The organism is Variovorax sp. FW301-JW7 (genome assembly GCF_058788795.1).
On the sequence record NZ_JBYTBC010000004.1, the window covers coordinates 447,587 to 503,921 of the forward strand.

General features: G+C 68.5%; 48 protein-coding genes (2 of these 48 cut by a window edge). 22 read left to right on the plus strand and 26 right to left on the minus strand.

Annotation, left to right across the window (positions count from 1 at the left end; all coding sequences use genetic code 11):
- The 19 genes from AC3WQM_RS13930 to gspG all read right to left on the minus strand — a co-directional run.
- Positions 1-1,436, minus strand: partial view of an 8-oxoguanine deaminase gene (locus tag AC3WQM_RS13930; RefSeq protein ID WP_492679459.1) — the 5' portion only. Its footprint begins 1 nt before the window's first position; the window shows 1,436 of its 1,437 coding nt (coding positions 1-1,436); it begins with the start codon at positions 1,434-1,436; the stop codon is cut by the window's left edge — 2 of its three bases fall inside, at positions 1-2.
- Positions 1,433-2,848 carry a nucleobase:cation symporter-2 family protein gene (locus AC3WQM_RS13935; RefSeq protein ID WP_492679461.1) on the minus strand — a complete coding sequence of 472 codons (1,416 nt, stop codon included), beginning with the start codon at positions 2,846-2,848 and terminating at the stop codon, positions 1,433-1,435. Before AC3WQM_RS13935 ends, AC3WQM_RS13930 begins: the two co-directional genes overlap by 4 nt.
- 119 nt (positions 2,849-2,967) lie before the next feature.
- A complete protein-coding gene (locus tag AC3WQM_RS13940; RefSeq protein WP_492679463.1) occupies positions 2,968-3,870 on the minus strand; it encodes a LysR substrate-binding domain-containing protein in 903 nt (300 codons plus the stop codon).
- Between the two features lie 48 nt (positions 3,871-3,918).
- Complete coding sequence (locus tag AC3WQM_RS13945) at positions 3,919-6,162, minus strand: phosphocholine-specific phospholipase C (protein WP_492679465.1); 2,244 nt, start codon at positions 6,160-6,162, stop codon at positions 3,919-3,921.
- A 15-nt stretch (positions 6,163-6,177) separates the two neighbouring features.
- A complete protein-coding gene (locus AC3WQM_RS13950) occupies positions 6,178-8,397 on the minus strand; it encodes a phosphocholine-specific phospholipase C (protein WP_492679467.1) in 2,220 nt (739 codons plus the stop codon).
- A gap of 32 nt (positions 8,398-8,429) precedes the next feature.
- Positions 8,430-8,606 (minus strand): hypothetical protein, encoded by a 177-nt coding sequence (locus AC3WQM_RS13955; RefSeq protein ID WP_492679469.1) that lies wholly within the window; start codon positions 8,604-8,606, stop codon positions 8,430-8,432.
- 50 nt (positions 8,607-8,656) lie between these two features.
- Positions 8,657-10,714, minus strand: a complete 2,058-nt coding sequence (locus AC3WQM_RS13960) for a LamG-like jellyroll fold domain-containing protein (RefSeq protein ID WP_492679471.1) — start codon at positions 10,712-10,714, stop codon at positions 8,657-8,659.
- A gap of 459 nt (positions 10,715-11,173) precedes the next feature.
- Entirely contained in the window at positions 11,174-12,073 is a 900-nt protein-coding gene (locus AC3WQM_RS13965; protein ID WP_099795206.1) for a 5'-nucleotidase, read from the minus strand.
- A gap of 22 nt (positions 12,074-12,095) precedes the next feature.
- Positions 12,096-13,340, minus strand: coding sequence for a type II secretion system inner membrane protein GspF (gene gspF / locus AC3WQM_RS13970; protein ID WP_492679473.1), 1,245 nt, complete (start codon positions 13,338-13,340; stop codon positions 12,096-12,098).
- Positions 13,341-13,349: 9 nt separating this feature from the next.
- Complete coding sequence (locus tag AC3WQM_RS13975; RefSeq protein WP_492679475.1) at positions 13,350-14,741, minus strand: GspE/PulE family protein; 1,392 nt, start codon at positions 14,739-14,741, stop codon at positions 13,350-13,352.
- Positions 14,742-14,768: 27 nt separating this feature from the next.
- A complete protein-coding gene (gspD, locus tag AC3WQM_RS13980; RefSeq protein WP_492679477.1) occupies positions 14,769-17,102 on the minus strand; it encodes a type II secretion system secretin GspD in 2,334 nt (777 codons plus the stop codon).
- A 7-nt stretch (positions 17,103-17,109) separates the two neighbouring features.
- Entirely contained in the window at positions 17,110-17,913 is an 804-nt protein-coding gene (gspN, locus tag AC3WQM_RS13985) for a type II secretion system protein N (protein ID WP_492679479.1), read from the minus strand.
- A gap of 23 nt (positions 17,914-17,936) precedes the next feature.
- Complete coding sequence (locus AC3WQM_RS13990; RefSeq protein ID WP_095948277.1) at positions 17,937-18,488, minus strand: type II secretion system protein M; 552 nt, start codon at positions 18,486-18,488, stop codon at positions 17,937-17,939.
- Positions 18,485-19,696 carry a type II secretion system protein GspL gene (gspL, locus tag AC3WQM_RS13995; protein WP_492679481.1) on the minus strand — a complete coding sequence of 404 codons (1,212 nt, stop codon included), beginning with the start codon at positions 19,694-19,696 and terminating at the stop codon, positions 18,485-18,487. Before gspL ends, AC3WQM_RS13990 begins: the two co-directional genes overlap by 4 nt.
- 132 nt (positions 19,697-19,828) lie before the next feature.
- Positions 19,829-20,854 carry a type II secretion system minor pseudopilin GspK gene (gene gspK / locus AC3WQM_RS14000; RefSeq protein WP_492679483.1) on the minus strand — a complete coding sequence of 342 codons (1,026 nt, stop codon included), beginning with the start codon at positions 20,852-20,854 and terminating at the stop codon, positions 19,829-19,831.
- Positions 20,851-21,531, minus strand: a complete 681-nt coding sequence (locus AC3WQM_RS14005; protein ID WP_492679485.1) for a PulJ/GspJ family protein — start codon at positions 21,529-21,531, stop codon at positions 20,851-20,853. The genes gspK and AC3WQM_RS14005 overlap by 4 nt, the downstream gene beginning before the upstream one ends.
- Positions 21,531-21,911, minus strand: coding sequence for a type II secretion system minor pseudopilin GspI (gene gspI, locus AC3WQM_RS14010; protein WP_489059089.1), 381 nt, complete (start codon positions 21,909-21,911; stop codon positions 21,531-21,533). The genes AC3WQM_RS14005 and gspI overlap by 1 nt, the downstream gene beginning before the upstream one ends.
- Positions 21,908-22,414, minus strand: coding sequence for a prepilin-type N-terminal cleavage/methylation domain-containing protein (locus tag AC3WQM_RS14015; protein WP_489059087.1), 507 nt, complete (start codon positions 22,412-22,414; stop codon positions 21,908-21,910). Before AC3WQM_RS14015 ends, gspI begins: the two co-directional genes overlap by 4 nt.
- Complete coding sequence (gene gspG / locus AC3WQM_RS14020) at positions 22,389-22,829, minus strand: type II secretion system major pseudopilin GspG (protein ID WP_307695495.1); 441 nt, start codon at positions 22,827-22,829, stop codon at positions 22,389-22,391. Before gspG ends, AC3WQM_RS14015 begins: the two co-directional genes overlap by 26 nt.
- Before the next feature lie 50 nt (positions 22,830-22,879).
- Between gspG and AC3WQM_RS14025 the strand changes: the two genes are divergently transcribed.
- Complete coding sequence (locus tag AC3WQM_RS14025) at positions 22,880-23,503, plus strand: type II secretion system protein N (protein ID WP_492679487.1); 624 nt, start codon at positions 22,880-22,882, stop codon at positions 23,501-23,503.
- A gap of 37 nt (positions 23,504-23,540) precedes the next feature.
- Here the strand turns inward: AC3WQM_RS14025 and ilvA are convergent, their stop codons facing one another.
- On the minus strand, positions 23,541-25,106 hold the full coding sequence (ilvA, locus tag AC3WQM_RS14030; protein ID WP_492679489.1) for a threonine ammonia-lyase, biosynthetic: 1,566 nt from the start codon (positions 25,104-25,106) through the stop codon (positions 23,541-23,543).
- Between the two features lie 231 nt (positions 25,107-25,337).
- Between ilvA and AC3WQM_RS14035 the strand changes: the two genes are divergently transcribed.
- Complete coding sequence (locus tag AC3WQM_RS14035) at positions 25,338-26,309, plus strand: site-specific integrase (RefSeq protein ID WP_492679491.1); 972 nt, start codon at positions 25,338-25,340, stop codon at positions 26,307-26,309.
- Between the two features lie 95 nt (positions 26,310-26,404).
- On the opposite strand, the gene AC3WQM_RS14040 is transcribed toward AC3WQM_RS14035, so the two are convergent.
- Complete coding sequence (locus AC3WQM_RS14040) at positions 26,405-27,682, minus strand: porin (RefSeq protein WP_492679794.1); 1,278 nt, start codon at positions 27,680-27,682, stop codon at positions 26,405-26,407.
- A 271-nt stretch (positions 27,683-27,953) separates the two neighbouring features.
- Between AC3WQM_RS14040 and AC3WQM_RS14045 the strand changes: the two genes are divergently transcribed.
- The gene (locus tag AC3WQM_RS14045) at positions 27,954-28,403 is read left to right on the plus strand and encodes an OsmC family protein (protein ID WP_062472691.1); all 450 of its coding nucleotides are present in this window, start codon (positions 27,954-27,956) and stop codon (positions 28,401-28,403) included.
- 26 nt (positions 28,404-28,429) lie between these two features.
- On the opposite strand, the gene coq7 is transcribed toward AC3WQM_RS14045, so the two are convergent.
- Complete coding sequence (coq7, locus tag AC3WQM_RS14050) at positions 28,430-29,059, minus strand: 2-polyprenyl-3-methyl-6-methoxy-1,4-benzoquinone monooxygenase (RefSeq protein WP_489059080.1); 630 nt, start codon at positions 29,057-29,059, stop codon at positions 28,430-28,432.
- A 281-nt stretch (positions 29,060-29,340) separates the two neighbouring features.
- Between coq7 and AC3WQM_RS14055 the strand changes: the two genes are divergently transcribed.
- The 9 genes from AC3WQM_RS14055 to ygiD all read left to right on the plus strand — a co-directional run bounded on the left by AC3WQM_RS14055 (position 29,341) and on the right by ygiD (position 40,749).
- Entirely contained in the window at positions 29,341-30,585 is a 1,245-nt protein-coding gene (locus tag AC3WQM_RS14055; RefSeq protein WP_492679493.1) for a porin, read from the plus strand.
- A gap of 185 nt (positions 30,586-30,770) precedes the next feature.
- The gene (locus tag AC3WQM_RS14060) at positions 30,771-31,751 is read left to right on the plus strand and encodes an ABC transporter permease (protein WP_056573001.1); all 981 of its coding nucleotides are present in this window, start codon (positions 30,771-30,773) and stop codon (positions 31,749-31,751) included.
- Position 31,752: 1 nt separating this feature from the next.
- On the plus strand, positions 31,753-33,027 hold the full coding sequence (locus tag AC3WQM_RS14065) for a M20 aminoacylase family protein (protein ID WP_492679495.1): 1,275 nt from the start codon (positions 31,753-31,755) through the stop codon (positions 33,025-33,027).
- A gap of 31 nt (positions 33,028-33,058) precedes the next feature.
- Positions 33,059-34,639, plus strand: coding sequence for an ABC transporter substrate-binding protein (locus AC3WQM_RS14070; protein WP_492679497.1), 1,581 nt, complete (start codon positions 33,059-33,061; stop codon positions 34,637-34,639).
- Between the two features lie 104 nt (positions 34,640-34,743).
- Positions 34,744-35,655 (plus strand): ABC transporter permease, encoded by a 912-nt coding sequence (locus AC3WQM_RS14075; protein WP_492679499.1) that lies wholly within the window; start codon positions 34,744-34,746, stop codon positions 35,653-35,655.
- Between the two features lie 21 nt (positions 35,656-35,676).
- Positions 35,677-36,747, plus strand: a complete 1,071-nt coding sequence (locus AC3WQM_RS14080; protein ID WP_492679501.1) for an ABC transporter ATP-binding protein — start codon at positions 35,677-35,679, stop codon at positions 36,745-36,747.
- Positions 36,744-37,784: an ABC transporter ATP-binding protein gene (locus AC3WQM_RS14085; RefSeq protein ID WP_159278461.1), complete on the plus strand. Its 1,041-nt coding sequence runs from the start codon at positions 36,744-36,746 to the stop codon at positions 37,782-37,784. The genes AC3WQM_RS14080 and AC3WQM_RS14085 overlap by 4 nt, the downstream gene beginning before the upstream one ends.
- The gene (locus AC3WQM_RS14090) at positions 37,781-39,742 is read left to right on the plus strand and encodes a glycosyltransferase family 2 protein (RefSeq protein ID WP_492679503.1); all 1,962 of its coding nucleotides are present in this window, start codon (positions 37,781-37,783) and stop codon (positions 39,740-39,742) included. Before AC3WQM_RS14085 ends, AC3WQM_RS14090 begins: the two co-directional genes overlap by 4 nt.
- Positions 39,743-39,843: 101 nt before the next feature.
- Positions 39,844-40,749: a 4,5-DOPA-extradiol-dioxygenase gene (ygiD, locus tag AC3WQM_RS14095; protein ID WP_492679505.1), complete on the plus strand. Its 906-nt coding sequence runs from the start codon at positions 39,844-39,846 to the stop codon at positions 40,747-40,749.
- 21 nt (positions 40,750-40,770) lie between these two features.
- On the opposite strand, the gene zwf is transcribed toward ygiD, so the two are convergent.
- A complete protein-coding gene (gene zwf / locus AC3WQM_RS14100; RefSeq protein WP_070059994.1) occupies positions 40,771-42,243 on the minus strand; it encodes a glucose-6-phosphate dehydrogenase in 1,473 nt (490 codons plus the stop codon).
- A gap of 144 nt (positions 42,244-42,387) precedes the next feature.
- Between zwf and AC3WQM_RS14105 the strand changes: the two genes are divergently transcribed.
- Genes AC3WQM_RS14105 through AC3WQM_RS14120 form a run of 4 tightly spaced genes read left to right on the plus strand, consistent with a single transcriptional unit; the run spans position 42,388 to position 47,384 of the window.
- Positions 42,388-43,398: an ABC transporter substrate-binding protein gene (locus AC3WQM_RS14105; protein WP_492679507.1), complete on the plus strand. Its 1,011-nt coding sequence runs from the start codon at positions 42,388-42,390 to the stop codon at positions 43,396-43,398.
- Positions 43,399-45,672, plus strand: a complete 2,274-nt coding sequence (locus AC3WQM_RS14110) for an ABC transporter permease (RefSeq protein WP_492679509.1) — start codon at positions 43,399-43,401, stop codon at positions 45,670-45,672.
- On the plus strand, positions 45,669-46,709 hold the full coding sequence (locus AC3WQM_RS14115; protein WP_492679511.1) for an ABC transporter ATP-binding protein: 1,041 nt from the start codon (positions 45,669-45,671) through the stop codon (positions 46,707-46,709). Before AC3WQM_RS14110 ends, AC3WQM_RS14115 begins: the two co-directional genes overlap by 4 nt.
- A 12-nt stretch (positions 46,710-46,721) precedes the next feature.
- The gene (locus AC3WQM_RS14120; RefSeq protein ID WP_095948292.1) at positions 46,722-47,384 is read left to right on the plus strand and encodes an HAD family hydrolase; all 663 of its coding nucleotides are present in this window, start codon (positions 46,722-46,724) and stop codon (positions 47,382-47,384) included.
- Here the strand turns inward: AC3WQM_RS14120 and AC3WQM_RS14125 are convergent.
- Positions 47,330-47,992, minus strand: a complete 663-nt coding sequence (locus AC3WQM_RS14125; RefSeq protein WP_489059057.1) for a lipocalin family protein — start codon at positions 47,990-47,992, stop codon at positions 47,330-47,332. The two genes, AC3WQM_RS14120 and AC3WQM_RS14125, sit on opposite strands and share 55 nt — an antisense overlap.
- 243 nt (positions 47,993-48,235) lie before the next feature.
- Between AC3WQM_RS14125 and tal the strand changes: the two genes are divergently transcribed.
- The 4 genes from tal (at position 48,236) to AC3WQM_RS14145 (ending at position 51,814) form a co-directional block, all read left to right on the plus strand.
- Positions 48,236-49,192 carry a transaldolase gene (gene tal, locus AC3WQM_RS14130; protein WP_492679513.1) on the plus strand — a complete coding sequence of 319 codons (957 nt, stop codon included), beginning with the start codon at positions 48,236-48,238 and terminating at the stop codon, positions 49,190-49,192.
- Positions 49,193-49,194: 2 nt separating this feature from the next.
- A complete protein-coding gene (gene pgi, locus AC3WQM_RS14135; RefSeq protein ID WP_492679515.1) occupies positions 49,195-50,748 on the plus strand; it encodes a glucose-6-phosphate isomerase in 1,554 nt (517 codons plus the stop codon).
- Between the two features lie 173 nt (positions 50,749-50,921).
- Positions 50,922-51,254: a DUF805 domain-containing protein gene (locus AC3WQM_RS14140; RefSeq protein ID WP_492679517.1), complete on the plus strand. Its 333-nt coding sequence runs from the start codon at positions 50,922-50,924 to the stop codon at positions 51,252-51,254.
- Positions 51,255-51,481: 227 nt separating this feature from the next.
- Positions 51,482-51,814, plus strand: coding sequence for a DUF805 domain-containing protein (locus AC3WQM_RS14145; RefSeq protein ID WP_492679519.1), 333 nt, complete (start codon positions 51,482-51,484; stop codon positions 51,812-51,814).
- Positions 51,815-51,873: 59 nt separating this feature from the next.
- Here the strand turns inward: AC3WQM_RS14145 and AC3WQM_RS14150 are convergent, their stop codons facing one another.
- On the minus strand, positions 51,874-52,935 hold the full coding sequence (locus AC3WQM_RS14150) for a 4-hydroxythreonine-4-phosphate dehydrogenase PdxA (protein WP_492679521.1): 1,062 nt from the start codon (positions 52,933-52,935) through the stop codon (positions 51,874-51,876).
- Positions 52,936-52,973: 38 nt separating this feature from the next.
- Positions 52,974-53,954, minus strand: coding sequence for a Bug family tripartite tricarboxylate transporter substrate binding protein (locus tag AC3WQM_RS14155; protein WP_492679523.1), 981 nt, complete (start codon positions 53,952-53,954; stop codon positions 52,974-52,976).
- 93 nt (positions 53,955-54,047) lie between these two features.
- On the opposite strand from AC3WQM_RS14155, the gene AC3WQM_RS14160 reads away from it, so the two are divergent.
- Together AC3WQM_RS14160 and AC3WQM_RS14165 are read left to right on the plus strand one after the other, a co-directional pair.
- Complete coding sequence (locus tag AC3WQM_RS14160; protein ID WP_487847996.1) at positions 54,048-54,989, plus strand: LysR family transcriptional regulator; 942 nt, start codon at positions 54,048-54,050, stop codon at positions 54,987-54,989.
- 176 nt (positions 54,990-55,165) lie between these two features.
- A protein-coding gene (locus AC3WQM_RS14165; protein ID WP_492679525.1) for an ABC transporter substrate-binding protein crosses the window boundary here: on the plus strand, positions 55,166-56,335 show its 5' portion. Its footprint extends 144 nt past the window's final position; the window shows 1,170 of its 1,314 coding nt (coding positions 1-1,170); the start codon lies at positions 55,166-55,168; its stop codon lies off the right edge, out of view.

The following is a 56,335-nucleotide window of genomic DNA, read 5'->3' on the forward strand; positions in this document are numbered from 1 at the left end:
CAGGCTGTGTGCGGATGGCGCGCCGATTCGTACAGCGTGCGCGCCAGGTCGCGGTGCGTGGCCAGCAGCGGCGCCAGCTCGAAGCCCGTGAAGCGCCCGTCGCGGATGCGGACCACGCCGTCGATCACGCTCAGCGCGGCCGTCACCGGCGTGCAGAACACCAGCGCCGCCACCGGGTCGTGCCAGGCGCCCGCGTGGTCCACGCCGCGCATGTCGAAGGCCACGAGGTCGGCCGACATGCCCGGCGCCAGCGCGCCGATGTCGTCGCGCCCGAGCACGCGGGCTCCGCCGAGCGTGGCGATCTCCAGCGCCTCGCGCGCGGTCATGGCGGCGGGGCCGTAGCCCACGCGCTGCAGCAGCATGGCCTGGCGCGCTTCGCCCAGCATGTGCGCGCCGTCGTTCGATGCGCTGCCGTCCACGCCCAGGCCCACGGGCACGCCCGCGCGCCGCATCGCGCCGATGGGCGCGATGCCCGAGGCCAGCCGCATGTTCGAGCACGGGCAGTGCGCCACGCCGGTGCCGGTGCGCCCGAAGAGCGCGATGCCGGCGTCGTCCAGCTTCACGCAGTGCGCGTGCCACACGTCGTGGCCCACCCAGCCGAGGTCTTCGGCGTACTCGGCCGGCGTCATGCCGAACTTCTCGCGCGAGTAGGCGACGTCGTTGTCGTTCTCGGCCAGGTGCGTGTGCAGCGACACGCCGCGTTCGCGCGCCAGCTCGGCCGACAGCCGCATCAGGTCGCGCGACACCGAGAAGGGCGAGCAGGGCGCCAGCACGATGCGGCGCATCGAATGGCGCGCGGGGTTGTGCCAGCGGTCGATGAGGCGTTCGCTGTCGCGCAGGATCGCCGCTTCGGTCTCCACCACCTCGTCGGGCGGCAGGCCGCCGGCGCTGCGGCCCACGCTCATGCTGCCGCGCGCGGCGTGAAAGCGCATGCCCATGGCGTCGGCCGCCTCGATCGAGTCGTCGAGCCGCGAGCCGTTCGGAAACAGGTAGAGGTGGTCGCTGGTGGTGGTGCAGCCCGAGCGCATGAGCTCGGCCATCGCGGTCTGCGTCGACACGCGGATCATCTCGGGCGTGAGCCGCGCCCACAGCAGGTACAGGTTCGTGAGCCAGCCGAAGAGCTCCGCGTCCTGCGCCTCGGGCACGGCGCGCGTGAGGCTCTGGTACATGTGGTGGTGCGTGTTCACCAGCCCGGGCATCACGACATGGCCGTGCATGTCGATGGCCTCGGCCTGGCCGCTGCGCAGCGCGTCGAGGTACGCCGCCGGCAGCTCGGCCGTGGCGCCCACCCAGGCGACGGCGGGGCCGTCCATCACCACGGCGCCGTCGGCGATCTCGCGCCGCGCGGCGTCCATGGTGACGAGCACGTCGGCGTGCCGGACGATCAGCAGCGGCGGGCGCTGCGGTGAAGAGGATGAAGGGTTCTGGAAGGTCATTCGGTACCGTGCGAAGTGCGCGCCGCCATCGCGAAGGAGCGTTCCTTCGACAGCACGCCGTTGTAGAAAAGATTGAGCAGCACCGCGGCCAGCGTGCCCAGCACGATGCCGCTGTGCGTCAGCGGATGGGTCCAGGCGGGAAAGTGCTGGAAGAAGTTGGGCGACAGCGTGGGGATCAATCCGAGCCCGATCGAAATGGCGATCACGTACAGCGCATGGCGGTTCTGCGCATAGTCGATCGCGCCCAGGATGCGCACGCCCGTGGCCGCCACCATGCCGAACATCACGATGCCCGCGCCGCCGAGCACGAACTGCGGCACCGAGGCCACGATGTGCGCGATCTTCGGAAAGAGCGCCAGCGCGATCAGCATCAGGCCACCGCCCGCCGCCACGTAGCGCGAGCGCACGCCCGTCACCGTGACCAGCCCCACGTTCTGCGAGAACGAGGTGTACGGAAAGGTGTTGAACACACCGCCGATGACGGTGCCCAGCCCGTCGGCGCGCAGCCCGCGCGTGAGCGCGTCGGTCGTCACCTTGCGGCCGGTGATCTCGCCCAGCGCGAGGAACATGCCGGTCGATTCGACCAGCGTGATGAGCATCACGATGCACATCGAGGCGATGGCCGTGAGTTCGAAACGCGGCAGGCCGAAGTGGAAGGGCGTGGTCACGGCCATCCAGCTGGCTTCCTCGAGCCCGTCGAAGTGCATGCGCCCGAGCGCCAGCGACAGGCCCACGCCGAACACGATGCCCAGCAGCACGGCGATGTTGGCGATGAGGCCCTTGCCGAAGCGCGTGATCGCGATGATCACCGCCAGCACGGCCGCGGCAATCGCCAGGTTCACCGGTTCGCCGTAGGCCGGGTTGGCCACCGCATGCGCCACGCCGTCGACCATGCGGGTCGCGGTGGGCTGGCCGCCCGCGGCCCAGTTGATGGCCACGCCCATGAGCGACACGCCGATCAGCGTGATGACCGTGCCCGTGACCAGGGGCGGAAACACGCCCAGCACGCGCCCCATGAGCGGCGCGACCAGCATGCCGAACACGCCCGCCACGATGGTTGCGCCGTAGATCGCGGGCAGCCCGAGCGAGGGGTCCATGCCGATGGCGATCATCGGCCCGACGGCGGCGAAGGTCACGCCCATCATCACCGGCATGCGGATGCCGAAACGCCAGAAGCCGATGGCCTGCACCAGCGTGGCAATGCCGGCGGCGAACAGGTCGGCGTTGATGAGGAAGGCGATGTCGGCCTTCGAGAGGCCGAGCGCACCGCCCACGATGAGCGGCACGGCGACCGTGCCCGCGTACATCACGAGCACGTGCTGCAGGCTCAATGCGCTGCAACGGGCGAGCGGAAGCTTCTGGTCGACCCCTTCGCCGTCTCCTGCGGGGGGCTTTTTATCGTTCGAGAACATGGGAACCTTTCCTGCCGATGAACCGGCGCGGCAGTCTAGGAGCGATGTCTTTGCCCATGCAAAGTCAATAAATGACGCGCCCTGTGCACAAAAAGTGGACGGTCATTCAGAAGGGAATCTCAGGGTGCCAGCAGGTCGTCCAGGCAGGCGACGACATGGTTCGCGAACAGCTCGGCCGCGGCGCTCGGCGCCTGCGCGGCGCGGGTCTCGAGCGTGAGCGTCTGCGCGCGCAGCGTGGGGTCGCGCAGCGGCACGAAGACGAGCGTGCCGTCGTTGCGCTCCTCGTCCACGTCCAGGCGATTGAGCAGTGTGATGCCGCCGCCGTCGCGCACCAGCCGGCGCATCAGCGCGGTGGACGTGGTCTCGACCACTGGCGACACGTGGATGGCCGAGCGCTCGAACGCGGCATCAAGGATCGGGCGGATCGACAGCGAGGGCGCGGGCAGGATCAGCGGGTAGCCCACGCACTCGGCCAGCAGCGCGGTCGCATGCGCCGTGAGCGGATGGCCCGGCGGCACCACCGCGCCGATCGGCCACTCGCTGCTGAACAGCGTGCGAAAGCCGGCCGTGCCGGGCACGTCGTAGGCCAGCGCCAGGTCGGCATCGCCTTCGGCCACGCTGCGCAGCACGGCCGCGATGGGCAGGCCCAGCAGCTTCAGCTGGATGCCCGGGTGCGCCGCGCGAAAGCGCTGCACCACGGCCGGCAGGAAGGCGTCGGCCAGGCCGGCCGTGGTGGCCAGCGTGACCTCGCCCTGGCGCAGGCCGCGCACGTCCTCGATGCGCTGGCGCACGAGGTCGAACTCGCGCAGCGTGCCGCGCGCGTGCGCCAGCACGATCTCGCCCACGGGCGTGAGCTTGAGCGTGTTGTGGATGCGCTCGAACAGCGGTGCGCCCAGTTCTTCCTCGAGGTTGAGGATCTGGCGGTTGACGGCCGTGGGCACCACGTGCAGCTGCTCGGCCGCCTTGCGGATCGAGCCCGCGCGAACCACCTCGACGAAGTACCGGATGACCTTGGCGTGCATGAATTCCCCCGCGCCGCTGGCGGGCGCGGGGGGATCATGCCTACGTCTTCAGAGGTCGGGCAAGCCCATGGCCGGATCGCTGACTGTGTGCTTGCCGGTTTCCACGCGGCCGGCGAAGCGGCGGTAGAAGGCCGGGTCGCTGTCGCAGGTGACGGCGAAGTCGTACCACTGGCCGCTGGCGGCGAGTTCCCAATGCTGCTCGGCCTGGGCCCCGCCGTTCACCGTCGCGTTCCACGGGCCGTCGTCGCGGTAGGCCTTGGCGCGCACCGTGAACTTGCACGGAGCCTTGCCGTCGTTGCGCATCTGCAGGTAGACGTTGCCGTTGGCGATGTCGTAGCAGACACGCACCTCGGGCGCGGCCACGCCGCCCGCGCGCAGGCGGTTGAGGTCGCCCTTGAAGTGGCGGTGGTAGCCGTTGGGGCCGAGCACCCACAGGTCGTAGAAGCCGCTGTTGTCGATCGCCGCGGTCCAGCTGTCGTCGAGTGTCTTGCCAGGCTCGACCATGTAGCGGCGCGGCAGGCGGTCGAGGTTGAGCTTGTCGTACACATGGAACACGGCGGCGGCCTTGCCGGTGTTCGAGAAGATCAGCTTCACGGTGCCGGTGAGGGTGTCGGCCCTGGCGCTCGTGTGCAGCTCGTAGGGCAGGGCACGCGACGGCCGCGTGCCGGTGGCCTGGCGCGGCAGCTGCGGATCGGTCGGCAGCGGCACCAGCGGCAGCGCCTGCTGGTCGTTGCGCACCTTGTCGGCAGCGGTTCGGCTCAACTTGCCTGCGAGTTGGGGCGGGGCCTCGGTGTTCGGCGTGGCGAAGTTGAAGGCGCTCGTGAGGTCGCCGCACACCGCACGACGGAACGGCGAGATGTTGGGCTCCTTCACGCCGAAGCGCGTTTCGAGGAAACGCAGCACCGAGGTGTGGTCGAAGGCCTGCGAGCTGACCCAGCCGCCGCGGCTCCAGGGCGAGATCACGTACAGCGGCACGCGCGGGCCGGGGCCGAACACGCGGTTGTCGGGCTTCGGCTGCGAGGTGCTGCCGTCGGGTGCCGGCTGCGTGAAGTACTCGGCCTTCAGGTCGTCGGCGGCGAGCGTGGTCTTGCCGGCCGGCGTCTTGTCGGGATTGAGCGAAGGCGCCGAGGGCGAGGGCATGTGGTCGAAGTAGCCGTCGTTCTCGTCGAAGTTCACCAGCAGCACGGTCTTGCTCCACACCTCGGGCACGGCGGTGAGCGCATCGAGGATTTCCTGGAGGAACCACGCGCCCTGCACCGGGCTGGACGGCCCCGGGTGCTCGCAATAGGCGGAGGGCGCGTTGATCCAGCTCACCTGCGGCAGGCGGCCGGCCTTGATGTCGCGCCGGAACGCGTCCAGGTAGTCCTCGGGCTTGTCGCCGGGCAGCGTGTTGGCGATGCCCTTGTACAGCGGGTTGCCCGGGTTGTCGCTGGCCGCGTCGTAGGCGTGGAAGGGGAGCGTCTGGCCGGTGTTGGAAAACGGCGCCTTGTAGTAGCCGCTGGTCACCGGGTAGGGCGACGCGCGGTTGGCGCGGCGGAACTGGCGGAACGCGCCCAGCATGTTGTCGCCCCATTCGTCGGGCATGTTCTGGTAGCAGATCCAGCTCACGCCCGCGTCTTCGAGGCGCTCGGCGTAGGTCTTCCACGTGTAGCCGGTGTCGACCTTGCTGGGGGTGGCGTCCAGCCAGTCCCACTCGTTGCTGACGAAGGCCACGTTCTGCGCGGTCGGGCCGTTGGTGCCGGTGATGTGGAACGAACGGTTCGCGTCGGTGCCGGTGTGCATCGCGCAGTGGTACGCGTCGCACAGCGTGAAGGCATCGGCCAGCGCGAACTGGAACGGGATCTCGGCCTGCTTGTGGTAGCCCATGGCCTTGGGCGTCTTGTAGCGCGCCCATTCGTTCATGCGGCCGCCGCCCCAGGCCTGCTGGCTGTCGTCCCAGTCGTGCGGCGTGCCGCCGTCGCGCTGCGCGTTGCCCTTGCGGCTGTCGAAGTGGTACGGCAGCACCACGTTGCCGTTGGCATCGCTTTGCTGCCAGACGTTGAGGCCCTTGGGCAGCGGAATGGGGAAGCGGTCGCCGAAGCCACGCACGCCGGCCAGCGTGCCGAAGTAGTGGTCGAACGAACGGTTCTCCTGCATCAGGATCACGACGTGCTCGACGTCCTTGATCGTGCCGGTCTTGTTGTTGGCGGGAATGGCCAGGGCGCGTCGGATGCTCGGCGGAAAGGCCGAGAGTGCGAGCGCGGCGGCACCGGTGGTGGCGGTGCCGGTGAGGAAGTTGCGGCGGGAGGTCATGGTGTCACCTTGGCCTCAGGCGGCGGCCGTGCCCATGGCCGGGTCGCTCACCGAGTGCCGGCCGGTTTCCACGCGGCCCGCGAAGCGGCGGTAATAGCTGGTGTCGGCGTCGCAGGTCACTTCGAAGTCGTACCAGGCGCCGCTGGCGGCCAGGTCCCAGTGCTGCTCGGCCGAGGTGCCGCCGGCCACGGTTGCGGTCCACGGGCCGTCGGTGCGGTAGGCCCGGGGGCGCACGGTGAACTTGCAGGCGTTGCGTCCGCCGTTGAGCATCTGCAGGTAGACGTTGCCGTTGGCGATGTCGTAGCACACGCGCACTTCGGGGTTGGGTGCATCGCCGGCGCGCAGGCTGTTCAGGTCGCCGCGGAAATGGCGGTGGAAGCCGTTGGGGCCGAGCACCCACAGGTCGTAGAAGCCCGTGTTGTCGAGCATCGCGTTCCAGGTGTCGTCCAGCGTCTTGCCGGCCTCGACCATGTAGCGGCGCGGCAGGCGTTCCAGGTTCAGCTTGTCGTACACGTGGAACACGGCGGCGGCCTTGCCGGTGTTGGCGAACAGCAACCGCACCTTGCCGCTGGTGGCGTCGTTGCGCGCGCTCACGTGCAGTTCGTAGGGCAGGGCGCGCGAAGGGCGCGTGCCGGCGGCCTGGCGCGGCAGCTGCGGCGTGGCGGGCATCGGGACCTGCGCCTGGGCTTCCTGCGCCGCGCGCTTGTCGTTCGCCTGCGTGCGACTCGTGCGGCCGGCCAGCGTCGGCAGCACTTCGTTGTTGGGCGTGGCGAAGTTGAAGGCGCTCGTCAGGTCGCCGCACACCGCGCGACGGAACGGCGAGATGTTCGGCTCCTTCACGCCGAAGCGCGCCTCGATGAAGCGGATCACCGAGGTGTGGTCGAAGGCCTGCGAGTTGACCCAGCCGCCGCGGCTCCAGGGCGAGATCACGTACATCGGCACGCGCACGCCGGGGCCGTACACGCGGCCGTCGGGCGCGGGTTGGCGGGTGGTGCCCGGCGGCTTGGGGTGCGTGAAGCGCTCGAAGGCAATGTCGGCTTCGGGCAGCGTCGTCTTGCCCGCGGCCGAGCCGTCGGGGTTGAGCGAAGGCGCAGCCGGCGACGGGTAGTGGTCGAAGTAGCCGTCGTTCTCGTCGAAGTTGATGATCAGCACGGTCTTGCTCCACACCTCCGGCACGGCGGTGAGGGCATCGAGCGTTTCCTGGATGTACCAGCCGCCTTCCACCGGGCTCGACGGTCCGGGGTGCTCCGAGTAGGTGGCGGGCGCGATGATCCACGACACCTGCGGCAGCTTGCCGTTCTTCACGTCGTTGCGGAAGGTGTTCAGGTACTCGTCCACGTTGGCGCCGGGCATGGTGTTGGCGATGCCCTTGTACAGCGGGTTGCCGACGTCGTCGCTGGCCGGGTCGTAGGCCGGCACCGGGCCGGTGTTCTTGATCGGCTTGCCCGAGGCTTCGCTGGCCTGGCGGTACTGCTTGAAGCCGACCAGCGGGTTGTCGCCGAAGTTGTCGCGCATGTTTTCATACACGATCCAGCTGACGCCGGCGGCCTGCAGGCGCTCGGGGAAGGTCTTCCACTCGTAGCCGGTGGTCGAGGGCGGCGTGTAGCTGTCGTCCCACTCGTTGGTGACCGAGGCCACGTTCGCACCCGTGGGGCCGTTGGTGCCGGTCCAGTGGAACATGCGGTTCGAGTTGGTGCCCGTGTGCATGCTGCAGTGGTAGCCGTCGCACAGCGTGAAGGCGTTGGCCAGCGCGAACTGGTACGGCAGCTCGGCCTGCTCGAGGTAGCCCATGGCCTGGGTGTACGGCGCGGTGCCGGTCTTCTTGTACCTGACCCACTGGTAGGCGCGGCCGCCGTCCCAGGCGTTCTGGCCGTCGTTCCAGTCGTGCGGCGTGCCGGCGACGCGCTGTGCGTTGCCCTTGGTCTGGTCCAGGTGGTAGGGCAGCACGGGCGCGCCCGTTTCGTCGGCCTGCTGCCACACGTTGCGTCCGCCCGGCAGCGGAATGGTGAAGCGGTCGCCGAAACCGCGCACGCCCATGAGCGTGCCGAAGTAGTGGTCGAACGAGCGGTTTTCCTGCATCAGGATGACGATGTGCTCCACGTCCTTGATGGTGCCGGTCTTGTTGTTGGCCGGAATGGCCAGCGCGCGGCGGATGCTCGGCGGGAAGGCCGAGAGGGCGAGGGCGGCCGCGCCGGTGGTGGCGGTGCCCGTGAGGAATTTGCGGCGTGAATTCATGGTCTTGTCGTGGGATGTCATGACGTCGCGGGTCACGGTGCGCAGCGCATCTCGGGCTTCACGCCGGGCTCGGGTTGGGGCTGCGGTGGCGGCGTGATGATGGGCGGAATGCCGCCACCGCCGTTGTCGCTGCCGCCGCAGGCGGACAGCGTGCAGGCCAGGAGGAAGGCGGCCAGCAGGCGCGCGGGGAGGGAAGCTTGATGCAGCATGGGGTGATCCTCTCTTTGTGATGTCGTGGAGATCGGGGTGATCGGAGTAATCAGGGCGCCAGTGCCGACAGCGGCTGGCCCGAGGTGTAGATGGCCGTGAGCTCTTCGGCGGTGAGTGCGCGGTTCCAGATCGCGAAGTCGTTGAAGTCCATCGCGCCGCGCGGCGAAGCCGACCAGCGCTGGTAGTACAGGCCGGTGGCGTCTTCGTTCAGGGCGATGCCCTTGCCCAGGCCGCCGAGCGCGGCGACCAGCGCATTCGAGAGCGCGACGCTGCCGGTCTGCGTGCCCTTCACGGGGTCGAACACGTAGCCGCTCATGTTCTTGCCGGCCTTGTCGACGACCATCGCCACGTAAGCCCAGCGGCCCGCGCTCAGGAAGTGCTTGCCCTTGATCTCGCCGCGGCCGCTGCCGGTGCCGGTGTTGAAGCGCAGCTCGCAGTTGCTGAACAGGCCGAGGGCCAGGCCGGCGTTGTCGCCGGTGTCGTAGTTCTTGTTGGCGATGACCGAGGCGCCGTTGCTCACGCCCTGGCTGCAGGTGGCGTCGGTGCGCAGCCAGAAGCCGAAGGTGAAGGCGGCCACGGCGGGTGCCGTGGTCACGTCGCGCGTCTGCAGCAGCTTGTAGCCGGCGATGCCGCTCGCGTTCTTGATGCGGCTGTCCACGCGCAGCGCCTGCACGCGGTAGGGCGGCAGGAAGTTGTCGTCGGCCACGAGCGAGCCGCCGTCGGCATCCGCGGCCATGGGCACGAGCGTGGCGGTGGCGTTGAGGTCCAGCGCGGGCAGTGCGTCGAGCGGGAACAGATTGACCAGGCCCACCTTCACGTAGGCGATCTGCGCGGAGACCGAGACATTGGCGCCGCCGGCGGCCACCGTGTACTGGAACGCGTAGAGGCCGTCGGCCGCGGCCTTGACCGGGTCGGCGTAGCGCGTGGCGCCGGCCGGCAGCGTGGCGATGGGCTTGCCGTCGCGCAGCACCTGCACCGGGCCGCCGAGGTCGCCCGCGAGGGTCCACGAGAGTTCGATGCTGCTGCGGTCGGCGCTGGTGCGGGCCGCGAGCTGCTGCACGGCGGTGGTGGCCTGCAGGGCCTGGCCGTTGAGGTTGTAGGCCGCGGTCGCGGGCAGCGCGCCGAGGTGGCGCAGCACCGTGGGTGCGATGTCGGTCGCGGCGGCCGACTGGCGCAGCGCGGTGTCGTCGGCCGGCGAGGCGGCGCCGACGGCGGGCAGCGCGGGCAAGGTCTTGTTGCTGGCGATGAAGACGGTCTTGTTGTCGACGTCCTTCAGGCTGGTGACGCCGCCGAAGGCATCGAGGCCGTGGCCGGTCGTGAGGATCACGAGCCAGTCTTCCTTCGCATCGTTGGCCGTGCGTTGCGCGATGCGTGCGAGCAGCTGGCCGACGGCCGTGGCGGTGTCGGAGACGGCGCGCTGGTAGCTCTCGCTGCGCAGGCCGTTGGCGGCCGCGGCGGCGGGCGCGCTGTACTGCGCCACGAGCAGGTCGTAGCCCGCGCCGATGAGGCGTGTGGTGTTGGCGGTCACGCAGGCATCGGCACCGGCGCAGTCGACGGCGGTGTCGAGCGTGCCGGTTTCCGCGAGCAGCAGGTTCGGATAGAGCGTGTTGGCGGTGACCGATGCGGTGCGGTAGCCCGCGTCCTTCTTCTGCTTCGCGAAGGCGAAGACCGAGGGCGCGAGCTTGGCGTCGATGCGTTGGTCCGCGGTGTCGGCGCGCACCGCGTGGCGCGGCACCCAGGTGCCGGTCAGCAGTGTGGCCCAGCCGGGGCCGTCGGTGGCGGGCTGCTCACTGAGCGCGCCATCGGTGCCGCCGGTCCATGCGGGAGCGAGCTGCAGCGATTGCAGCGCGGCCGGCACCTTCTTCTGTGCGATGGCGTCGCGCAGGACGGCATGGGTGAGGCCGTCGATCTCGACGATCAGCGCCTTCGGGCCGCTCTTGCCTTCGTTGGGCGTGCTGCTCGGGGGCGGCGTGGGAGTGCCGCTGATGGGAGGAAAGGCAACGCCACCGCCGCCTCCACCGCCGCAGGCCGCGAGCGCGGCGGAAATCGCAAGGGGCAACAGCCAGCGCGTGAGAGGCGCGGCGTGCGTGAGGGAGTTCGGACGCATCGGAAAAGCCGTTCGGTTCTTGTTGTCTGTCGAGGGAGGTGAAAGGCCGGCGCGAAAAAAAAGTGCCACGAAGGCACTGCGCACCGGACAGGCGACAAGACTAGGGAGAACCCGTTACTCGGCAGTGAACAAGCGATGACAGTGGGACGAAACGCGTGTGACAACGCGCAGGTCTTTGAGGTTGCGAGTGACGGACGGTGGTGCGTGCACAGGACACCGGGTACTCCCCTCCGCGAATGTCCCCCGGGGCTTCGCCCCTCCTCCTTGATTTCGCTGCGGGGAGCACCCAGTGCCCTGCGCGCGAGGGCACGTTGCTGGTGTGCGGCCGGTCAACGACCGCACTGCCCATCGATCACGTCGATGGGGTGCCTTGCGCAGCGAAATAAAGGGGGAGCCCGAAGGGCGGAGGACATTCGCGGAGCAAGGTGCCCCGTCGGCGTGATCGCGCCCTGAACGGCGTCAGGACTCGTTGCTGATGCCGCTCGATACATGCCCCGCAGGCACATGCCGCGAGGCCGCGTCGACGTGACCGGTCTGGTCGTCGAAGAAGAAGTCGGGTTCGAACTCGCGCAGGAACTCGCCCTTGGGCAGGCCGCCGAGGAACATCGCTTCGTCGACGCGGATGTTCCACTTCATGAGCGTGCGGATCGCGCGCTCGTGCGCCGGTGCGCTGCGCGCCGTGACCAGTGCGGTGCGGATGCGCATCTGCGCATTGCCCGCCATCTGCAGACGGTGCAGCGCCATCAGCAGCGGCTTGAACGGGCCTTCGGGCAGGGGCAGGTCGGCCTTGCTGAGTTCGTGCGCCTGGAAGGCGTCGAGGCCCTCGGCCTGGAACACGCGCTCGGCCTCGTCGCTGAAGAGAACGGCGTCGCCGTCGAAGGCGATGCGCACTTCGTTGGGCCACGCGTCGCTGGCCTTCACCGATTCGACGAGCACGCGCGCGGCCGGAAAGCCCGCGGCGAGTGCCTCGCGCACGTCCTGCGCGTTGACCGACAGGAACAGGTGCGCGCGCAGCGGGCGCAGGTAGCCGAAGGGCGGGCGGCCTTGCGTGAACACGCCGCGCTGCAGCTTGATGTCGGCCGCGGCGCTCGACTTGAAGATGCGCATGCCCGACACCGGGTCGTTGCGCGAAAGAATGACCACCTCGACGCGCTGCACGCCGTCTTCGTTGAAGCGCAGCAGCTTGCGGATCAGCGACGACGCGATGCCGGGGGCGGCCGGTTCATCGATGCGGTCGAGCTGCAGCTTCATGTAGCCCTCGTTGTCGCCGGCCTCGAAGATCTTGTTTTCTTCTTCGAGGTTGAACAGGGCGCGCGAGGAGATCGCGACCACGAGTTTGTCTTCGAGCGTTACGGGCATGTGAGGGGCTCCCCGTCCGTCGTCACTTGACGAACTGATTGAGCTGGATGATAGGCAGCATGACGGCCAGCACGATGAGCATGACCACGCCGCCCATGGCGACGATGAGCAGCGGCTCGAGGATGGTGGCCAGGTGCATGGCGCGGCGCTGCACTTCGGCGCCGAGCTGGTTGGCGGCGCGTTGCAGCATCACGGGCAGCGTGCCGGTCTGCTCGCCCAGTCGCGCGAACATCGACACCAGCCCCGGGAAGCGTTTTTTCTGTGCCAGCGCCGAGGCCAGCGGCGCGCCTTCGCGCACCAGCACCAGCGCATCGAGCGCGTCGGCGCGCATGGCGCGGTTGCCCAGCGTTTCGGAGGCGGCCTGCAGCGCGCGCAGGATCGGCACGCCGGCCGTGGCCAGCATGGCGAGCGTGCTCGCGAAGCGCGCCGCGTTGTAGCCGCGCGCGAGCTTGCCGACCAGCGGCAGCTTGAGCCAGGCGGCATCGAACTTGAGGCGGAAGGCTTCCTGCGCCAGCGCGACACGCACGCCGACGGCCGCGAGCACGATGGCGCCCAGCATCCACCAGCCATAGTTGCGCACGGCCGCGCTCAGCGACAGCATCACGGTCGTGAGGAAGGGCAGCGAGCGCTTGGTGCCCGCGAACACCTGCGCCACCTGCGGCACCACGTAGCTCACGAGGAAGATCACGATCACGATCGCCACCAGCGTGACGATGGCCGGGTACAGCGCGGCGCCGATCAGCTTCTGCTGCAGCACCTGGCGCTCTTCGAGGTCGTCGGCCAGGCGTTCGAGCACGAGCCCGAGGTTGCCGCTTTGCTCGCCGGCGCCGATCACGGCGGTGTAGATGGGCGAGAACTCGCGCGGGTGCGCCGACAGCGCGCGCGCGAAGGGCGAGCCCGCGTTGACTTCGGCGCGCAGCGAGGCCACGAGGTTGCGCTGCGGTTCCGATTCGGCTTCGTCGGTGAGCGCCGTGAGCGCGCGTTCCAGCGGCAGGCCGGCCGAGATGAGGCCGGCGAGCTGGCGCGTCCACACGGCGAGGTTCGTCGAATTGAAGACGCGCTTGCCGCCGCCGAGCCAGCGCGTGAGCGTGCTGCTCCCGGCGCCGCCACCGCCGGCCGCATCGCCGCCGCCGACCGGCTTGACCGACAGCGGAATGAGCGCCTGTGCCCGCAGCAGGCCGCGTGCGGCGCGCGCGGTGTCGGCCTCGAGCACGCCTTCGCGCGACTGGCCGCTGGCATCGATGGCTTCGAAGGAATAGGCGGGCATCGCGGGTCGCTACTCGCGGGTGACGCGCAGCAGTTCGGCGCGCGAGGTGATGCCGGCCTGCACCAGCCGTTCGCCGTCTTCGCGCATGGAGCGCAGGCCGCCGCGTGCGCCGGCCTCGAACAGCACGCTCTCGGCGGCCTTGCCGTGGATGAGGGCCTGCACTTCGTCGTCGGCCACGAGCAGCTCGAAGATGCCGGTGCGGCCCTGGTAGCCGGTCTGGCCGCAGGCCTCGCAGCCCGCGCCGCCGCAGGCCGTGCAGACCTTGCGCACGAGGCGCTGGGCCAGCACGCCGAGCAGCGACGAGCTCAAGAGGAAGGGCTCCACGCCCATGTCGGTCAGGCGCGTGACGGCACTCACCGAGTCGTTGGTGTGCAGCGTGGCCAGCACGAGGTGGCCGGTGAGCGAGGCCTGGATGGCGATCTGCGCGGTTTCGAAGTCGCGGATTTCGCCGATCATGATCACGTCGGGGTCCTGCCGCAGGATGGCGCGCAGGGCCTTGGCGAAGGTGAGTTCGATCTTCGCGTTGATCTGTGTCTGGCCCACGCCCGGCAGCTCGTATTCGATCGGGTCTTCCACCGTCATGATGTTGCTGCGGCTCGCGTCGAGCCGGGCCAGCGCGGCATACAGCGTGGTGGTCTTGCCCGAGCCGGTGGGGCCGGTCACGAGGATGATGCCGTGCGGCTGCGCAATGAGCTTTTCGAAGCGCGCCAGCGAGTCGCCCTGCATGCCGACCGACTCGAGCGTGAGCTTCGATTCGCTCTTGTCCAGGAGGCGCAGCACGGCGCGTTCGCCGTGCGCGCTGGGCAGCGTCGACACCCGCACGTCGACCGCGCGCGTGCCGATGCGCAGGCTGATGCGCCCGTCCTGCGGCAGCCGCTTCTCGGAGATGTCGAGGTCGGCCATGATCTTCAGGCGCGAGATCAGCGCGGCGTGCAGCGCGCGGTTGGGCTGCACCACCTCGCGCAGCGTGCCGTCGATGCGAAAGCGCACCGACGACGTGCGCTCGTAGGGCTCGATGTGGATGTCGCTGGCGCCGTCGCGCGCGGCCTGCGTGAGCAGCGCGTTGAGCATGCGGATGATGGGCGCATCGCCGGCGCTGGCCAGCAGGTCTTCGACCGCCGGCAGCTCCTGCATCATGCGCGAGAGGTCGGCGTCGTTCTGCACTTCGCTGACCACCGCGGCGGCGCTCGATTCGCCCTGCGCGTAGGCGGCGCTGATGCGCTGGGCGAGCGGGCCGTCGTCGAGCACCTCGAAGGCCTGCACGCCGTACTTGCGGGTCACTTCACCGACGGCGCTGCGTGCCGGATGGGAGGACATCCACAGCGTGTGGCGGCCGTCGTCCGTGGCCTCGAGCAGCAGTTGCTGGCTGCGTGCGAACGCGTAGGGCAGGGGATAGCGCATGGGTGGCTGGCGTGTGCGGGACGGGGTTCAGGGCGACTCGCGCGAGCTGGTCGGGTCGGAGGTGGGCGGCAGTGCGCCGCGCAGCGGGCTGGGGGCGAGCCGGCGGTTGTCGGTGGCGGGGCGCGGCGGCGGGATCAGCTGCGTGCCTTCCATGCGGGTCTCGCTGCTCTTCTTGCCGCTGTCGTTGCCGTTGAGGCGGTTGATGCGCACCAGCGGCGCCTCGGGCAGCACGGGCGCCGAGTCGACACCGCGCAGCATGATGTTGTCGGTGTTGGGCTGCGTGCGCTGCTGCATGCCGCGGATCTCGTCGTAGCGGTCGTAGGCGAAGGCTTCGGTCGAAGCGCCGTCGCGCATCACGGCGGGGCGCAGGAACATCATGAGGTTGCTCTTGTCGCGCGTGCGCACCTCGTTCTTGAACAGGTTGCCGAGCACTGGGATGTCGCCGGCCACGGGCACCTTCTCGACGGTGTTGCCGTAGTTGTCCGACAGCAGGCCGCCGAGCATCACGAGGCCGCCGTCTTCCACCAGCACGCTCGACTCGATGGAGCGCTTGTTGGTGGTCGGGCCGTTGGGGTCCTTCACGGTGTTCTGGTCGACCGTGGAGGTCTCCTGGAAGATGGTCATCTTCACGGTGCCGTTCTCGTTGATGGTCGGGCGCACGCGCAGCGTGAGGCCCACGTCCTTGCGCTCCACCGTGGTGAACGGGTTGATGCCGACCGAGCCCGAGGTGCTGGCGTACTGGCCGGTCACGAAGGGCACGTTCTGGCCGATGACGATCTTGGCTTCTTCGTTGTCCAGCGTCAGCAGGTTGGGCGTGGACAGCACGTTGGCGTCGCCGTCGCTGTTGAAGAAGTTGGCGATGGCGCCCAGGATGTACTGGCCGCCGATCTTGCCGGCAATGCCCAGGTTCAGGCCGGTGGAGGGGCGGATGCCGGCCACGTCGCGCGTGGCCAGTGCTTGCGTCAGCGCCAGGATGTTGGCGCTGGCCAGGCTGGAGTTGGTGCCGATGACGGCGTTGTTGCCCAGCGCGCTTTGCCACTGCACGCCGAAGTTGGCGGCCTTCTTGGCGCTGACCTCGACGATGAGCGCCTCGATCATCACCTGCGCGCGGCGGCCGTCGAGCTTGTCGATCACGGCGCGCATCTGGCGGTACTGCGGCTCGGGCGCGGTGATGATCAGCGAGTTGGTGCTCGGGTCGGCCTGGATCTGGCCGCCGGTGGACGGCTGGTTGGCGTTGTTCAGCGGCGCGTTGGCCGCGGCCGAACCGCCGCCCTGGCTGTTGTTGCCGCCGAAGCCGGCCTGTGTCATCGGCATGCTGGCCGGCGGCACCGACGAGCCGGCGCTGCCTGCGGCGCCGGGCGCACCCGGCACCTGCGACTGCTGCTGGCTCGCGGCCATGGCGGCGCGCAGCGTGGCCGCGAGGCGCACCGCATCGGCGTTCTTCAGGTAGACCACGTAGATGTTGCCGGCCGCGCCGTTGCTGCTTTCGGCCGGTGCGCGGTCGAGCTTCTCGACCAGCGTGCGCACGAGTTGCGCGCGTGCCGGGTTGGCGGCGCGAAGGATCAGCGAGTTGCTGCGCGGGTCGGCCATCAGCGTGGTGCGGAACGAGGCATCGGCCCCGCCCGGTGCGGCGGCGCCCGGCGCACCCGCGCCGCCGCCTTCGACCAGCCGCGTGACCAGCGGCACCATGTCGGTGGCGACCGAGTGCTTGAGCTGGATCACCTCGATGTCGGACGCGTTGGGCACGTCGAGCGACGCGATGATGCGCGCCAGCCGGCGCATGTTGTCGGCGTAGTCGGTGATCACGAGCGAGTTGTTGCCCGGGTTCACGTTGATGGTGTTGTTCGGCGGGATCAGCGGGCGCAGCACCGGCAGCAGGCTGTTGGCCGACTCGTAGTTCAGGCGAAAGATCTGCGTGACGATCTGGTTGGCCGCGGCCGAGCTGGCGCCGCTGATGGTGGTGTTGACGGTGCTGGTCTGCAGCTTGGCGTCGGCCTCGGGCACCACCTTGTACAGGCCGTCGGCCTCCACCACCGCGAAGCCCTGCAGGCGCAGCGCGGCGGCAAACTGGTTGAACGCAGCGGCCGGCGCCAGCGGGCGGTCGGTGACCAGGTTCATGGTGCCCTTGACGCGCGGATCGACCACCACGTCGCGCCCGGTGACCACGGCCATGGTGCGGGCCACGGCCTCGATGTCGGCGGCGGCGAAGTTGAGCGTGATCGGTTCGCCGCGCCGCGGGGCGTCGCCGGTCTGTGCGTAGGCGGCCGGCAAGACCGGCACGAGAGACGCCGCGATCAGCAGGCGTACCGCGAGCGCGATGAGGCCGGGGCGGGCGCCGGACGAGGACAGAGGCTTCTTCATGGTCGGATCAACCCAGGGTGATGATCGAGCGCGCACCGTCGCGCCGCCCGATGATGTTCAACAAATTGGAAAGTGCGTCTTCGCGGCCCGGTGCCGCGCTGGCTTCGCCGGTGAAGCGCAACGCGGTGCCGCTCCAGCTGCCGCTGCCGTTCAGTTCGAGGCTGCCTTCGCGCGTGCTCAGCAGCAGCGTGGGGCGCGTGCCGCCTTCGAGCGACAGGCGGTAGCTGCCCATCGGCCGCAGGGTCGACAGGGCTGACGACACATCGGTGGCGTCGAGCGTGGCCTGGCCTTCGATGCGCAAGGCGGGGCCGTCCCACTGCATGGCGAAGGCGCGGGTGTTGAGGTCGAGGGCGCCTTCGAGCTTGAGCGTGTTCCAGGGCGCGCCCAGGCCGGTGAGCAGCGTGGCGGGCCAGCGCGAGCGGGCGTCCTGCCAGGTGAGCTGCAGGCCGTCGGCGCGCGGGCTGGCCTGCAGGCCCAGCGGTTGCGCCGCGCAGCAGGACAGGTCGAGGCGCGCCGAGAGACCGCGCCAGTTCGGCCACATGCGCCAGTTCAGCAGGCCCGGCAGCGAGACGGCCTGCGTGCCGCCCGCGCCGCTGGCGAACACGACGGCGGCGGTGCCGTTCCAGACCGTGCCGCGCGGGTTGACCAGCAGCAGGCGGCCCTGCGTCCAGCCCGAGAGCGCCGAGGCCAGCCAGCGCGCCGGTGCGAACAGAACGACCGCGACCAGCATGCCGGTGGCGGCGCCGAGCACGGCCCAGCGCCAGCTGCCGCGGCGCGGCTGGAGGTCGGGGACCGGGGGGCGTCTCGCCATGCCGTGCGGTGCGTGGGGGTGCTTCAGCGCGGGGCGGGCAGCGCCATCACGAGCGTGCCGTCCCAGCGGGGTTGCGGAGGTTGGTCGGGCGTGGCGGGCGCGGGCTTGGCGCCCGGCGGCGGCGGTGCGACGGGCGCGCGCGTCAGGTGCACTTCGCGCGGCACGGCGTGGGCGTTGCCGCGCGCCTGCGCGAGCCACTGCGCCAGGTTTTGGGCGGGCGCGCCGCGCAGCGTGACGGTGGCGGCGCCGTCGCCGCCGGCCGTCATGAGCTGGGCGTTCGTGACGCCGAGGCCGTCGCGCACCGAGCTTTCGAGCGCGCGCAGGGCGTCGTCGCGCGCCAGGCGCGGTTGCGACTGCAGCGCCTTCGCGCGGTTCTGCAAGGTGGCCATCTGCTGGAGCTGGGCGTCGAGCCGTGCGTGTTCGGCCGGGGCCGCGGCTAGCGTGCGCAGCGCGGGGGCGAGCGCGATCCACCAGAGCAAGGCCAGTGCCACCAGCGCGACGGCGCCGATGACGAGGCGGCGCTCGCGCATCCCGAGGACGGCCCAGCGGGCCTTGAGTTGTTCGCTGAAGTTCATCGGTTGGCCTCGGCCTGTACCAGCAGCAGGTCGCCTTCGGTGCGCACCTGGTAGCCGCGCGGCGACAGCGCGCTGGTGATCTGCGTGACCTCCTGCGGCTGCAGCCCGAGGCCGCGCAGACGCAGCTGGCCGGCGCTGAAGTCGATGGCGCTCGGGGAGCGCCCGGGCGGCAGGGCGGCGGCGATGGCGCCGACCATGGGTTCGAAATCGCTCGGTGCCACGTCGCCCACCGCCTGCTGCAGCGCGGCGACCTCGCGGCCCATCTGCAGCGGCGCGTCGACCACGATCTTCACCGAGGGGAAGGTCTGCGTCAGGATGGCGCGCGTGGCCTGGCGCTTGGACTCGAGCGCGTTGCGCTCCTTCCAGGCCCAGGCGTTCAGGCCGATGAGTTGCGTCAACAGCAGCACCACGATGCCCCAGCGCGCGGCGCGCCATTCGGGTGCGAAACGCAGGGTCTGCAACACCGAGGCGAACTTCTTGCCGGCGCGCGCGCGGCCCGTCACGGCGAGGTCGAACTGCGCGAGCTCCCAGGGCGTGCGCGTGGCGTGCAGCCAGCGCTGCGGCGCCTGCACGATCGGCACGCGGCGCTGCAGCAGGTGCTCGGCCGCTTCGGCGACGGCGGGTTCGGTGGTGATGACGGCCGTGTCCAGCGGCAGGCCGTTCGACAGGGCCAGGCCCGCGCCGGCCAGCGGCAGCGAGACCACGCCGTCGCCGTCGCAGACCGTGAGTTGCGGCGCCTCGGGCTCGCCCGTGACCTGCAGCAGCGGCGGCGCGTCGGCCGGCTGCGGCGTGAATTCGGGAACGATGCGCACGACGCGCCGGCCGGCGGCTTCGAGCCCCTGCAAGACGCTGCGCAACCAGATGCGGTTGCAGGCCGCGACCCATACCGGTTCGCCGGCCTTGGCGTCGGGCGCGAGCGCGAAGTGCAGGGCTTCCGGGTCGTCGAGCAGGTGCTCTTCGAGCAGGCCGTCGAGCACGGCGCGCAGCTTCGAGGTGCTGCCCATGCTGCCCTTGGGCAAGGTGACGCGGTGCCACGAGAGCGCCGTGGACGGGATGCCGAGCGTGACCTCGGGGCCCGACGGCAGCAGTGCCAGCAGCGCACGGCCCTGGTCGCGCAGGGCGATGCCGTCCTCACCGGCCTGGGCCCAGTCGTACTCGCCCGCGGCATCGGCCGGAGGGAGGGGGGCAAGGAGCAGCAGCGGGGTCATGTCGGGGGGGTGTCGGAAAAGCCGGTGATTGTAGGAGGGTGGCTTACAAGTTGTTGCTATTGTTTGAATAGCATACCTTGCAGAGACTACGTGCGTTTGACGGTGTTTTGATCAGAGAAAAGGAAAGCGGCGTCAGGGTTTTGCCGGGGGCAGGGTGGCGCCCGCGCCACGGGTGCGCCAGACGGTGGTCACGGCCAGGCCCTTGCGAAAGAGCAGCGAGTGCTCCTCGACCCAGGTGCGGTCCAGCCGCAGCCGGCCATACACCTCGAAATACTGGGTGCCCACGCCGTGCTGGGCCGCGTTGAAGCGCGAGCCGCCGCTGGGCAGGCCGGCATTGGCTTCCTCGATGTTCTTGAAGAACGACCGCGTGCGCCGCTCCACCAGCTGGCGCGCGCTGGCGATGCCCAGCGATTCGACGCTCGCGCTGATGGCCTCGGCGCTGGCCGTGTTGAGGTTGAGCGTGGTGCGCTCCGGCAGGATCGTCACGTAGGGCTCGAGCGCGGCGGCGGTGGCGGGCGAGAGGCCGAGCCACACCAGCTGCGCGACTTCCTGCGGCATCAGGGGGGCGGCGCCGGTGTCGGCGCTGGCGTCGCTGCCGCCACCGCCTGACGCCGCGTCGGTGCTGCCGGTGTGCAGCGCGCTCGCGAGCCGCGCGGTCATCTGGGTCAGTTCGCCGGCCGGCAGGCCCAGCAGGTTGAAGAGGCGCGTGAAGGTGGCGACGCTGGCCGGCACCGGCTTGCCGGCATCCACCAGCGACAGCACGTTGAGCTTGGACTGCGCGTCGACGATGCGGCCCGACAGGAAGGCGTCGGGCAGGCCTTCGAGGTTGTCGCTCGCCACGTTCTTTTCGGCCGACAGGAAGCTGGTGAGGCGGGCCTCTTCGAGCGGCACGGCCCACGGCTCGCCGAGGTGGTCGGGGCCGCCGGCGCGGCCGTCTTCGCCGAGGATCAGGCGCGACCAGTCGAGCGCGCCGATCAGCACCCAGGCCGCCTGCACGCGCGCGCGCTCGGCGCCTTCGACTTCGGCCGAGCGCCATTGCTGCCAGAGCGCGGCGGCGGAAAAGGTGGCGACCAGCATCACGGTCAGCATGGCGGCGAGCAGCGCGGCGCCGCGCTGGCGGCGCGTGCTTGCCACGCGATGGCGTTGCGGCGCGGTCATGAGCGCGGCCCCCCGAGCGTCGGGCGCACCCAGTCGCGCGTGAGCGTGCCCGAGAGCCCGTCGCCGGGCGGCAGGTTCAGCACCAGCCGCACGCCGTCGGGCATCGCGATGAGCGCACCGGCCGGGTTGGACGGGTTCGCCGCCGCCACGGGCAGCGGTTCTGCCGGCACCCAGGCGTTGTTGCGGAAGTACGCGAGCTGCCAGCTGTTGACGGGCATCAGCGCGACATCGGTGGCGCCGCCGGTGGGGGCGGCGCCATCCTGTGCCCACGCGGCCGCGAGGTTCCAGGCCTGCACCCATTCGCCGCGCGTGGCGAAGGGCGCCGACTGCCAGCGCCGCCAGCGTGTGCCGTCCGCGCCGGGGCGCAGCGTCCAGGCGACGACCTGCACGGTCGGCGTGCTGGTGTCGCTGCCGCGGCGCGTCATGCGCAGCACGCGGCCGTCCCAGTCGATCGGGCGGGTCTGCGCGAGCAGGGTGATGGCGTCGAGGTCGGCGCTCCACTGCGCGAGCGTGGCCTGCAGCGTGAGCACCGCGTCGGCGCGCTGCTGGTTCTGCGTGGTGGCGCGCGACATGCTGTCCAGGCCGCGCCAGCTCACGAGGGCGAGCAACGCCATCACGGCGATGGCGACCAGCAGCTCGATCAGCGTGAAGCCGCGTGCGCGCGAAGGCTTCGTCATCAGACGCGCCCCACCACGGTCGACACGCGCAGCAGCGGCGCGCTACCTTCGTCGCGCACCTGCACGTCGACGCGCCGGAAATTTGGGTTGAGCGTGGGCACCGTCGTGGTTGTCACGAGGAAGGTGAGACCGGCCTGCAGGCAGATCGAGCCCGAGTCGCCGACGGCCGGCATCTGCCGCGACAGGCGCGCCTTGGCGAGTTCGTTTTCGGCGCACAGGCCGGCCAGCACGAGGTCGGACTGGCGCTGCGCATTGCGCGTGAGCGACATCGTGGCCTGCGAGCCCGCCGCGAGCGCGAGCGCGACGATGCCGAGTGCGATCAGCACCTCGATCAGTGTGAAGCCGCGGTGGCGTGCGGTGCGCCGCAGCCGTTGTCTCATGGCACGGCGAACACGGTGAAGGGCCGCAGCCCGTCGGTGGCAACGCGCAGCATGCGCGCGGGCGGGCCTTCGCTGTGCAGCATGACCTGCTGCGCCGGAATGATGGGGTCGGGCCCGAGCTGCAGCGCCGCCACCGGCGTGCCGCCGCCCAGCAGGGGCTGGGCCGTGATGCCGGCGTGGGTCCAGCCGGTGGGGAGGGCGTCGGCCGGCAGGCCGTCGAAGACGAAGCCGCCGCCTTCGACGAGGCGCCAGCGCACCATGACGCCGCTGGCGCGCGACTGGGCGCGGGCCGATTCGAGCAGGGCGGCGAGGCGGTCGGCCTCGCGATCGAGCGCGGCGGCGTTGGTGTCGCGCATCGCGAAGCTGACGCCGGCGGTCGCGATGGCGATGATCGCGATCACCACGATCAGCTCCAGCAGCGTGAAGCCGCGCGCTGCGCGAGGCGGTGGCAGCACCACGCGGCCGGGGGCGATGCGCTTACTGCCAGCTGCCGATGTCGGCATTCTTGCCCTCGCCGCCGCTCTGTCCGTCGGCGCCGAAGGAGAGCACGTCGATTTCGCCCTTGATGCCCGGGTTCATGTACTGGTACGGGTGGCCCCAGGGGTCGTTGGGCAGCTTCTCGACGTAGGGCTTCCAGTTGGGCGCGGCCGGGCCCGCGGTGGGGCGGGTCAGCAGCGCCTGCAAGCCCTGCTCGGCGGTCGGGTAGCGCTGGTTGTCGAGGCGGTAGAGCTTGAGCGCCTGCATCAGGTTGTTGATGTCGGTGCGGGCGGCGGTGACGCGGGCGTCGTCGGCGCGCTCGATCACGTTCGGCACGATCAGCGCAGCGAGCACGCCGATGATGACAAGCACCACCATGAGTTCGATCAGCGTGAAGCCGCGCTGGGCGGTGCGGGAGACGGAACGAAGGAGTTTGTTCATAGCTTGCGGGGACATGAGGCAGTAAGCGCGCTGCATGATAATCCGCGGCCATGACAAGTCCTTACTCCGCAGCCCGCTGGCATGCCCCACTTGCAACGACGGGGCTTTGGGCGTTGGCCGCAGGCGCCGCGGTGTTCTGGGCGCTGCGGCTGGCGTCGCCGGCCGACGCCGTGGCCGCTGCGGCCACGATGCCGCGCGCGCCGGTCGCGGCCGATGCCGAGGCGGTGGCCCGGTTGCTGGGCGTGGTCACGGTGACGTCGAACGCGCCCGTGGCGCCGGAGGCCGCGAGCCGCTTCGCGCTGTCGGGCGTGGTGGCGGACCCGTCGAACCAGGGCGCGGCGTTGATCTCGATCGACGGCAAACCGCCGCGGCCGTTTCGCGTGGGTTCGAAGGTCGGCGAGAGCTATGTGCTGCAGTCAGTGGGCGTGCGCGCGGCGACGCTCGGTGCCCAGCGCGACGGGCCGGCGGCGTTCACGCTGCAGCTGCCAGTGCGTGCGCCACTGAGCATGGGGCTTCCGACGCCGCCTGCCGGTCTGCCCACGATGCAGTCACCTGCGCCGGCCGGGCTGTTGCCGGCCACGATGCCGGCGGTGGTGATGCCGCCTCAGCAGCCCCCGGCACTGGCGGGCGCCGCGATGGAGCCGCCGCCGCAGGCGCAGACCCCCGCGCAGTAAGCGCAGCGGTCTCTTTCTTTCTCTTCTCTTCTTTGCTTCAGGCCTGGAGGAACAGGCGGTAGGCCGGGTTGGCCGTTTCCTCGACGCAGGGATAGCCCAGCGTTTCGAGGAAGCTGTCGAAGGCGGCCGACTCTTCGGCCGGCACCTGCAGGCCCACGAGGATGCGCCCGTAGTCGGCGCCCTGGTTGCGGTAGTGGAACAGGCTGATGTTCCAGTTCGGCCGCATCAGGCTCAGGAACTTGAGCAACGCACCCGGACGCTCGGGGAACACGAAGCGCAGCAGGCGCTCGTCGTGCGCCAGCCCGGTGCGGCCGCCGACCAGGTGGCGCAGGTGCTCCTTCGCGAGTTCGTCGTGCGTGAGGTCGAGCGCGTCGAAGCCGTGTTCGATGAAGACCTTCGCGATGGTGGCCGACTCGCCACGCGCCGAGGTCGTGAGGCCGACGAACACGTGGGCCTTGGCCGCGTCGCTGATGCGGTAGTTGAACTCGGTCACGTTGCGCGGCGCACCGCCGGCAGGCAACTCGCTGATGAGTTCGCAGAAACGACGGAAGCTGCCGCGCTCTTCGGGGATGGTCACGGCGAACAGCGCCTCGCGCTCCTCGCCGACCTCGGCCCGCTCGGCCACGAAGCGCAGCCGGTCGAAGTTCATGTTCGCGCCGCACAGGATCGCTGCGTAGGTCTCGCCTTGGCGACCATGCTCGGCGGCGTACTGCTTGATCGCCGCCACGGCCAGCGCACCGGCCGGCTCGACGATGCTGCGCGTGTCGACGAACACGTCCTTGATCGCGGCGCACACGGCATCGGTGTCGACCGAGATGTAGCTGTCGACCAGGTTCTGCGCGATGCGGAAGGTTTCCTCGCCGACCAGCTTGACGGCCGTGCCGTCGGAGAACAGGCCGACGTCGGGCAGGTTCACGCGCTGGTGCGCGGCGACCGATTGCATCATCGCGTCGGAGTCGTTCATCTGGACGCCGATCACCTTGATCTCGGGCCGCACGGCCTTGATGTAGTTGGCCACGCCGGAGATCAAACCACCGCCGCCGATCGCCACGAACACCGCATCGAGCGGGCCCTGGTGCTGGCGAAGGATCTCCATCGCGATGGTGCCCTGGCCTGCGATGACATCGGGATCGTCGAACGGGTGGACGAAGGTTAGGTTCTGTTGCGCCTGCAATTCGAGCGCGTGCAGGTAGGCGTCGGAATAGCTGTCGCCGTGCAACACGATCTCGCCGCCGAAACCACGCACCGCATCGATCTTCAATTGCGGCGTGGTCACGGGCATCACGATCACTGCGCGCGTGCCGAGCTTGCGCGCACCGAGCGCAACGCCTTGCGCGTGATTGCCGGCCGATGCGCAAATCACACCGCTCGCCAATTGCGCTTTGCTCAGGTGCGCCATCTTGTTATAGGCACCGCGCAGTTTGAAACTGAATACGGGTTGCTGGTCCTCGCGCTTGAGCAATACGGTATTGCCGAGCCGCTCGCTGAGCGCGCGCGCCTTCTCCAACGCAGACTCGACAGCCACGTCGTAGACCCGCGCATTGAGGATTTTTCTGAGATAGTCGGCGGGCGTTAAGGCCGCAGTAACGGGTGCATTGCGCAAGATCTTTTCCAGGGAGTTTTCATTTGCTAACCATCAATCATAAGAGGCATCGGTATTGCATGCGGGGAATGGCATGGACACAAATGTCATAAACCTATTCCGCAAGGCTCCTGCTGCAAATGATTCCGGTTTTTTGCGCGCACCTATCCCGCGATTCATACGCCCGCTAATTCGCTAACAGTTGGGCAGAATTTGTTATCAGTTTCTGTCAGTGACCTTTCGAAAGGACTGATGCAGGCCGAGGCCGCGCGCGTGCAACGCGGCGAAATCGGACGGCCCACATGGCAAGTCATGGGCAACAGATTGCGTGCGCACATCGTTCCGTTGCTGGGCAATGTGCCGGCGGCTGTGTTCGCGACCGCAGACGTGCAGCGCCTGATCGATCACCTCGGCGAACAAGGTTTCACCAGCACGACGATCGCGCAGTACCTTGTGCTGCTGCGCAAGGTGGTCATGCATGGCGTGCACGTCGGTGCATTGCGCGAGGCCCCCGTGTTTCCGAAGGTCAAGGTGCGCAGCCAGCCGCGCGGCAGCTTCAGCGTGGCGGAGTACCGTGCACTGATCGCGGCGGCGCGCAGCTTGCGCGGCCATTCGCACCCGGTGCTGGACCGGCTGACGGCCGGCGAACGTTTCTGGATCGCACGCGAATTGCTCGTCATGCCCGACGAGCTGCCCTGGCTGATCCGCTGGATGGTCAACACCTTCGTGCGTCCCAGCGACATCAAGCTCATGAAGCACAAGCACATCGAGGTGGTGCGAGGCAAGCATGTCTACCTGCGGATGAATCTGCCGGAGACCAAGCGGCACAGCCAGCCCATCGTGAGCCTGCGACCTGCCGTTCGTGTCTATGAATGCCTGCGCACGTACCGCGAGACGCATGGCTTCGGTGGGGCGGAAGACTACATCTTCATGCCGCACCTGAAGAACCGCGAGCACGCGCTGGCGGTTCTCAATTTCTTCTTTCACTGGGTGCTCGAAAAGACGGGGCTCGAAAAGGGGCCGCTGGGTCAATCGAGGACGCTGTACTGCCTGCGCCATACCGCCATCACGTTGCGGCTCTTGTATGGGCAGGGCATCGACATGCTGACCTTGGCGCGCAATGCACGCACGAGCGTCAACATGGTCGAGCGTTTCTACGCATCGGTGTTGAGCGGAGAAATGAATGTGGGGCTGCTGCAGAGCAGGCGTGGCCGGGTGAGTTGAAGAAGGACAAAAAGCCGCCCGGCGTGAGCCGGGCGGCTTGAGGGCCTCTTGATTCAAACTGGCGTGGGCCAGCATGGGAATCGAGCCGCGATCGATCAGAAGGCGTGACGGATGCCGAAGTCGTAGCCGGTCGAGGTCTTCGGGGTGAAGCCACCCGTGGTCACGAACGACGGGCCGCCAACGGTCAGACCTGCACCGTTCTTGTTGCTCACGCGAGCAACGGTGGCGTACAGGGCCGTGCGCTTCGACAGGTTGTGCACGTAGCCGATCGCCAGCTTGTTGGCCTTCTTGTCGGCGGGCAGCACTTCCCACGGGTTGCGGGCAACGAGGTTCTCGTCGTACTTGACGCTCGAGTACGAAGCGCGGATCAGGCCAGCACCGACCGGCACGGTCACGCCGAGCAGATAGCCGGTCAGATCGATGTCCGGACGGCCACCGAGGTACGGTTCGACTTCGTAGTCGACCTTGTTCTTGGCGCGCGACAGCTCACCGAACAGCTTCACGGGACCGAAGTCGTACGAAGCGCCCAGGTTCAGCGTGTTGACCTTGGTGGTCGTGCCGACGTAGAACTGGTCGCCCACGGTGCTGCTCCCGTAACCCAGCGCAACGTCCAGCGGGCCGTTGGCGTAGCCGAAGCGGCCACCGATGTAACGGCCGGTGCGCGACGTGTTGTCCGTGGAAGGCGTAGCCAGGCCAGGGCTGTACTTGGTCTTCTCGCTGAAGCCGTACATCACTTGACCGTAGAAACCACCCAGGTTCGGCGGCAGGAAGTAGCCGATGCTGTTGCCGGCGCGCGCATAGGTGCTGCCACCCGCATCGGGGAGTTGCGGAACGTTCTTGAGGGCATCGGGGAGCTTCTTGCCGTCGGCGTAGCCGGTGAAGCCGCCGAACGCGCCGTTGGCGGTGTTGACCAGGTTGGTGCCCACGCCGTTGGTGCCGAACGGATCGAACACGGTGTCATTCCAGAACGTCGGGGTGTAGTCGCGGCCGAGGCGGACTTCACCGAAACCGCCCGAGAGGCTCACGGTCGAACGGCGCGTGAATGTCGAGACGCCGGTCTGACCATCGTCGTTGCTGATGGGCGCTTCGAGCCAGAAGCTGGCGGCCAGGCCACCACCGAGGTCTTCCGTGCCACGGAAGCCCAGGCGGCTGGAGTTGTAGCCCGAGTGGGCCAGTTCGCGGCGGCTTGCCTTGACGCTGCCGCGGTTCACGTAGAACGGGTTGTAGATGGGGAAGCCCAGCTTGTCGTACGTGACGCCGTTGCCCAGGTCACGCGAGGTGGACGAGTAGCCGCTGATCGACGCGTCGACCACACCAAACAGCGTGACGGACGACTGAGCCGAGGCAACACCGGCAACAGCCAGGGCAGCCAGAGCAGCTGCCCTTTCAGGGGTGGCGGCTAGAGTGGCGCCGTCATGGGACGCACAAAGAAAAAAGCCCCGAGTTTTGCAACTCGGGGCTAAATCCACCAATTGGAAGGGTGGAGGAGACAACTGGGTGCGCACCATGAAGTGCGCAGCAATGAAATAGAGTATACCCACCCTTTGTTGCGATGCAACAAGCAGGCGATGCTTTTCCCACACACAAACCGATGTTGGCGTGCACTTTTGCGCACCAATTCATCCCAATTGGAGCTGAAACACCATGGAATGCACAGTAAGTTGGACCGGTGACGCAGGCACCCGATCGGCCATGGGCTTCGTGGCCGAGACTGGCAGCGGCCACGTGCTGATGATGGACGGCGCCCCGGACGCGGCCAAGCCCGAGAACGGCGGCCAGAACCTGGCGGCGCGGCCGATGGAAACCGTGCTTGCGGGCACGGGCGGGTGCACGGCCTACGACGTGGTGCTCATATTGAAGAGGGGGCGCCATCGCGTCGAACGCTGCAGTGTGAAGTTGACCAGCGAGCGCGCGGAAAAGGACCCCAAGGTCTTCACGAAGATCCACATGCATTTCACCGTGGCGGGCAAGGGCATTCCGGCCACCGCCGTGGAGCGGGCGATCGCGCTGAGCCACGAAACCTACTGCTCCGCCAGCATCATGTTGGCGAAGACGGCGGAAATCACGACCAGCTTCGACCTGATCGAGACCTGAAACGCCGGGTGGCGGCGCGCTGGGCCTTAAATCCGGTGCGCGACGGTCGTCATGACCCGGGACGCCAGGCGCATCAGGGCCTTGGCTGGGGCCGGCAGTTCCGCGGCGCCCGCGTCGACGGCTTGCGTGGCATGGCGGGCTTCGTCGATCTTCATCTGCTCGACCACGGCGCGGGAGGCGTGATCGGTCGGCGGCAGGCGGTCCAGGTGGCTTTCGAGGTGCGCTTCCACCTGCCGTTCGGTTTCGGCGACAAAGCCGAGGCTCAGGGGATCGCCCAGGCGTCCGGCAACCAGTCCGAGCCCGAAGGCTCCTGCATACCAGAGCGGGTTCAGGAGGGACGGTCGGGCACCCAGGTCGTCCAGCCGTTGCCGGGTCCAGGCCAGGTGATCGGTTTCTTCATGCGCGGCTTCCAGGAAGTGCGCACGCAGCGCCGGGTCCCGCGCCACGGCGGCCTGGGCGGTGTACAGCGCCTGGGCGCACACCTCGCCGACATGGTTCACGCGCATCAGCGCCCCGGCTTCGCGGCGCTCCGACTCGCTCAATTCACCTTGCGGCTGGATCGCGGGCGGAAGCGCCCGGGTGGCGTGAGATCGAGCAAAAAGCGTGCGCAAAGCCGCATCGGCGGCAGTCAGGGCGGGGTCGAGCAGGGCAGTCATGGCTCTATTTGAACGCACCTGTCCAGCGATGCAAGGAGGGCACATTTCGTTTCATATCGTGGCAAAACCACCTGTCTAAGTCCTTTGTTGCACGACTGCAACGAAACACACGGGGCTTCCAAGATTTAGGGCGATTTGTTTTGCCCTGCCGCAGCGGCTCTGGTGCAATAGCATCAACTTCCCAAAAGGAGGTTGGCCCGGGGTCCGGTGGGAGCACTAAGTGCCAGTCACGGTGAGCCCTTCGCACCGGAGCCCTATGTTTAACCTTGGAGAAACTTGCAATGAAAAAATCTCTAGTTGCTCTGGCTGCCCTGGCTGTTGCCGGTGTTGCCTCGGCTCAGTCGTCCGTCACGCTGTTTGGTGTGGTCGACGCGTCGATCAGCGGCTACTCGTCCACCTCGCGTGACCTGAACGGTGCCACCTTCCTGAACCCGTTCTACCTGAACAAGGGCAGCGTCAAGGCAAGCCGTCGCGAACTGGCTAACTCGGGCTACAACTCCAGCCGTCTGGGCTTCCGTGGTACGGAAGACCTCGGTGGTGGCCTGGCAGCCAGCTTCTGGCTCGAAGCTCCGATCAGCAACGACGACGGCAGCCAAGGTGTCGCGACGTTCGCACGTCGTTCGACCGTGAGCCTGTCGGGTGGTTTCGGTGAAATCCGCCTGGGTCGTGACTACACCCCGACGTTCTGGAACGACACCGTGTTCGATCCGTTCGGCACCAACGGCGTTGGCACCAACCTGATCTCGACGGCCAATGGCTCGTTCGGCGGCTTCGGCAGCCCCACGGCTAGCGTCGGCCCGTTCGCCAACGTCGGTGCAAACAACTACGTGCGCGCCAGCAACACGATCGGCTACTTCCTGCCGCCGAACCTGGGTGGTTTCTACGGTCAAGTGATGTACGGCTTCGCTGAGAAGACCAAGTACAGCCCTGGCCTGGCAACGCCTGATGTGGCTAACAGCCAGCGTCAAGGTCGTTACGTCGGCGGTCGCTTCGGCTACGCCAACGGCCCCCTGGACGTGGCTCTGGCTTACGGCAGCAGCACCGTGGGTGACAACTACTACCCCGGCACGACCGACAAGGTCAACACGCTGAACCTGGGCGCTTCGTACGACTTCGGTCCCGTGAAGCTGTTCGGTGAACTGTCGCGCGCCAAGAACAAGCGTGACTACGAAGTCACCCCGTTCGCTGGCGGCCGTGCTGACACGGACCTGACCGGTTACCTGCTCGGCGTGACCGTGCCGGTCGGTGCTGGCCTGATCCGCGCTTCGTACTCGGCAGTCAAGTACGACCTGAACCAGCCCGACGTGCTGTTCCAGCCGCGTCTGGCTGACCCGAAGGCCAACAAGCTGGCTATCGGCTACGTGCACAACCTGTCGAAGCGCACGGCTCTGTACGCTACCGTTGCTCGCGTGAGCAACAAGAACGGTGCTTCGCTGACCGTTGGCGGCCCGAACTTCGTGACCACGGGTGGCTTCACCCCGAAGACCTCGACCGGCTACGACTTCGGTATCCGTCACGCTTTCTAATTTGATGCTGGCGTAAGCCAGCTTCGAATCGAAAGACTCAAAAGCCACCCGGCGCAAGCCGGGTGGCTTTTTTCATTGGGGCGCGCCTGTTCTCACTCGTAAAAATTGCGCCTCCACCCCCGGGGAACCCCCGTGCGGGCACGCTGTTTGCACTGCTAGCATGCCGCGATCACTCTTGTTGCTGAATGACTGCCTTTGTACTGCGCCGCCTGATCCAGGCCGTGATCGTGATGATCGCGGTTGCGTTCATTGCCTTCCTCCTCTTTCAATATGTCGGCGACCCGGTCGTGTTCCTGCTGGGACAAGACGCCAAGCCCGACCAGATCCGTGAAATGCGCGCCGCATTGGGGCTCGACCGACCCTTCTTCGTGCAGTTCTGGCATTTCCTCGTCAATGCCGCACAAGGTGAGTTCGGCCTGAGCCTGCGCCAGGGCGCCAAGGTGTCGCGCCTGATCGGCGAGCGCTTCCCGGCCACGCTCGAACTGGCCCTGGTGGCCGCGGCCCTGGCGCTGTTCGTCGGCATCCCGATGGGCGTGTACACCGCCCTGCGCCGTGGCACCTTCATGAGCCAGGTGTTCATGACCGTGTCGCTGCTCGGCGTGTCGCTGCCCACCTTCCTGATCGGCATCCTGCTGATCCTCGTCTTCGCCGTGACGCTGGGCTGGTTCCCGAGCTTCGGGCGCGGCGATACCGTGCAGTTCGGCTGGTGGACCAGCGGCCTGTTCAAGGCCGATGGCTGGCACCACATCATCCTGCCGGCGGTGACGCTGGCGATCTTCCAGCTCACGTTGATCATGCGGCTGGTGCGCGCCGAGATGCTCGAGGTGCTGCGCACCGACTACATCAAGTTCGCACGGGCACGGGGCTTGTCGAACCGCGCGATCCACTTTGGCCACGCCCTCAAGAACACGCTGGTGCCGGTCATGACCATCACGGGCCTGCAGCTCGGCGGCCTGATCGCCTTTGCCATCATCACGGAGTCGGTGTTCCAGTGGCCCGGCATGGGGCTGCTCTTCATCCAGGCCGTGACCTTCGCGGACATCCCGGTGATGGCTGCCTACCTGTGCCTGATCGCGCTGATCTTCGTGGTGATCAACCTCGTGGTCGACCTGCTGTACTTCGTGGTCGATCCCCGGCTGCGCGTGGGCAAGGCGGGAGGCCATTGAGGTGAGCGCCCCAACAGCTGCCACTACGCCGCGCCTGCAGGCCTCCGGCCGGGCCTTCGCGCACATCGCCAGCTTCTACCCCGAGATCACGGCCTTTCGCCGCGACCTGCACGCCCACCCCGAGCTCGGCTTCGAAGAGGTCTACACGGCGGGCCGTGTGCGCGAGGCGCTGCGCGCCTGCGGCGTGGACGAGATCCACGAGGGCATCGGCAAGACCGGCGTCGTCGGCGTCATCCGCGGCAAGTCGACGGCCAGCGGCCGCATGATCGGCCTGCGCGCCGACATGGACGCGCTGCCCATGCGCGAGGACAACGACTTCGGCTGGCGCTCCGCCAACGACGGCCTCATGCACGGCTGCGGCCACGACGGCCACACCGCCATGCTCGTCGGCGCCGCGCGCTACCTGGCCGAGACGCGCGACTTCGACGGCACCGCCGTGCTGATCTTCCAGCCCGGCGAAGAAGGCTTTGCCGGTGCGCGCGTGATGATCGAAGACGGCCTGTTCGACCGCTTCCCGGTGAATGCGGTCTACGCCATGCACAACTGGCCCGCGATGCCCGCTGGCACCGTCGGCATCAACCGCGGCGCCATGATGGCCGCGGCCGACCGCGTGACGATCGAGATCAAGGGCAAGGGCGGCCATGGCGCGCACGCCTACCAGACCATCGACCCCGTCGTGGTGGCTGCGCACATCATCACCGCGGCGCAGACCATCGTGTCGCGCAGCGTGCGTCCCATCGACGCGGCCGTCGTCAGCATCTGCGCCGTGCAGGCCGGCGACCTCGGCGCGATGAGCGTGATCCCGGGCGAGGCCACGCTGGTCGGAACCGTGCGCACCTTCAGTGCGCGCGTGCAGGCGCAGGTCGAGCAGCGACTGAGCGAGCTGTGCACGGCCATTGCCGCCGGCTTTGGCGCGACCGCGACGATCAAATACGAACGCATCTACCCGGCCACCATCAACACCGCCCCCGAGGCGATGTTCGCGGCCGACGTGGCCGAGTCATTGGTCGGCGCGAAGAACGTCGACCGCAACATGGAGCCCAGCATGGGCGCCGAAGATTTCTCTTTCATGCTGCAGAAGAAGGCCGGTGCCTATCTGCGCATCGGCCAGGACGTCCGCAGCGGCGCCTTCCTGCACAACAGCCGCTACGACTTCAACGACGAGATCCTGCCGTTGGGCGCCGCACTGCATGCGGGCCTGATCGAGCAGGGCATGCCGCTGGCTGCTACCCGCAGCCAGCAGCCAGGGAAAGCCGCCGCTACCGCGGCGCCGTGATGTGTTCGATTTCAACCCGAGGAGTGTTCCCATGAGTTTCAAGAAGCAAGCGGCTGCGGTCGCTGTCCTGTGCGCTCTGAGCGCCGTCAGCATGGTCGCCAGCGCGCAGACCATCCGCATCGCGAACCAGGGCGACGCCCTGTCGCTCGACCCGCACTCGCTCAACGAGTCGCTGCAACTGAGCGTCACCGCCAACGTCTATGAAACTCTCGTGGGCCGCAACAAGGACCTGAGCCTGGCGCCGCTGCTGGCCACGAGCTGGAAGCAGACCTCGCCGAACGTGTGGCGCTTCGAACTGCGCAAGGGCGTGGTGTTCCATGACGGCACGCCGTTCAGCGCCGACGACGTGGTGTTCAGCTTTGCGCGTGCGCAGGGCGACGGCTCCGACATGCGCGCCACGCTCAGCGACATCAAGGCCGTGCGCAAGGTCGGCGACCTCGCCGTCGAAATCGAAACCAACGGCCCGTTCCCCATCCTGCCCGACGTGATCTCGCTCACCATGATCATGAGCAAGAAGTGGTGCGAGGAAAACCAGGCCACCAAGCCCGTCGACCGCCGCAAGGGCATCGAGAACACCGCTTCGTTCAAGGCCAACGGCACCGGCCCGTTCCGCGTGCGTGAACGCCAGCCCAACGTGCGCACTGTGTTCACGCGCAACGGCACCTACTGGGGCAAGATCGACGGCAACGCGCAGGAGATCGTCTTCTCGCCCATCGCCAACCCCGCGACCCGCGTGGCCGCGCTGGTCTCCGGCGAAGTCGACGTGATGGAGCCCGTGCCCGTGCAGGACATCGCGCGCATCAACGCCGCGCCCAACGCCCGCGTCATCACCGGCCCCGAGATGCGCACCATCTTCCTGGGCATGGACCAGAAGCGCGACGAGCTGCAGTACTCGAACGTGAAGGGCAAGAACCCGTTCAAGGACAAGCGCGTGCGCCAGGCCTTCTACCAGGCCATCGACATCGCCGGCATCCAGCGCACCGTGATGCGCGGCGCCTCCAAGCCCACCGCGCTGCTCGTCGGTCCGGGCATCAACGGCTGGACCGCCGAGCAGGACAAGCGCTTGCCCTTCGACGTCGATGCCGCCAAGAAGCTGCTGACCGAAGCCGGCTACCCCAACGGCTTCGAAGTCTCGATGAACTGCCCGAACGACCGCTACGTCAACGACGGCCAGATCTGCCAGAGCGTGGCCGCCAACCTGGCCAAGATCGGCGTCAAGATCAACCTCGTGGCCGAGACCAAGGGCACCTACTTCCCGAAGATCCTGCGCCGCGACACCAGCTTCTACATGCTGGGCTGGACCCCGACCACCTACGACTCGCACAACGCGCTGAGCTCGCTCACCTCGTGCCCCGACGACAAGGGCACGGGTCAGTTCAACCTGGGCGCCTACTGCAACCCCAAGCTCGACGAGCTGACCAAGAAGATCCAGTCCGAGTCGGACAAGGCCAAGCGCAACGAGATGATCAAGGAAGCCTTCAAGGTCCATTCCGACGACATCGGCCACCTGCCGCTGCATCAGCAGTCGCTGGCCTGGGGTGTGAGCAAGAAGGTCGAGCTGGTGCAACTGGCCGACAACTTCATGTACTTCAAGTGGATGAGCATCAAGTAAGTCGACCGTGGGCCGCTGCCTGAGCGGCCCGACCATGGGCCCGCTTCTTGCGGGCCCATTCTTTTTTGCCTCACGATGAAAAATAACCCCCACGCGGCCCGGCGATGAAAAGAACCCTTGCCCGCTGGCTCGACAGCGATGTCGGCTACAGCTTCCGAACCTCGCCGGTGGCGATTGCCGCCGCCGTCATTGCGCTGGTGTGCGTCTTCTGTTCGGTGTTCGCCGGATGGGTGTCGCCGCACAACCCCTTCGACCTCGCCACCCTCGAACTCGGCGATGCCCGCCTGCCGCCGGCCTGGAGCGCCGACGGCTCCACCAAATACATCCTCGGCACCGACGACCAGGGCCGCGACATTCTTTCGGCCGTGATCTACGGCGCGCGCATCTCGCTGATCGTCGGCGTGGTGTCGGTGGTGCTGTCGGTCGTGGTCGGCGTGGTGCTCGGCCTGCTGGCCGGTTTCTTCGGCGGCTGGCTCGACTCCTTCCTCATGCGCGTGTGCGACGTGATGCTGTCGTTCCCGCCCATCCTGGTCGCGCTGCTCATCGCCGGTGTCGGCCGTGCGCTCTTTCCGAGCGCGCACGAATCGCTGGCCTTCGGCGTGCTGATCATCTCGATCTCGCTCACGGGCTGGGTGCAGTACGCGCGCACCGTGCGCGGCTCCACGCTGGTGGAGCGCAACAAGGAGTACGTGCAGGCCGCGCGCGTCACCGGCGTGGCGCCGCTGCGCATCATGCTGCGCCACGTGCTGCCCAACGTGATGGGGCCGGTGATGGTGCTGGCCACCATCCAGGTCGCGACCGCGATCATCACCGAGGCCACGCTCTCGTTCCTGGGCGTCGGCGTGCCGCCGACCTCGCCCTCGCTGGGCACGCTCATCAGCATCGGCAACCAGTACCTGTTCTCGGGCGAATGGTGGATCACGGTGTTCCCGGGCCTGATGCTGGTGCTCATCGCGCTCAGCGTGAACCTGCTCGGCGACTGGCTGCGCGACGCGCTGAACCCGCGCTTGCGCTGAACAGAAAAGGAGAACGCCCCCATGACGCTGCTCCAGGTCAAAGACCTCGTCGTCGAATTTCCGAACCGCCGCGGCACGCTGCGCGCGCTCGACCGCATCTCCTTCGACATCGCGCCCGGAGAAATCCTCGGCGTGGTGGGTGAGTCGGGTGCAGGCAAGTCGCTCACCGGCGCGGCCATCATCGGCCTGCTCGAACCGCCGGGCCGCGTGGCCGGCGGCGAGATCCTGCTCGAGGGCCAGCGCATCGACAACCTCGGTTTCGATGCGATGCGCCCCATCCGCGGTCGCAAGATCGGTGCGATCTTCCAGGACCCGCTGACCTCGCTGAACCCGCTGTACACGGTGGGCCGCCAGCTCATCGAGACCATCCGCACGCATTTGCCGGTGAATGAATCCGAAGCGCGCAAGCGCGCCATCGGCTTGCTGCAGGACACCGGCATTCCCGCCGCCGAACAGCGCATCGACCACTTCCCGCACCAGTTCTCGGGCGGCATGCGCCAGCGCGTGGTGATTGCCCTGGCGCTCGCGGCCGAGCCCAAGCTCATCGTGGCCGACGAGCCGACCACCGCGCTCGACGTGTCGATCCAGGCGCAGATCATCCAGCTGCTCAAGCAGGTCTGCAAAGAGCGTGGTGCGGCGGTGATGCTCATCACGCACGACATGGGCGTGATCGCCGAGACCTGCGATCGCGTGGCCGTGATGTATGCCGGCCGCATCGCCGAGATCGGCCCGGTGCACGAGGTGATCCACCAGCCCGCGCATCCCTACACCTCGGGCCTGATGGCGTCGATCCCCGACATGACGAGCGACCGCGAACGGCTCAACCAGATCGACGGCGCCATGCCGCGGCTCAATGCCATTCCCACCGGCTGTGCCTACAACCCGCGCTGCCCGCGCACCTTCGCACGTTGCCTGACCGAGCGGCCCGAGCTGATGCACGCGGGCGCCACGCGCGCCGCCTGCTGGCTGCACGACGCCGCCGACCCGCATGCGAGGCAGGCCGAGATTGCCGCGCAGCACCACGACGCCCTGGCCGCCGGCGAGCGCGCCACGCCCGAGGCGGCCGAACCCCTCGCAGAGGTGACCCGATGAGCGCCGTGATCGAACCCCGCAAGGACGCCGCGGCAGCAAAGACCGGCGAGCCGCTCGTGGTCGCGCACGACCTCGCGCGCACCTTCGACGTCTCGCCGCCCTGGCTCAACCGCGTGCTCGAACGCAAGCCGCGCGTGCTGCTGCACGCGGTCGACGGCGTGAGCTTCTCGATCGAGCGCGGCAAGACGCTTGCGCTGGTCGGCGAATCGGGCTGTGGCAAGAGCACCGTGGCGCGCCTGCTGGTCGGCCTCTATGCGCCGACCCGCGGCGGCTTGCAGTTCGACGGGCAGGACGCGCACGCCGCGTTCAAGACGCCCGAAGGCCGGCAGCTGCGCCGCCGCATCCAGATGATTTTCCAGGACCCCTACGCGAGCCTCAACCCGCGCTGGATCGTCGAGGACATCATCGGCGAGCCGCTGCGCGAGCACGGCATCCTGAGCGACAAGGACGCGCTGCGCCAGCGCGTGGGCGAGCTGCTGCAGTCGGTCGGCCTTTCGCCGCTGGACATGAGCAAGTACCCGCACCAGTTCTCGGGCGGCCAGCGCCAGCGCATCTCCATCGCGCGCGCCCTCGCCACGCAGCCTGAGTTCCTCGTGTGCGACGAGCCCACCTCGGCGCTCGACGTGAGCGTGCAGGCGCAGGTGCTCAACATCATGAAGGACCTGCAGCGCGAGCAGGGCCTGACCTACCTCTTCATCTCGCACAACCTCGCGGTGGTGCGCCACGTGGCCGACCAGGTCGGCGTGATGTACCTGGGCCGGCTGGTCGAGGTGGCGGACAAGCAGAAGCTCTTCGCCGAGCCGCAGCATCCGTACACCCGCATGCTGCTCGATGCGATCCCGCAGATGAAGCACACCGGCCGTGCGCGCACGCCGGTGCAGGGCGAGGTGCCGAACCCGCTGAACCCTCCGACGGGGTGTGCCTTTCATCCGCGCTGCCCGCATGCGAATGCGCGCTGCTCGTCGGAGCGGCCGTCGCTGTTGAGCCTCAAGGGCGTGCAGGTGGCTTGCCACGCGGTGGAGGAAGGCCGCTTGTGAGTGAAGGCGGCAGTCCGCAGGGTTGGCCCGCGGACTTTCCGTACCGGCCGCACCTGCGCTTCTGCTCGCTGGGCAACGAGAACGTGCGGGAGGTGATGGAGGGCTTTCGCCTCGCCTGCGAACGCCTCGGCTACACCACAAGCATCGCGCCGGGGCCGGGTGTCGACAACGACGACATCAATCTCTTCTTCTTCGCGATGGGCCTGAGCCTGCCCTCGGACGACGAGCTGCCGCCGAACGCGATCGTCGTCAACTTCGAGCCGGCCCTGCCCGAGTTGCTCGCGCAGATGCCCGGTTATCGACGGCTGCTGCAGCGCGCCCACGTATGGGAGTACAGCCTCGAGAACATGGTGCACCACCCGGCGCTGGGCATCTACCGCTCCGACTACGTGGGCCCGGGCTTCGAGCCACTGGCCACGCCGCTGGTGCCGGAGTCCGAAGTGCTGGACGACGCACAGCAGGACATCGACGTCATCTTCTTCGGCGAGACGACGCCCCGGCGGCTGCAGGTGCTGGAAGCGCTGACGGCCGCCGGACTGCGCGTGGCCTATCCCTTCGGCAAGGCATGGACGCCGGCGCAGCGCGACGCCTTGCTGCCGCGCGCCAAGGTCGGGCTGAACATGCGCAAGGCCGACCACTCCAGCACGGTGGAGCTGCCGCGCCTGTCGATCCTGCTGCGGCATCGCAAGGCCGTGGTGTCGGAGCTGTATCCCCATTCCGAAATTCCGCAGGTGCTGCGCGACGCGGTCGAAGGGTGCACGAAGGACGAGCTGGTCGACCGCGTGCGCGCGCTGGTGGCCGATGCGCCGCGGCGGCGCGCACTGGAAATGGCCGGGCCGCGGGCGCTGCAGTCCTTGCCGCCGCAGCATGAGGTGCTGGCGGGTGCGATACAGCGTTATCTCGCGGCGGCTCGGCAGCGATGGGTGGGGCAGCAGGCGCTGAACGATGGTGGACCTGCTTCGCAGGTGTCGGTCTTGATGGTGACGCGCGACGACGAGGCGAACGTTGCAGAGGCCCTGGCATCGATCGCCGAGCAAAGCCTCGCACCGCACCAGATCATCGTGGTGGACGACGGCTCCACCGACGCCACCGTCGACGTGATTCGCGCGCGCATGGCCGCCGATCCGCGGCTGGCCGGGTTGCTGCTGTTGCAGGCGTCCGTCCCGATGGGGTGGGCCGTCGCCGCGCAATGGGGGCTGATGCAGGCGCGCGGCGACGCGCTGGCTTTGTCGTCGCCGACCGTGCGCTGTGCGCCCGAGCGCCTGCAGGTGCAGTCCGCATTCCTGCGGGCGTCGCCCGAGATCGGGGCGGCCGGCGCCTGGTACACCCGCGACGGCGGCGCAGAACCGCCGATGCAGCGGCTGCCGGAGATGCACGACCAGATCCTGGCCGCGCTGCTGGCGCATCTGCCGCATGAACAACCGCTGTGGATGGGCGGCCTGATGCTGTCGCTGCCCCGCATCCGGCAACGCGGGCTCGGCTTCGACGCCACGCTCGGCCGGTTCGCATGGCTCGGCCTGCTGCTGGAACTGGTGCGCGGCGGTGCGCGGCTGGCCAATCTCGGCATGAGTCTCAGCCAACTGACGACCCGCCACGCCGCGGGACTCGTGGAAACCGATGTGACGGCGCTGACCCGTGTGCGAGAGCATCTGCTGCCACTGGTCTTCCCCGACGTGCCGTCCGCCGATGCGCAGCGGCTGGCCCGGCTCTATGGCCAGCAATGGGCGCCCGATGCCGACGATGCCACGGCGCTGCTGCGCGACATGGCGAGCGCCTGTGCGCGGCAGGGCGACGTCCACGCGACCACCGTGCTGCGCGGAGAGAGCCTGCGCGTGCTGGCGGTGTATGGGGAGAACGGGCGACTGGCGCCGGGCTACCTCGACACGCTGATGCGCGAGCCCTTGCTGCGCGATTTTCTGGCGCCGTTGGGCGAGCGCCTGCGTGAATTCGTGCCGTGAAGCATGGACCTTGCGCCGGACGGTGTGCGTAAACGCACTTTCCCTGCCGTCACTCTGCTGCACAGTCCCGGGTTGGCCTCGAACCCACACCCCCTGACACGATGACCTCCACCCCGATGACCCGCCTGCTCGGCCGCCGCGGCTTTCTCATGGGCTCGGCGCTGGGCGCCACCGCCGCGCTGGCGTCGATGGCCGAGATCGCGCACGCGGCCGGCACTCAACCTGCGCGCCGCATGCCCGTCATCTTCATCGGCCACGGCTCGCCGATGAACGCGCTGGCGGACAACGCCTTCACGCGCCGCCTCGCCGCCTGGGGCCGCGAGCTGCCGCGCCCCACGGCGATCCTCAGCGTGTCGGCGCACTGGCTCAGCCAGGGCGCGACCGGGGTCACGGTGCAGACGCGGCCCAAGACGATCCACGACTTCGGCGGCTTTCCGCAGGCGCTGTTCGACATCGAGTACCCCGCGGCCGGTCATCCTGCACTGGCGCGCGAAGCGATCGGCGCCGTCAAGCAGACGCCCGTGATCGCCACCGAGCAGTGGGGGCTGGACCACGGCACCTGGAGCGTGCTGAAGCACCTGTACCCGAAGGCCGACGTGCCGGTCTTCCAGCTCAGCATCGACTACGACAAGCCGGCGGCGTTCCATCATGCGGTGGGGCGCGACCTGTCAGCCTTGCGCGACCAGGGGGTGCTCGTGATGGGCAGCGGCAACGTGGTGCACAACCTGCGCGCCACCGACCGCGGCACGCCCGATGGACTCAAGGCCAGCCGCCCGTGGGCGCAGTCGTTCGACGATGCGGTGAAGGCCGCGCTGGCCGGCCGGGACGACCGTGCGCTGATCGGCTACGAGAAACTGGAGGGGGCGTCGACCGCCGTGGCCACGCCGGACCACTACTTCCCCTTCCTGTATGCCCTGGGCGCTGCTGCGCCGGGCGAGCGCGCAAAGACGGTCTACGAAGGCTTCCAGTCGGGCACGCTCGGCATGCGCTGCCTTCAGTTCGGTTGAAGACAGCGCAGTCTTGGCGTCCTACTGCTCTTCGCCCCAGGCGAAGCCGTCGCGGGCGATCATGGCGCTCGACGCGCTGGGCCCCCAGGTGCCGGCCGCATAAGGGCGCGGACCGCCGTCGGACTCCCAGGAGTCGATGAGCGGCTCGACCCAGCGCCAGGCTTCTTCCTGCTCGTCGCTGCGCACGAACAGGTTCAGGCGCCCGTCGATCACGTCGAGCAGCAGGCGCTCGTAGGCGCCCACGCGTTCGGCGCCGAAGCGCTTGTCGAAGTCCAGGTCGAGCTGCACCGGCGCCAGTTGCGCGGCGCTGGCGTGGCCGTTGCCGCCGCGCTGGCGGTTGTCCTGCGCCTGCGCGAGCATGTGCAGTTCCAGGCCGTCCTTCGGCTGCAGGTTGATGACCAGCTTGTTGACGTTGCCGGCGGGCGCGCGGTAGATGGCGTGCGGCGTGGGGCGGAAGTTGACCTCGATGCGTGCGTCGCGCGAGGCCAGCCGCTTGCCGGTGCGGATGTAGAAGGGCACACCGGCCCAGCGCCAGTTGGCGATCTCGGTGCGCAGCGCCACGAAGGTTTCGGTGCGGCTGTCGGGGTTCACGCCCGGCTCGTCGCGGTAGCCCTGCACGCGCTCGCCGTAGGCCGTGCCGGCCGTGTACTGGCCGCGCACCGCGTGCAGGCCGAGCGTCTCGGGCGTCCAGGGCTTGAGGGCGCGCAGCACCTTGAGCTTTTCGTCGCGGATGGCGTCGGCGTGCGCGTTGATGGGCGGCTCCATGGCCACGGCGCACAGCAGCTGCAGCGCGTGGTTCTGCACCATGTCGCGCAGCGCGCCGGTCTGGTCGTAGAAGGCGCCGCGCTTTTCCACGCCCAGGTCCTCGGCCATGGTGATCTGGATGTTGGCGATGTGCTCGCGGCGCCAGATGGGTTCGAACAGCGCATTGCCGAAGCGCATCGCGAACAGGTTCTGCACCGAGGGCTTGCCCAGGTAGTGGTCGATGCGAAAGACCTGCTTTTCTTCGAGCACCTTGCCCACCGCGGCGTTGATGGCGCGGTTGGAGGCCAGGTCGTGGCCCAGCGGCTTCTCGAGCACGACGCGGGTGCGCGGGCCGTTGAGCCCGGCGGCGGCGATCTGCTCGACCACCTGCGTGAAGAGCGCGGGCGCCGTGGCCACGTACATCACGACCGTCTTGGCGTCGCGCTGCTTGAGCAGGTCGGCCAGGCTGGCGTAGTCGGCGGGCTTGGACAGGTCCATGCGCAGGTAGTGCAGCATGGACGCGAACTTCTTGAACTCTTCGGGGGAGGGGCGCTTGGCGCCTTCGACGGCGCTGAAGCGCGACTGGATCAGCTCGCGGTACTGGTCGTCGGACAGGTCGTCGCGCGCCACGCCGACGATGCGCCCGTCCTGCGGCAGGCTGCCGTGCCTGAAGGCCTGGAACAGCGCGGGCATCAGCTTGCGCCACGCAAGGTCGCCAGTACCGCCGAACAGAACGAGATCGAAGCTCATGAGAAAACTTTCCTTTTGTCTGGATGCAGAGCAGGCCGTGTGCCAGTCGCGATGGTACTTCTACCGATTCGGCACACCTGTACTAAAGCTACGCTGACCCAAGGCCGCAAGGCCTTTTTTTATTGCCGAGGCAGGGGAATACCAATGAAGAAGCTTTTCACGGCAGCCGCGCTGCTGGGTCTGTCGGCCGCAGCGTCGGCGCAAACCGTCAACGTCATCTGCTCGGTCCAGGCCGAGTGGTGCAACGTGATCTCCACCGTCTACGCCCGCACCACGGGCGTGCGCATCAACATGGCGCTCAAGGGCTCGGGCGAGGCGCTGGCCCAGCTCATCGCCGAGAAGGACAACCCCAAGACCGACGTCTGGTTCGGCGGCACGGGCGACCCGCACCTGCAGGCGGCCGAGCAGGGGCTCACGCTCGAATACAAGTCGCCCACGCTCACGCAGCTGCATCCCTGGGCCCAGCAGCAGGCCAAGCAGTCGGGCTACAAGACCGTGGGCATCTACTCGGGCCCGCTGGGCTTCGGCTACAACCCCGAGCTGCTGGCCAAGAAGAAGCTGCCCGTGCCCAAGACCTGGGCCGACCTGCTCAAGCCCGAGTACAAGGGCGACATCCAGGTGGCCAACCCCGCATCGAGCGGCACGGCCTACACCATGATCGCCACGCTGGTGCAGCTCATGGGCGAGGACAAGGCCTTCGACTACCTCAAGGCGCTGCACAGGAACGTGGGCCAGTACACGCGCTCGGGCACCGGCCCGATCAAGGCGGTGGCGCGCGGCGAGACCGCGATCTCCATCAGCTTCGTGCACGACGGCCCCGGCGAGAAGATGCAGGGCTTCCCCGTCGAAACCATCACGCCCGCCGACGGCACCGGCGCCGAGATCGGCTCCATGAGCATCATCAAGGGCGCGCGCAACCTCGATGCGGCCAAGAAGTTCTACGAATGGGCGCTCACGCCCGCCGCGCAGGAGCTGGGCGCCGCCAACAAGCAGTTCCAGCTGCCGAGCAACGCGAGCGCCAAGCTCGACCCGCGCATTCCCGACTTCAAGAAGATCAAGTTCATCAACTACGACTACGCCAAGTACGGCGCCAGCGCCGAGCGCCGTCGCCTGATCGCGCGCTGGGAAAAAGACGTCAACTCGCTGCCGCGCTAAGTGCAGGCGCGTTCCAACGAAGGCGCGCCGGCCAACCCGGCGTCCCTGGCCGCCGCCCGGCGCGCGCGGCGCTGGATCTGGGCCTGGGTCGCACTGGGCCTGGCGGCCTGCCTTTTGCTGCCCTGGTATGCGATCCAGGACGCGACCTGGTACGAAGCCGTTCCGCAGGTCTTCGGCAGTGCAGAGGGCGCCAATGGCCTGATGCAGGCGGCCACGCAGGGCCGCAGCTGGCTCTTTATCGGGCTGGCCGGGCTGCTGCTGTGCGCCGTCGGCGCGGCCTTGCCGGCCGGCAAGGCGCAGGGGCGTTGGCTGCTGGCGGGCGGCGCGATCGGCGCCATCGGCCTGGCCGTGGCGGGCTTCACCATTGGCGCGCGCGGCTGGAGCGTTGCGGCGCTCAACACCCAGTTCGGCGAGCTGGCCGTCAACCAGTTCGGCATCGGCGCGGGCGGCTTCGTGGCGCTCACGGCGCTGGTGCTGCTGGCGGCCTTCGGCATCGCGCGGCTCGGCCTGTTCAAGGGCGACCTGTTCGTGGCTGCGTCGGTGGTCGGCTGCGGCGTGCTGATGGCGCTGTTCATCGCCTACCCGGTGAGCCGCGCGCTCTCGGGTGCCTTCTTCAACGAAGACGGGCAATGGTCGATCACGGCCTTCGCGGCGCGTGTGTTCACCGAGCGCATCTGGGGCCTGGGTTGCCTGGCGGGCGGGGTGCGCTGTGGCGTGGCGTGGAACACGCTGGTGCTGGCGCTGCTCACCGCGGCCGGGACCACCTTCCTGGGCACCCTGATGGCGCTGATGGCCGAGCGCGGCAACCGGCGCGGACAGGGCGTGCTGCGGGTGCTGGCGCTGCTGCCGATCATCACGCCGCCGTTCGTCGTCGGCCTGGGCCTCATCTTGCTGTTCGGCCGTGCGGGCATCGTCAACCAGGTGCTCGAAAACGTGTTCGGCATCGAGCCCACGCGCTGGTTCTACGGCATGCCGGGCGTGCTGGTGGCGCAGCTCTTTGCCTTCACGCCCATCGCCTTCATGATCATGCGCGGCGTGGTGCAGGGCATCGCGCCCAGCCTGGAGGAGGCTGCGCAGATGCTGCGCGCCGACCGGCGCCGCGCCTTCTTCACCGTCACGCTGCCGTTGCTCAAGCCCGGTCTGGCCAACGCCTTCCTGGTCGGCTTCATCGAGAGCATTGCCGACTTCGGCAACCCGGTGGTGGTGGGCGGGCAGTTCTCGGTGCTGTCGACCGACATCTTCTTTGCCATCGTCGGCGCGCAGTACGACCAGGGCCGTGCCGCGTCGCTGGCCTGGGTGCTCACGCTGTTCGCGCTCGGCGTGTTCGCGCTGCAGCGCGGCCTGCTCGGCAAGCAGAACTACACGACCGTGAGTGGCAAGGGCGACGCCGGCATCGCGATGGCGCTGCCCGACGGCGTGCGCCGCACCATCCAGTGCATCGCGCTGCCGTGGATCGCCTTCACCGCCGTGGTCTACCTGTTCGCCTTCGCGGGCGGCTTCGTGCAGACCTGGGGCCGCGACTACAGCTTCACGCTCAACCACTTCAAGAGCGCCTTCGCGCTGGAGTGGGGCCAGTTCGGGCTGGTGTGGGCCGGCACCGCGTGGAACTCGCTGATCACCACGCTGAAGCTGGCCGGCATCTCGGCGCCGATCACCGCGGCGCTGGGCCTGCTCATTGCATGGCTGCTGGCGCGCAACGAGTTCAAGGGGCAGGGCGCCTTCGAGTTCGGCGCGCTGCTGGCCTTTGCGATCCCGGGCACGGTGCTCGGCGTGAGCTACATCCTGGCCTTCAACGTGCCGCCGTTCGAACTCACGGGCACCGGGCTCATCATCGTGCTGTGCTTCATGTTCCGCAATTTGCCGGTGGGTGTGCGGGCCGGCACCGCGGCCTTCAAGCAGCTGGACCGCTCGCTCGACGAAGCTTCGCTGATGCTGCGCGCCTCGACCTCGCAGACCCTGTTCAAGGTGGTGCTGCCGCTGCTCAAGCCGGCGCTGGTGGCCGCGCTGGTCTACAGCTTCGTGCGTGCCATGACGACGGTGAGCGCCGTGATCTTCCTGGTCACGGCCGAGAACGAACTGGCCACCACCTACATCATCGGCCGCGTCGGCAATGGCGACTACGGCATCGCGCTCGCCTACTGCACGGTGCTCATGGTGCTGATGTCGCTGGCCATTGCGCTGGTGCAGTTCGTGGTCGGAGAGCGCAAGTTGGGAAGACGCGGGGCCACGCCCAATCATCAAGGGCATCACAAAATGGAAAGCCTCTCCGCATGAACGGTATCGAATTCCGCAACGTCACCAAGCGCTACGGCGCAGACAAGAACGGGCCGATGGCCGTCAAGGGCATCAGCTTCGAGGTGCCCGTGGGCACGCTCACCACCATCCTCGGCCCCTCGGGCTGCGGCAAGACGACCACGCTGCGCATGATCGCGGGGCTCGAATCGCCGACCTCGGGCTCGATCTTCATGGGCGGGCGCGACGTCACCACGCTCGGCCCGGGCGAGCGCAACGTGAGCATGATGTTCCAGAGCTACGCGCTGTTCCCGCACATGAACGTGATCGAGAACGTGGGCTACGGCCTGCGCATGAGCGGCGTGAAGAAGGACGAAGCCACGGTGCGCGCGCGCGAGGCGCTCCGGGGCGTGGGTCTGGTCGGCTTCGACGAGCGCCTGCCCAGTGAGCTGTCGGGCGGCCAGCAGCAGCGCGTGGCCCTGGCGCGCGCGCTGGTGCTCGAACCGGCGGTGCTGCTGTTCGACGAGCCGCTGTCCAACCTCGACGCCCGCCTGCGGCGCGAGATGCGCGAGGAGATCCGCTCGCTGCAGCAGCGCCTGAAGCTCACGGTGGCCTACGTGACGCACGACCAGAGCGAGGCGCTGGCCGTGAGCGACCAGATCATCGTCATGGACCACGGCGTGATCGCCCAGCGCGGCACGCCCGAGCAGCTGTACGGCCGCCCCGAGAGCGAGTTCGTCGCCGGCTTCATGGGCGAGGCGATGGTGTTCCCGGCCGTGGCGCAGGCCGACGGCAGCGTCACGCTCGGCCCGCTGCGCCTGCAGCCGCGCTACGCAGTGGCGCCCGGGACGGTGAAGGTGGCGGTGCGGCCCGAGGCCTGGGACATCGGCGCGCTCGACGGCCTGCCCGCCACGCTGCGCAAGTCGGCGTACCTGGGCAGCTTCTACGAATACGGCTTCGACACCCCGCTGGGGCCGGTCTTCGTGGTCTCGACCGACCTGTCGCGCCCGCTGGCGGCTGGCACGCAGACCACCCTGTCGCTCGGAACCCATGGCGTGAGCGTGGTGCCCGGCGCATGAAACAATGGCGCCATGAACGTGGTTTTCGATCTTGGCGCCGTGCTGTTCGCCTGGGAGCCGGCACGGCTGGTCCAGGCCCATCTCCCCTCTCACGCCCCCACTGAAGCCGCCGCCGCGGCCCTGGGCCGGGCCCTTTTCCATCACGACGACTGGACCGGCTTCGACTGCGGCACCCGCACGCTGGACGATGCCATCGCCCGCATGTCGGCGCGGCTGGCGCTGCCGGCCGAGTCGCTGCACGCCATGCTCGACGGGCTCGGGGAGCGGCTGGCGCCGATCGACGTCACGGTCGCGATGCTCGAAGAGCTGCTCGTGCAGCGCGACGCCGGCGAGCCGCTGCGGCTGTACTACCTGTCGAACATGCCCGTGCCGTTCGCCCGCGCCCTCGAGCGCCGGCACGCCTTCATGCGGCGCTTTGACGGCGGCGTGTTCTCGGGCGACGTGAAGTTCCTCAAGCCCGAGCGCGAGATCTACGAGCTGCTGGCCATGCGCCACGGCCTCGACCCCGAGCAGACGGTGTTCATCGACGATTCGGCCGCCAACGTCGAGATGGCCCGCGCCTTCGGCTGGCACGCCATCCACTGCACCGCGCCCGACAAGCTGCCGGCGCAACTGCAGCGCTACCTGCCGGTGAGCACCACCTTGTCGGTGTCGAACCCCAGGCTGCGGGCGTAGTCCAGCTCGGCCTGCAGCGCGTCGTCCTCCAGGCGCGGCGCGCGCGACAGCACCCAAAGGTACTCACGGTCGGGCGTGCCGACCAGGGCCACCTGGTAGTCGCGGTCGAGCTTCAGGATCCAGTAGTCGCCCCACACCAGCGGCAGCCAGCCCATCCACGCGGGGGCGAAGCGCACCTGCAGCCGCCCCGCGCCGGGCTGGCCGGCCACGGGCACCACGCGCGCGCTGCCGATGGCCTCGTCGAAGTTGCCGTCGTCGCGCACGCAGCGGTTGCGCACCTGCACGGTGCCGTCGGGCTGCGGCGTGTACTCGGCGCTCACCGGGCCGGCGCACTGTTTCTGGAAGCGGTTGGGCAGCCGCGCCTGTTCGTGCCAGACGCCGGCGTAGCGGTGCAGATCGACCGGCGCCACCACCTGAAGCGGCGCGCGCATCAGCGGGGCGCCGTCGGCCGGGCCGGCGGGCCGGGCACGGGCCGTGCGTGCGGCACCCAGCGCGTACCAGGTGGCCACGCCGCCCACGACGAAGGCGGTGGCCATGGCGCCGATCGCGTGGCTGGTGCGGCGGTCGTCGAAGGGGCGGCCGGCGGCGGGTTGGGGGCGAGGGGTCATGAGGGCTCCTGGGGAAAAGTCGTTCTCGGCGTGGATGCCGTGTCAGGTTCAGAGTGCCTTCGGCCGCGGCCGGCTGCCGTCAGCCGGGGACCACAGCCCCTGTAGGGCAGGGCGGCCGACAACCCTTCGCGCTGCAGGCCGATGGAGCTTCGCGAAAACCCGTGCTACGGTTCGCATGAAAACATCGACCGCCGCGCAACTGCGTGCAGGACTTGTCACACCCCTCCCCGGATAATTGATTTCATGAACCAACTCGATGCACTCCGCCAGTGGACCACCGTGGTTGCCGACACCGGCGACTTCAAGCAGCTCAGCATTTCCAAGCCGCAGGACGCGACCACCAACCCGTCGCTGATCCTCAAGGCCGTGCAGAAGGCCGAGTACCGGCCGCTGCTCGATGAAACCGTGAAGGCCCAGGCCGGCAAGCCGCTCGACGAGGTCATCGACCGCTTGCTGGTGCGCTTCGGCACCGAAATCCTCTCCATCATTCCGGGCCGCGTGTCCACCGAAGTCGACGCACGCCTCTCGTTCGACACCGCCGCCACCGTGGCCCGCGGTGAGCGCATCGTGGCGCTGTACAAGGCCGAGGGCATCGACACCGAGAAGCGCCTGCTGATCAAGGTCGCCTCCACCTGGGAAGGCATCGAGGCCGCGCGCCTGCTCGAGCAGAAGGGCATCCGCACCAACCTCACGCTGCTGTTCTCGTTCGCGCAGGCCGTGGCCTGCGGCGCCGCGAAAGTGCAGTTGATCTCGCCCTTCGTGGGCCGCATCTACGACTGGTACAAGAAGTCGGCCGGTGCGAAGTGGGACGAAGCCGCCAGCGCGGGCGCCAACGACCCCGGCGTGAAGTCGGTGCGTGAAATCTTCAACTACTACAAGCAGCAAGGCATCAAGACCGAGGTCATGGGCGCGAGCTTCCGCAACGTGGGGCAGATCCAGGCGCTCGCCGGTTGCGACCTGCTGACCATCAGCCCCGAACTGCTGGCCGAGCTGGCCGCGAGCAACGAGCCGCTCACGCACGCGCTCGACGCCAAGGCTGCCGCGAGCGGCAACGCAGAGAAGGTGAGCTACGACGAAGCCGGCTTCCGCTTCGCGCTCAACGAAGACGCCATGGCCACCGAGAAGCTCGCCGAAGGCATCCGTGCCTTCGCAGCCGACGCCGTGAAGCTCGAAAAGCTCATGCAGGAAAGCGGCAAGTAAACATGACCATGACCCTGCGCTGTGACCGCGCGCCGGCCTGGGCGCAACTGCAGTCCAGCTTCGACACGGCCGGCCGCCAGTTCGACCTTCGCCATGCCTTCGTGGACGACGCCGGGCGCTTCGCGCGCTTCAGCCAGGAGGCGCCGCACGTCTTCGCCGACCTGTCGAAGAACCTGATCGACGCGCGCACCGAGGCGCTGCTGTTCTCGCTGGCGCGCGAATGCGGCCTCGAGGCCCACCGCGACGCCATGTTCGCGGGTGCGCACATCAACAACACCGAAGACCGCGCCGTGCTGCACACGCTGCTGCGCGCGCCGGCCGACGCGGCCACCGGCCGCCAGACGGTCCACGAGCTGCGCGAGGTGCACGTCACGCTCGACGCCATGCTGGCCTACGCCGAGAAGGTGCGCAGCGACCACACGATCACCGACGTGGTCAACATCGGCATCGGCGGCTCCGACCTCGGCCCGCAGATGGCCGTGCTGGCGCTCGCGGAGTTCGTGGCGCCGGGCAAGCGCTTTCACTTCGTGTCGAATGTCGACGGCCACGAGCTGGCGGGCGTGCTCAAGGGCCTGGCGCCCGAGCACACGCTGTTCCTGGTCGCCTCGAAGACCTTCACCACGGCTGAGACGATGACAAACGCGCTTTCGGCCAAGCGCTGGTACGAGCAGTCGGGCGGCACCGACATCGCCGGCCATTTCGCCGCGCTCACCACCAACGTCGAGGCCGCGAAGCAGTTCGGCATCGACACCACCTTCGGCTTCTGGGACTGGGTGGGCGGGCGCTACTCGCTGTGGTCGGCCATCGGCCTGCCGATCGCGCTGGCCATCGGCGCCGACGGCTTTCGCCGGCTGCTGGCGGGCGCGCATGCGATGGACGAGCACTTCCGCACCGCACCGCTCGAGCAGAACCTGCCCGTGCGCCTGGGCCTGCTCGACGTCTGGTACCGCAACTTCCACCGCTTCACGAGCCGCAGCATCGCGCCGTACCACAGCGCCCTGAAGCGCGTGCCGGCCTACCTGCAGCAGCTCGAGATGGAGAGCAACGGCAAGCAGGTCGATGCGAGCGGCGCGCCGCTGGCCTTCGGCACCTCGCCCGTGCTCTGGGGCGAGCCCGGCACCAACGGCCAGCACGCCTACTTCCAGATGCTGCACCAGGGCACCGACGTGATCCCGCTCGAGTTCATGGCGGTGCGCGACGCCTCGCACGACCTGGACGGCCACCACCCCAAGCTGCTGGCCAACGCGCTCGCGCAGGCGCAGGCGCTGATGGTCGGCAAGCTCGACGAGGGCGGCCACAAGAACTTCCCGGGCAACCGGCCGAGCACCTTCTTCGTGTTCGAGAAGCTCACGCCCGAAGCGCTGGGCGCCTTCCTCGCGATGTACGAGCACCGCGTGTTCACCAGCGGTGCGCTGTGGGGCATCAACAGCTTCGACCAGTGGGGCGTGGAACTCGGCAAGGTGCTGGCGCGCGACATCGAGCCGCGCCTGGCCTCGGGCGATGTCTCGGGGCTCGATGCCTCGACGGCCGGCCTGCTGAAGCGGTTGAGCGCCTGACGGCGCACCTCATCGCAAGGCTTGCGAGCCTTGGCCAAAGGCGCTATCCACTAGGCCTTTAGGCCATTGGTTTGCAGCGCGGTGGCCGGTTTGGCCGAGTTTGTCGTTGCACAGTGCGCCGATATGATGGCCCCGGGGAAATTTCCCTGGGATTCATCAAGAGGAGCGAGTCAATGGACTTTCAAACAGCGGTCAAGACGTGCATCGCCAAGTACACCGACTTCAGCGGTCGTGCGTCGCGTTCGGAATTCTGGTGGTTTTTTCTGGCCCAGATCGGGGTGCTCGTCGTGACGAGCCTGATCCATCGCTATGTGTACGCCATCGCAGCGCTGGGCCTCCTGCTGCCGGGGCTCGCAGTGGGTGCACGCCGCCTGCATGACATCGGCAAGAGCGGCTGGTTCCTGCTGCTGTCGATCATCCCGCTGATCAACCTGGTGCTGATCTACTTCGTCGTTCAACCGACGCAGCCCGAGACCAACGCCTACGGCGCGCCACCAAACGCCTGAGCTGCTTTCCTCTCCGACGAGGGCCGCGCAAGCGGCCCTTTTTCTTTGGGCTGCGGCCGACGCTTCGACACACACGGCATTGCCGAAGTCGCGATGTGAGCCAGCGCACGCCGGGGCACGGCGCCCGCCGTGGGTCGGCTGGCTTCGAGGGCTTGTGGGCAGGAGCGCGTCGATATGATCTGCCGGGGGAATTTCCCCGGGGACCTGTCAAGAGGAGAGAGTGAATGATGGATTTTCAAACCGCAGTTCAGACGTGCCTGCGCAAGTACGTCGATTTCAGCGGGCGGGCGTCGCGGTCGGAATTCTGGTGGTTTGCATTGGCGCAACTGGTCGTCCTTTTCTCGGCGAACCTGATTCATGATTTCGTGGGCTTCATCGTGGGGTTGGCGTTGCTGCTGCCTTCGCTGTCTGCGGGGGCGCGCCGCTTGCACGATGTGGACAAGAGTGGATGGTTTCAGTTGCTCTTGATCATTCCGCTCATCAATCTCGTGGTGATCTTTTTCTGGGTCGGGCGGTCGCAGCCCGAGGCCAATGGCTACGGCGAGTCGCCGAGCGCCTGAGCTTTTTTCCTTCGAAGGGCCGCACACGCGGCCCTTTTTTCTTTGGGGCACCAGGTGGCTCAGGCCACTGTCGCCTCGACGGACGCAGGCGCCGGCGCGCCGCTTGCCATCCGCACGCACAGATCGAAGGCCTGCTGCAGCCCTTCGATCTGCGCCATGCCCTTGCCGGCAATGTCGAAGGCGCTGCCGCTGGCCGAGGTGGCCACGGGCACGGGCAGGCCGCCGTGCAAGGTCACGCCCTGTTCGAAGCCCATGAGCTTCATCGCGATCTGGCCCTGGTCGTGGTACATCGACACCACCGCGTCCACGTCGCCGCGCCGTGCGCCGATGAACACGGTGTCGGGCGAGAAGGGGCCGCGCGCATCGTGGCCTTCGGCACGCAGCTGTTCGATGGCGGGCGCGATGATCTCGATCTCTTCCATGCCGATCGAGCCGCCGTCGCCCGCGTGCGGGTTGAGTCCGGTCACCGCGATGCGCGGCTGTGCCACGCCGGCGCGGCGCAGCGCCGACGCGATGATCTTCACGGCGTCGCGCACGCCTTCCACGGTGATGTGCCGGGCCACGTCCTTCAGCGGGATGTGCGAGGTCACGCGCGAGGTCCACAGCGACCCGGTGAGGTTGAACTCGCAGACGAAGCCCGTGACGGCGAAGCGCTCCTGCATGTAGCGCAGCTCGTCTTCGTGCGTCAGGCCTCCGAGCCGCAGTGAATGCTTGTTGAGGGGCGCGAAGAGGATCGCGTCGGCCTGGCCGTTTCGCACGGCCTGCGTGGCCAGCTCCAGCGCTTCGAACGAGGCACGCCCGGAGCGCTCGTTCGACTCGCCGAGCACCGGCGCCTCGCCCGCCATCCAGTCGCGCACGAGAAGGCTCAGACGGCCGTCCTCGAAGCGCAGGCTGTCGAGGGTGTTCACCTGCAAAGGGGCCAGCTTCGCGCCCGCCACGCGCTCGCCCGCGGCCAGCACGACGGGGTCGGCGATCAGCAGCACGCGCGCGGCGTCGAGGTTGCGCTGGCGCGCGAGCAGCTTCACGGCCATCTCGGGGCCGACGCCGCTGGGGTCGCCCAGCAGCACGGCGATGCGGGGTTTGGCGGAGGTCACGCGCGGGGAGGAGGAGGGGATGGGCATGGTCGATGTCTGAGAAAAAAAGAAGGGGAAGGACGGCCTCACTCGGCCTTGATGCGCGCGTCGCGCACGAGCCGGCCGTAGTGGTCGAACTCCTGCCGGTTCATCGCCGCGAAGGGTTCGCCGGTCAGCGTGCCGGGCTCGCCGCCCAGGGCCTTGATGCGCGACTGCACGTCCGCCAGGCCCATCGTGCGTGTGAGTTCGGCGCTCAGCCGCTCGACGGCGGCGCGCGGCGTGCCGGCCGTCACGTACAGGCCGTACCAGGTCGACACGTCGGCGCCCTTGACGCCTTGCTCGGCGAGCGTCGGCACGTCGGGCAGCTCGGGCGAGCGCTGCGGCGCGCTCACGGCCAGCGCGCGGAACTTGCCGGCGCGGATCTGGCCCATGGCCGACGAGGTGCTGTCGAACATCATCTCGACCTCGCCCGAGATGATGTCGATGTGCGCCTGCGAGCTGCCCTTGTAGGGCACGTGGATCGAGGTCATGCCCGTGGCCAGGTTGAAGGCTTCGCCGCCCACGTGCTGCGTGCTGCCGATGCCCGACGACGCGTACTTGAAGCCGCCGGGCTTCGCGGCCATCGCGGCCAGAAGGTCCTTCACCGACTTGTAGGGCGAGCTGGCCGACACCACCAGCACGTTGGGCATCACGGCCACGAGGCCGATGGGTTGCAGGTCTTTCAGCGGGTCGTACTTGAGCTTGAGGATGTGCGGTGCCACGGCCTGCGCCGTGTTGGTGGCCAGCAGCAGCGTGGCGCCGTCGGCCGGCGCGCGGGCTGTGAGTTCGCCGGCGATGGTGTTCGATGCGCCGGGGCGGTTCTCCACCGTCACGGGCTGCTTCAGCACGGGCGCGAACTTGTCGGCCAGCACGCGCGCAAGGATGTCGGTGCCGCCGCCGGGCGAGGCGCCGACCAGGATGCGCAGCGGCTTGTCGGGGTAGGCCGGCTGCGCACCCGCGTTCAGGCAGGCGGCCAGCGCCAGGAGCGCCGCCAGGCCGGCACCGCGGGCCAGGGGAAAGAGGGTCATCGCGTCGTCTCCTGCTTGTTGTGGGCCCGAGCCTACGGAGCTTCGGTCGCGCGATCCAATCGAAAAAGGCCGAAGCTCCATATACTTTTGTGCATGAAACCCGGCCTCACCGACGCCTCGCTGATGCTGCATGTGAGGCCGCGCCAGCTGCTCTTGCTGGCCCGGCTCGATGCGCACCGCCACCTAGGCCGCGCCGCCGAGGCCATGAACATCAGCCAGCCGGCCGCCACCAAGCTGCTGCAGCAGCTGGAGGAGTCGCTGGGCGAACAGCTCTTCGAGCGCTTGGCGCGCGGCATGGCCCCCACGCCCTACGGCGAGATCCTGATCCGCTACGCCCACCGCGTGCTCAGCGACTTCGGCACCGCCCGCGAGGAAATGCTCGCGCTGCGCTCGGGCCTGAGCGGCGCGCTGCGCGTGGGCAGTGTGCCGGGCGCGGTGTCCGGGCTGCTGGCGCCGGCGCTGGTCGAGTACCACCTGCGCCATCCGCAGGTGGCCGTGTCGGTGGTGGTCGAGACCAGCGACCTGATGCAGGCACAGCTGGAGCAGGGCGACGTCGACCTCGTGCTGGGCCGCCTCACCGATGGCCACGACGAGGCGAAGTACGCGAGCGTGCCGCTCCTGGGCGAGTCGCAGGTGGTCGTGGTGCGCGCGGCGCACCCGGTGTTCGAGCGCACGGCCACCGTCACGCTGGCCGAGATGGCGAACTGGTCGTGGGTGCTGCAGCCGCCGGGCTCGCCGCAGCGCGGGCGCTTCGAGGCGGCGATGCGCGAGGCGGGCATCCAGGCGCGGCTGGACATCATCGAAACGGCATCGCCCATCGCCATCACGGCGCTGCTGGAGAACTCCGACATGGCCGCCGTCATGCCAGCTTCGCAGGCCAGCCACTACGCCCGCCTGGGCGTGCTGCGCACCGTGCCGGTGGAGTTGCCGGTGCGCGTGCCGCCGATCTGCCTGATCACCCGCGAGGACCGCGCGCTGTCGCCGGCGGCGGCGCAGTTCCGGCGCCAGCTGCTGGGCGGCGGCGGGCACGCATGAGAACTTCAGACAGACAGTTTTCCATCCTGAATTGCATCAACTAGGGATTTCACTAGCCAACTGGTGCATGAGAGTACTGGTGGTGACTCTCGAAATACCAAAACTGCAAGCGCGTTTCTCCAGAATCCGGGCACGGCGACCACGATACCGAGGCGTCGCTCACCCAAGGAGACACCATGAAGCGCTTTCTGAAAGCGGGCCTCGCCCTCGCACTCATCGGCACGGGCCTTGTGTCCCACGCCGCCCCCACCGAACTCGTGATCGCGACCGTCAACAACGGCCACATGATCGAGATGCAGAAGCTCACGCCCTTCTTCGAAAAGGCCAACCCCGACATCAAGCTCAAGTGGGTCACGCTCGAGGAAGGCACGCTGCGCCAGCGCGTGACCACCGACATCGCCACCAAGGGCGGCCAGTTCGACGTGATGACCATCGGCCTGTACGAGGCGCCGATCTGGTCGAAGAAGGGCTGGCTGCAGCCCATCGCCACCGACGCCGCCTACGACGCCGACGACCTGCTGCCCGCCATCCGCGCCGGCCTGTCGCACGAAGGCAAGCTGTACGCCGCGCCGTTCTACGGCGAGAGCTCGATGCTCATGTACCGCAAGGACCTGGCCGACAAGGTCGGCTTCAAGATGCCCGAGCAGCCCACCTGGGCGCAGGTGAAGGAGCTGGCCGGCAAGATCCATGACCCCAAGGGCGGCCTGTACGGCATGTGCCTGCGCGGCAAGCCGGGCTGGGGCGACAACATGGCCTTCCTGACCACGCTGGTCAACACCAACGGCGGCCAGTGGTTCGACATGCAGTGGAAGCCGCAGATCGACACCAAGCCCTGGAAGGACGCGATCGGCTTCTATGTCGACCTGATGAAGGCCTACGGCCCGCCGGGCGCCTCGGCCAACAGCTTCAACGAGAACCTGGCGCTCTTCAACGAAGGCAAGTGCGGCATGTGGGTCGACGCGACCATCGCGGCCTCGTTCATCAGCGACCCCAAGCAGTCGAAGGTGGCCGACAAGGTGGCCTTCGCGCAGGCACCCGTCGCCGTCACGCCGAAGGGCGCGAACTGGCTGTGGACCTGGAACCTGGCCATTCCCGCCAGCTCGACCAAGGGCGCCGCCGCACAGACCTTCGTGAAGTGGGCGACCTCCAAGGAGTACGTCAACCTCGTGGCCAAGGAGCACGGCTGGGGCACGGTGCCCACCGGCACGCGCAAGTCGACCTACGCGAATCCCGAGTTCCAGAAGGTCGCCAAGTTCGCCGCGGCCGAGAAGAAGGCCATCGACAGCGCCAACCTCAGCGACAGCACCTTGCCCAAGTCGCCGTACGTCGGCGTGCAGTACGCGGCC

What these genes read in the sequence shown, in the direction of transcription:
- AC3WQM_RS13950 (WP_492679467.1), bottom strand. Translation starts at nt 8,397, where the DNA reads ATGAATTCACGCCGCAAATTCCTCACGGGCACCGCCACCACCGGCGCG.
- AC3WQM_RS14120 (WP_095948292.1), top strand. Translation starts at nt 46,722, where the DNA reads ATGAACGTGGTTTTCGATCTTGGCGCCGTGCTGTTCGCCTGGGAGCCG.
- AC3WQM_RS14035 (WP_492679491.1), top strand. Translation starts at nt 25,338, where the DNA reads ATGCAGGCCGAGGCCGCGCGCGTGCAACGCGGCGAAATCGGACGGCCC.
- AC3WQM_RS14015 (WP_489059087.1), bottom strand. Translation starts at nt 22,414, where the DNA reads ATGCCGACATCGGCAGCTGGCAGTAAGCGCATCGCCCCCGGCCGCGTG.
- AC3WQM_RS14045 (WP_062472691.1), top strand. Translation starts at nt 27,954, where the DNA reads ATGGAATGCACAGTAAGTTGGACCGGTGACGCAGGCACCCGATCGGCC.
- AC3WQM_RS13965 (WP_099795206.1), bottom strand. Translation starts at nt 12,073, where the DNA reads ATGCCCGTAACGCTCGAAGACAAACTCGTGGTCGCGATCTCCTCGCGC.
- AC3WQM_RS14125 (WP_489059057.1), bottom strand. Translation starts at nt 47,992, where the DNA reads ATGACCCCTCGCCCCCAACCCGCCGCCGGCCGCCCCTTCGACGACCGC.
- AC3WQM_RS14145 (WP_492679519.1), top strand. Translation starts at nt 51,482, where the DNA reads ATGGATTTTCAAACCGCAGTTCAGACGTGCCTGCGCAAGTACGTCGAT.
- gspG (WP_307695495.1), bottom strand. Translation starts at nt 22,829, where the DNA reads ATGAACAAACTCCTTCGTTCCGTCTCCCGCACCGCCCAGCGCGGCTTC.
- AC3WQM_RS14080 (WP_492679501.1), top strand. Translation starts at nt 35,677, where the DNA reads ATGACGCTGCTCCAGGTCAAAGACCTCGTCGTCGAATTTCCGAACCGC.
- AC3WQM_RS14075 (WP_492679499.1), top strand. Translation starts at nt 34,744, where the DNA reads ATGAAAAGAACCCTTGCCCGCTGGCTCGACAGCGATGTCGGCTACAGC.
- AC3WQM_RS13975 (WP_492679475.1), bottom strand. Translation starts at nt 14,741, where the DNA reads ATGCGCTATCCCCTGCCCTACGCGTTCGCACGCAGCCAGCAACTGCTG.
- gspD (WP_492679477.1), bottom strand. Translation starts at nt 17,102, where the DNA reads ATGAAGAAGCCTCTGTCCTCGTCCGGCGCCCGCCCCGGCCTCATCGCG.
- AC3WQM_RS13955 (WP_492679469.1), bottom strand. Translation starts at nt 8,606, where the DNA reads ATGCTGCATCAAGCTTCCCTCCCCGCGCGCCTGCTGGCCGCCTTCCTC.
- AC3WQM_RS14055 (WP_492679493.1), top strand. Translation starts at nt 29,341, where the DNA reads ATGAAAAAATCTCTAGTTGCTCTGGCTGCCCTGGCTGTTGCCGGTGTT.
- ygiD (WP_492679505.1), top strand. Translation starts at nt 39,844, where the DNA reads ATGACCTCCACCCCGATGACCCGCCTGCTCGGCCGCCGCGGCTTTCTC.
- AC3WQM_RS14105 (WP_492679507.1), top strand. Translation starts at nt 42,388, where the DNA reads ATGAAGAAGCTTTTCACGGCAGCCGCGCTGCTGGGTCTGTCGGCCGCA.
- coq7 (WP_489059080.1), bottom strand. Translation starts at nt 29,059, where the DNA reads ATGACTGCCCTGCTCGACCCCGCCCTGACTGCCGCCGATGCGGCTTTG.
- zwf (WP_070059994.1), bottom strand. Translation starts at nt 42,243, where the DNA reads ATGAGCTTCGATCTCGTTCTGTTCGGCGGTACTGGCGACCTTGCGTGG.
- AC3WQM_RS13945 (WP_492679465.1), bottom strand. Translation starts at nt 6,162, where the DNA reads ATGACCTCCCGCCGCAACTTCCTCACCGGCACCGCCACCACCGGTGCC.
- AC3WQM_RS14160 (WP_487847996.1), top strand. Translation starts at nt 54,048, where the DNA reads ATGAAACCCGGCCTCACCGACGCCTCGCTGATGCTGCATGTGAGGCCG.
- AC3WQM_RS14150 (WP_492679521.1), bottom strand. Translation starts at nt 52,935, where the DNA reads ATGCCCATCCCCTCCTCCTCCCCGCGCGTGACCTCCGCCAAACCCCGC.
- AC3WQM_RS14155 (WP_492679523.1), bottom strand. Translation starts at nt 53,954, where the DNA reads ATGACCCTCTTTCCCCTGGCCCGCGGTGCCGGCCTGGCGGCGCTCCTG.
- AC3WQM_RS14070 (WP_492679497.1), top strand. Translation starts at nt 33,059, where the DNA reads ATGAGTTTCAAGAAGCAAGCGGCTGCGGTCGCTGTCCTGTGCGCTCTG.
- AC3WQM_RS13935 (WP_492679461.1), bottom strand. Translation starts at nt 2,848, where the DNA reads ATGTTCTCGAACGATAAAAAGCCCCCCGCAGGAGACGGCGAAGGGGTC.
- AC3WQM_RS13960 (WP_492679471.1), bottom strand. Translation starts at nt 10,714, where the DNA reads ATGCGTCCGAACTCCCTCACGCACGCCGCGCCTCTCACGCGCTGGCTG.
- gspF (WP_492679473.1), bottom strand. Translation starts at nt 13,340, where the DNA reads ATGCCCGCCTATTCCTTCGAAGCCATCGATGCCAGCGGCCAGTCGCGC.
- AC3WQM_RS14085 (WP_159278461.1), top strand. Translation starts at nt 36,744, where the DNA reads ATGAGCGCCGTGATCGAACCCCGCAAGGACGCCGCGGCAGCAAAGACC.
- AC3WQM_RS13940 (WP_492679463.1), bottom strand. Translation starts at nt 3,870, where the DNA reads ATGCACGCCAAGGTCATCCGGTACTTCGTCGAGGTGGTTCGCGCGGGC.
- AC3WQM_RS14025 (WP_492679487.1), top strand. Translation starts at nt 22,880, where the DNA reads ATGACAAGTCCTTACTCCGCAGCCCGCTGGCATGCCCCACTTGCAACG.
- gspK (WP_492679483.1), bottom strand. Translation starts at nt 20,854, where the DNA reads ATGACCGCGCCGCAACGCCATCGCGTGGCAAGCACGCGCCGCCAGCGC.
- AC3WQM_RS13990 (WP_095948277.1), bottom strand. Translation starts at nt 18,488, where the DNA reads ATGAACTTCAGCGAACAACTCAAGGCCCGCTGGGCCGTCCTCGGGATG.
- AC3WQM_RS14140 (WP_492679517.1), top strand. Translation starts at nt 50,922, where the DNA reads ATGGACTTTCAAACAGCGGTCAAGACGTGCATCGCCAAGTACACCGAC.
- tal (WP_492679513.1), top strand. Translation starts at nt 48,236, where the DNA reads ATGAACCAACTCGATGCACTCCGCCAGTGGACCACCGTGGTTGCCGAC.
- gspI (WP_489059089.1), bottom strand. Translation starts at nt 21,911, where the DNA reads ATGAGACAACGGCTGCGGCGCACCGCACGCCACCGCGGCTTCACACTG.
- gspL (WP_492679481.1), bottom strand. Translation starts at nt 19,696, where the DNA reads ATGACCCCGCTGCTGCTCCTTGCCCCCCTCCCTCCGGCCGATGCCGCG.
- AC3WQM_RS14005 (WP_492679485.1), bottom strand. Translation starts at nt 21,531, where the DNA reads ATGACGAAGCCTTCGCGCGCACGCGGCTTCACGCTGATCGAGCTGCTG.
- AC3WQM_RS14060 (WP_056573001.1), top strand. Translation starts at nt 30,771, where the DNA reads ATGACTGCCTTTGTACTGCGCCGCCTGATCCAGGCCGTGATCGTGATG.
- AC3WQM_RS14115 (WP_492679511.1), top strand. Translation starts at nt 45,669, where the DNA reads ATGAACGGTATCGAATTCCGCAACGTCACCAAGCGCTACGGCGCAGAC.
- gspN (WP_492679479.1), bottom strand. Translation starts at nt 17,913, where the DNA reads ATGGCGAGACGCCCCCCGGTCCCCGACCTCCAGCCGCGCCGCGGCAGC.
- pgi (WP_492679515.1), top strand. Translation starts at nt 49,195, where the DNA reads ATGACCATGACCCTGCGCTGTGACCGCGCGCCGGCCTGGGCGCAACTG.